This window comes from Mucilaginibacter jinjuensis, assembly GCF_028596025.1.
In the GTDB taxonomy this organism is placed as follows: Bacteria; Bacteroidota; Bacteroidia; order Sphingobacteriales; family Sphingobacteriaceae; genus Mucilaginibacter; species Mucilaginibacter jinjuensis.
This window is the reverse complement of sequence record NZ_CP117167.1, coordinates 4,956,234-5,013,904: the sequence shown is the minus strand read 5'-3', so window position 1 is coordinate 5,013,904 and position 57,671 is coordinate 4,956,234. Positions and strand designations below refer to the sequence as shown.

Annotated in this window: 54 protein-coding genes and 1 tRNA gene (2 of these 55 cut by a window edge); 32 read left to right on the top strand and 23 right to left on the bottom strand. The window is 43.1% G+C overall.

What is annotated here, in order from left to right; all coding sequences use genetic code 11:
* The 3 genes from PQO05_RS21605 to PQO05_RS21595 all read left to right on the top strand — a co-directional run.
* Positions 1-649 carry the 3' portion of a hypothetical protein gene (locus tag PQO05_RS21605; RefSeq protein ID WP_273629524.1) on the top strand. The gene continues 242 nt to the left of window position 1, outside the view, so the window shows 649 of its 891 coding nt (coding positions 243-891); its start codon lies beyond the left edge, outside the window; the stop codon is at positions 647-649.
* 33 nt (positions 650-682) lie between these two features.
* Positions 683-1,507: an outer membrane beta-barrel protein gene (locus tag PQO05_RS21600; protein ID WP_273629523.1), complete on the top strand. Its 825-nt coding sequence runs from the start codon at positions 683-685 to the stop codon at positions 1,505-1,507.
* 71 nt (positions 1,508-1,578) lie between these two features.
* The gene (locus PQO05_RS21595; RefSeq protein WP_273629522.1) at positions 1,579-2,577 is read left to right on the top strand and encodes an ABC transporter ATP-binding protein; all 999 of its coding nucleotides are present in this window, start codon (positions 1,579-1,581) and stop codon (positions 2,575-2,577) included.
* Between the two features lie 197 nt (positions 2,578-2,774).
* Here the strand turns inward: PQO05_RS21595 and ilvA are convergent, their stop codons facing one another.
* The 14 genes from ilvA to atpD all read right to left on the bottom strand — a co-directional run bounded on the left by ilvA (position 2,775) and on the right by atpD (position 19,107).
* Complete coding sequence (gene ilvA, locus PQO05_RS21590; RefSeq protein WP_273629521.1) at positions 2,775-4,025, bottom strand: threonine ammonia-lyase IlvA; 1,251 nt, start codon at positions 4,023-4,025, stop codon at positions 2,775-2,777.
* Positions 4,026-4,027: 2 nt separating this feature from the next.
* A complete protein-coding gene (locus PQO05_RS21585; protein ID WP_273629520.1) occupies positions 4,028-5,191 on the bottom strand; it encodes a 2-isopropylmalate synthase in 1,164 nt (387 codons plus the stop codon).
* Positions 5,192-5,365: 174 nt separating this feature from the next.
* Positions 5,366-6,124, bottom strand: a complete 759-nt coding sequence (locus tag PQO05_RS21580; RefSeq protein ID WP_273629519.1) for a class I SAM-dependent methyltransferase — start codon at positions 6,122-6,124, stop codon at positions 5,366-5,368.
* 112 nt (positions 6,125-6,236) lie between these two features.
* Positions 6,237-7,313, bottom strand: a complete 1,077-nt coding sequence (gene leuB / locus PQO05_RS21575; RefSeq protein WP_273629518.1) for a 3-isopropylmalate dehydrogenase — start codon at positions 7,311-7,313, stop codon at positions 6,237-6,239.
* A 74-nt stretch (positions 7,314-7,387) separates the two neighbouring features.
* Complete coding sequence (locus PQO05_RS21570; RefSeq protein WP_273629517.1) at positions 7,388-8,179, bottom strand: class I SAM-dependent methyltransferase; 792 nt, start codon at positions 8,177-8,179, stop codon at positions 7,388-7,390.
* A 100-nt stretch (positions 8,180-8,279) separates the two neighbouring features.
* A complete protein-coding gene (gene leuD, locus PQO05_RS21565) occupies positions 8,280-8,870 on the bottom strand; it encodes a 3-isopropylmalate dehydratase small subunit (protein WP_273629516.1) in 591 nt (196 codons plus the stop codon).
* Positions 8,871-8,995: 125 nt separating this feature from the next.
* Entirely contained in the window at positions 8,996-10,414 is a 1,419-nt protein-coding gene (gene leuC / locus PQO05_RS21560; RefSeq protein ID WP_273629515.1) for a 3-isopropylmalate dehydratase large subunit, read from the bottom strand.
* 113 nt (positions 10,415-10,527) lie between these two features.
* Positions 10,528-11,592, bottom strand: coding sequence for a ketol-acid reductoisomerase (gene ilvC, locus PQO05_RS21555; protein ID WP_273629514.1), 1,065 nt, complete (start codon positions 11,590-11,592; stop codon positions 10,528-10,530).
* 122 nt (positions 11,593-11,714) lie between these two features.
* Complete coding sequence (gene ilvN / locus PQO05_RS21550) at positions 11,715-12,305, bottom strand: acetolactate synthase small subunit (protein WP_273629513.1); 591 nt, start codon at positions 12,303-12,305, stop codon at positions 11,715-11,717.
* A 30-nt stretch (positions 12,306-12,335) separates the two neighbouring features.
* The gene (gene ilvB / locus PQO05_RS21545; protein ID WP_273629512.1) at positions 12,336-14,084 is read right to left on the bottom strand and encodes a biosynthetic-type acetolactate synthase large subunit; all 1,749 of its coding nucleotides are present in this window, start codon (positions 14,082-14,084) and stop codon (positions 12,336-12,338) included.
* A gap of 100 nt (positions 14,085-14,184) precedes the next feature.
* Entirely contained in the window at positions 14,185-15,894 is a 1,710-nt protein-coding gene (ilvD, locus tag PQO05_RS21540) for a dihydroxy-acid dehydratase (RefSeq protein ID WP_273629511.1), read from the bottom strand.
* Between the two features lie 725 nt (positions 15,895-16,619).
* The gene (locus tag PQO05_RS21535; protein WP_273629510.1) at positions 16,620-17,003 is read right to left on the bottom strand and encodes a VOC family protein; all 384 of its coding nucleotides are present in this window, start codon (positions 17,001-17,003) and stop codon (positions 16,620-16,622) included.
* A gap of 263 nt (positions 17,004-17,266) precedes the next feature.
* The gene (atpC, locus tag PQO05_RS21530; RefSeq protein ID WP_273629509.1) at positions 17,267-17,521 is read right to left on the bottom strand and encodes an ATP synthase F1 subunit epsilon; all 255 of its coding nucleotides are present in this window, start codon (positions 17,519-17,521) and stop codon (positions 17,267-17,269) included.
* Positions 17,522-17,601: 80 nt separating this feature from the next.
* Complete coding sequence (atpD, locus tag PQO05_RS21525; RefSeq protein WP_273629508.1) at positions 17,602-19,107, bottom strand: F0F1 ATP synthase subunit beta; 1,506 nt, start codon at positions 19,105-19,107, stop codon at positions 17,602-17,604.
* A gap of 222 nt (positions 19,108-19,329) precedes the next feature.
* Here atpD and PQO05_RS21520 point away from each other — a divergent pair, with 222 nt between their 5' ends.
* Both PQO05_RS21520 and PQO05_RS21515 read left to right on the top strand, forming a co-directional pair.
* Positions 19,330-20,553, top strand: a complete 1,224-nt coding sequence (locus PQO05_RS21520; protein WP_273629507.1) for an OmpP1/FadL family transporter — start codon at positions 19,330-19,332, stop codon at positions 20,551-20,553.
* Positions 20,554-20,571: 18 nt separating this feature from the next.
* Positions 20,572-21,915 carry an SGNH/GDSL hydrolase family protein gene (locus tag PQO05_RS21515; protein ID WP_273629506.1) on the top strand — a complete coding sequence of 448 codons (1,344 nt, stop codon included), beginning with the start codon at positions 20,572-20,574 and terminating at the stop codon, positions 21,913-21,915.
* Positions 21,916-21,987: 72 nt separating this feature from the next.
* Here PQO05_RS21515 and PQO05_RS21510 read toward each other — a convergent pair whose 3' ends face one another.
* Positions 21,988-22,971 carry an NAD(P)H-quinone oxidoreductase gene (locus tag PQO05_RS21510; RefSeq protein ID WP_273629505.1) on the bottom strand — a complete coding sequence of 328 codons (984 nt, stop codon included), beginning with the start codon at positions 22,969-22,971 and terminating at the stop codon, positions 21,988-21,990.
* A gap of 37 nt (positions 22,972-23,008) precedes the next feature.
* Positions 23,009-24,196, bottom strand: coding sequence for a carboxypeptidase-like regulatory domain-containing protein (locus tag PQO05_RS21505; protein ID WP_273629504.1), 1,188 nt, complete (start codon positions 24,194-24,196; stop codon positions 23,009-23,011).
* Positions 24,197-24,286: 90 nt separating this feature from the next.
* On the opposite strand from PQO05_RS21505, the gene PQO05_RS21500 reads away from it, so the two are divergent.
* The 4 genes from PQO05_RS21500 (at position 24,287) to obgE (ending at position 26,791) form a co-directional block, all read left to right on the top strand.
* Positions 24,287-24,748, top strand: a complete 462-nt coding sequence (locus tag PQO05_RS21500) for a redoxin domain-containing protein (protein WP_273629503.1) — start codon at positions 24,287-24,289, stop codon at positions 24,746-24,748.
* 100 nt (positions 24,749-24,848) lie between these two features.
* A tRNA-Arg gene (locus PQO05_RS21495) sits at positions 24,849-24,922 on the top strand.
* A gap of 62 nt (positions 24,923-24,984) precedes the next feature.
* Positions 24,985-25,557: an adenylate kinase gene (locus tag PQO05_RS21490; RefSeq protein ID WP_273629502.1), complete on the top strand. Its 573-nt coding sequence runs from the start codon at positions 24,985-24,987 to the stop codon at positions 25,555-25,557.
* A 229-nt stretch (positions 25,558-25,786) separates the two neighbouring features.
* A complete protein-coding gene (obgE, locus tag PQO05_RS21485; RefSeq protein WP_273629500.1) occupies positions 25,787-26,791 on the top strand; it encodes a GTPase ObgE in 1,005 nt (334 codons plus the stop codon).
* Here obgE and PQO05_RS21480 read toward each other — a convergent pair.
* Entirely contained in the window at positions 26,788-28,362 is a 1,575-nt protein-coding gene (locus PQO05_RS21480; RefSeq protein WP_273629499.1) for a hypothetical protein, read from the bottom strand. The two genes, obgE and PQO05_RS21480, sit on opposite strands and share 4 nt — an antisense overlap.
* 351 nt (positions 28,363-28,713) lie before the next feature.
* Between PQO05_RS21480 and gap the strand changes: the two genes are divergently transcribed.
* From gap to PQO05_RS21445, 7 genes are all read left to right on the top strand, one after another.
* On the top strand, positions 28,714-29,715 hold the full coding sequence (gene gap, locus PQO05_RS21475) for a type I glyceraldehyde-3-phosphate dehydrogenase (protein WP_273629498.1): 1,002 nt from the start codon (positions 28,714-28,716) through the stop codon (positions 29,713-29,715).
* Positions 29,716-29,798: 83 nt separating this feature from the next.
* Positions 29,799-30,233 (top strand): GNAT family N-acetyltransferase, encoded by a 435-nt coding sequence (locus tag PQO05_RS21470; protein WP_273629497.1) that lies wholly within the window; start codon positions 29,799-29,801, stop codon positions 30,231-30,233.
* Between the two features lie 204 nt (positions 30,234-30,437).
* Complete coding sequence (locus tag PQO05_RS21465) at positions 30,438-31,628, top strand: phosphoglycerate kinase (RefSeq protein ID WP_273629496.1); 1,191 nt, start codon at positions 30,438-30,440, stop codon at positions 31,626-31,628.
* Between the two features lie 64 nt (positions 31,629-31,692).
* Positions 31,693-32,016, top strand: coding sequence for a hypothetical protein (locus PQO05_RS21460; RefSeq protein ID WP_273629495.1), 324 nt, complete (start codon positions 31,693-31,695; stop codon positions 32,014-32,016).
* Positions 32,017-32,162: 146 nt separating this feature from the next.
* On the top strand, positions 32,163-34,028 hold the full coding sequence (locus tag PQO05_RS21455; protein ID WP_273629494.1) for a CocE/NonD family hydrolase: 1,866 nt from the start codon (positions 32,163-32,165) through the stop codon (positions 34,026-34,028).
* Positions 34,029-34,201: 173 nt separating this feature from the next.
* Positions 34,202-34,666 carry a hypothetical protein gene (locus tag PQO05_RS21450; RefSeq protein WP_273629493.1) on the top strand — a complete coding sequence of 155 codons (465 nt, stop codon included), beginning with the start codon at positions 34,202-34,204 and terminating at the stop codon, positions 34,664-34,666.
* A 2-nt stretch (positions 34,667-34,668) separates the two neighbouring features.
* The gene (locus PQO05_RS21445) at positions 34,669-35,160 is read left to right on the top strand and encodes a type VI secretion system amidase effector protein Tae4 (protein WP_273629492.1); all 492 of its coding nucleotides are present in this window, start codon (positions 34,669-34,671) and stop codon (positions 35,158-35,160) included.
* Positions 35,161-35,168: 8 nt separating this feature from the next.
* Here PQO05_RS21445 and PQO05_RS21440 read toward each other — a convergent pair whose 3' ends face one another.
* Together PQO05_RS21440 and PQO05_RS21435 are read right to left on the bottom strand one after the other, a co-directional pair.
* A complete protein-coding gene (locus tag PQO05_RS21440) occupies positions 35,169-35,945 on the bottom strand; it encodes an SGNH/GDSL hydrolase family protein (protein ID WP_273629491.1) in 777 nt (258 codons plus the stop codon).
* 127 nt (positions 35,946-36,072) lie between these two features.
* Positions 36,073-36,717: a YceH family protein gene (locus PQO05_RS21435; RefSeq protein WP_273629490.1), complete on the bottom strand. Its 645-nt coding sequence runs from the start codon at positions 36,715-36,717 to the stop codon at positions 36,073-36,075.
* A gap of 117 nt (positions 36,718-36,834) precedes the next feature.
* Between PQO05_RS21435 and PQO05_RS21430 the strand changes: the two genes are divergently transcribed.
* The 16 genes from PQO05_RS21430 to PQO05_RS21355 all read left to right on the top strand — a co-directional run bounded on the left by PQO05_RS21430 (position 36,835) and on the right by PQO05_RS21355 (position 55,545).
* Complete coding sequence (locus tag PQO05_RS21430; RefSeq protein WP_273629489.1) at positions 36,835-37,422, top strand: hypothetical protein; 588 nt, start codon at positions 36,835-36,837, stop codon at positions 37,420-37,422.
* 169 nt (positions 37,423-37,591) lie between these two features.
* Positions 37,592-38,056: a division/cell wall cluster transcriptional repressor MraZ gene (gene mraZ, locus PQO05_RS21425; protein WP_273629488.1), complete on the top strand. Its 465-nt coding sequence runs from the start codon at positions 37,592-37,594 to the stop codon at positions 38,054-38,056.
* Positions 38,049-38,954, top strand: a complete 906-nt coding sequence (gene rsmH, locus PQO05_RS21420) for a 16S rRNA (cytosine(1402)-N(4))-methyltransferase RsmH (RefSeq protein ID WP_273629487.1) — start codon at positions 38,049-38,051, stop codon at positions 38,952-38,954. The genes mraZ and rsmH overlap by 8 nt, the downstream gene beginning before the upstream one ends.
* Complete coding sequence (locus PQO05_RS21415) at positions 38,951-39,352, top strand: FtsL-like putative cell division protein (RefSeq protein WP_273629486.1); 402 nt, start codon at positions 38,951-38,953, stop codon at positions 39,350-39,352. The genes rsmH and PQO05_RS21415 overlap by 4 nt, the downstream gene beginning before the upstream one ends.
* Entirely contained in the window at positions 39,349-41,439 is a 2,091-nt protein-coding gene (locus tag PQO05_RS21410; RefSeq protein WP_273629485.1) for a penicillin-binding protein, read from the top strand. The genes PQO05_RS21415 and PQO05_RS21410 overlap by 4 nt, the downstream gene beginning before the upstream one ends.
* The gene (locus PQO05_RS21405; RefSeq protein WP_273629484.1) at positions 41,436-42,896 is read left to right on the top strand and encodes a UDP-N-acetylmuramoyl-L-alanyl-D-glutamate--2,6-diaminopimelate ligase; all 1,461 of its coding nucleotides are present in this window, start codon (positions 41,436-41,438) and stop codon (positions 42,894-42,896) included. Before PQO05_RS21410 ends, PQO05_RS21405 begins: the two co-directional genes overlap by 4 nt.
* 31 nt (positions 42,897-42,927) lie before the next feature.
* Positions 42,928-44,169 carry a phospho-N-acetylmuramoyl-pentapeptide-transferase gene (gene mraY / locus PQO05_RS21400; RefSeq protein ID WP_273629483.1) on the top strand — a complete coding sequence of 414 codons (1,242 nt, stop codon included), beginning with the start codon at positions 42,928-42,930 and terminating at the stop codon, positions 44,167-44,169.
* Between the two features lie 128 nt (positions 44,170-44,297).
* Positions 44,298-45,695: a UDP-N-acetylmuramoyl-L-alanine--D-glutamate ligase gene (gene murD, locus PQO05_RS21395; RefSeq protein ID WP_273629482.1), complete on the top strand. Its 1,398-nt coding sequence runs from the start codon at positions 44,298-44,300 to the stop codon at positions 45,693-45,695.
* 197 nt (positions 45,696-45,892) lie between these two features.
* On the top strand, positions 45,893-47,107 hold the full coding sequence (locus tag PQO05_RS21390) for an FtsW/RodA/SpoVE family cell cycle protein (protein ID WP_273633545.1): 1,215 nt from the start codon (positions 45,893-45,895) through the stop codon (positions 47,105-47,107).
* Positions 47,108-47,159: 52 nt separating this feature from the next.
* Positions 47,160-48,284 carry an undecaprenyldiphospho-muramoylpentapeptide beta-N-acetylglucosaminyltransferase gene (murG, locus tag PQO05_RS21385; protein WP_273629481.1) on the top strand — a complete coding sequence of 375 codons (1,125 nt, stop codon included), beginning with the start codon at positions 47,160-47,162 and terminating at the stop codon, positions 48,282-48,284.
* A gap of 11 nt (positions 48,285-48,295) precedes the next feature.
* Positions 48,296-49,651, top strand: a complete 1,356-nt coding sequence (murC, locus tag PQO05_RS21380; protein ID WP_273629480.1) for a UDP-N-acetylmuramate--L-alanine ligase — start codon at positions 48,296-48,298, stop codon at positions 49,649-49,651.
* Positions 49,644-50,516 (top strand): cell division protein FtsQ/DivIB, encoded by an 873-nt coding sequence (locus PQO05_RS21375; protein WP_273629479.1) that lies wholly within the window; start codon positions 49,644-49,646, stop codon positions 50,514-50,516. The genes murC and PQO05_RS21375 overlap by 8 nt, the downstream gene beginning before the upstream one ends.
* Before the next feature lie 2 nt (positions 50,517-50,518).
* Positions 50,519-51,865, top strand: coding sequence for a cell division protein FtsA (ftsA, locus tag PQO05_RS21370; protein ID WP_273629478.1), 1,347 nt, complete (start codon positions 50,519-50,521; stop codon positions 51,863-51,865).
* A gap of 124 nt (positions 51,866-51,989) precedes the next feature.
* The gene (gene ftsZ, locus PQO05_RS21365) at positions 51,990-53,621 is read left to right on the top strand and encodes a cell division protein FtsZ (RefSeq protein ID WP_273629477.1); all 1,632 of its coding nucleotides are present in this window, start codon (positions 51,990-51,992) and stop codon (positions 53,619-53,621) included.
* 146 nt (positions 53,622-53,767) lie between these two features.
* The gene (locus PQO05_RS21360; protein ID WP_273629476.1) at positions 53,768-55,009 is read left to right on the top strand and encodes an aminotransferase class I/II-fold pyridoxal phosphate-dependent enzyme; all 1,242 of its coding nucleotides are present in this window, start codon (positions 53,768-53,770) and stop codon (positions 55,007-55,009) included.
* Between the two features lie 353 nt (positions 55,010-55,362).
* Complete coding sequence (locus tag PQO05_RS21355; protein ID WP_273629475.1) at positions 55,363-55,545, top strand: histone H1; 183 nt, start codon at positions 55,363-55,365, stop codon at positions 55,543-55,545.
* Positions 55,546-55,755: 210 nt separating this feature from the next.
* On the opposite strand, the gene PQO05_RS21350 is transcribed toward PQO05_RS21355, so the two are convergent.
* The 4 genes in view from PQO05_RS21350 to PQO05_RS21335 are tightly spaced (each overlapping or abutting the next) and all read right to left on the bottom strand, a layout consistent with a single transcriptional unit that may run on beyond the window.
* A complete protein-coding gene (locus PQO05_RS21350) occupies positions 55,756-55,995 on the bottom strand; it encodes a cytochrome b5 domain-containing protein (protein ID WP_273629474.1) in 240 nt (79 codons plus the stop codon).
* The gene (locus PQO05_RS21345) at positions 55,992-56,675 is read right to left on the bottom strand and encodes a lycopene cyclase domain-containing protein (RefSeq protein WP_273629473.1); all 684 of its coding nucleotides are present in this window, start codon (positions 56,673-56,675) and stop codon (positions 55,992-55,994) included. The genes PQO05_RS21350 and PQO05_RS21345 overlap by 4 nt, the downstream gene beginning before the upstream one ends.
* Positions 56,672-57,214, bottom strand: coding sequence for a hypothetical protein (locus PQO05_RS21340; RefSeq protein WP_273629472.1), 543 nt, complete (start codon positions 57,212-57,214; stop codon positions 56,672-56,674). Before PQO05_RS21340 ends, PQO05_RS21345 begins: the two co-directional genes overlap by 4 nt.
* Positions 57,214-57,671 carry the 3' portion of a phytoene/squalene synthase family protein gene (locus PQO05_RS21335; RefSeq protein ID WP_337941823.1) on the bottom strand. The gene runs 385 nt beyond the window's last position, so the window shows 458 of its 843 coding nt (coding positions 386-843); its start codon lies beyond the right edge, outside the window; it ends in the stop codon at positions 57,214-57,216. Before PQO05_RS21335 ends, PQO05_RS21340 begins: the two co-directional genes overlap by 1 nt.

Below are 57,671 nucleotides of genomic sequence, written 5' to 3'. Positions count from 1 at the left end.
TGTAAAACAGCAACGTATAAAGCTATCTGCCAAAGGCGAAAACACGAATGAAGACGGAAACGAAGAGAATGTGCTTCAGCCTAAACAGAACAATCAACAAATTGCTGCAGAAGTAGAACAGCAAGAAACAGAACATGATAAAATTGCCAACGCAATTGGACGTAAAAAAGATAACAGGATTAACGATGTTGTAGCTACAGGCAATAAGTTAGCTGTCGCAAATAATTCAAAACATCATACTGGAAAAATAGTTCAACCATCGGCAATAGAAGTAAAAGAAATTGAACAGGAGAGAAGCACGCCTGTAGAACAGCAAACGTTAGCTGCATTGCCCGAGAAAGAAATTAAGCCCATACAAGCTGTTGTGCCCGACGAGCCGTTAAATGTAGATAAACCTGCTATACCCGGTGTCGACGATTTTAAAACCACAAACAAAGTGGCTTCTGTACCGCTACCGGCAATAAAACCGGCAAAGGTGGCGGCTAAAAAACACGGTATCCGTAGCTTTGGCGACCTGATTAACGTAGTAGTGGCCAAGGTAGATAAACGCCAGGACAAGGTGATCCATTTTAGTGATACCGACGATGATGAATCGAATATTACAGGCATAAACCTGGGTTTTGTTAAGGTTAAAAAAGAAGAAAAATAAGATATACGCTCAATCTATATAATTATACCAACCATGAAACGATTACTAATTACCGCGGTAATAATTGCGGCTGCTACTGCTGCGTTTGCGCAAAGCGCAGATACTACTAAAACAGAGACTGATACCACAAAGGCAAAAAAAGGCTTTCATATAAGTTTTGGTAAAGGCGAGAGCGCAGCTCATCTTAATGCCGATGGTATTGATACGATGGACTACTCGCGCCATAGCAAAGCACCAGGCTTTTCGTGGGGGGTAACATTTACCAGGTTTGATGAAGGTTTGGCTACCCTGGTTGATAACGGCAGCTTTAAATTATCACCTCAGAATAATTTTTTGAGGTACCGCTCATGGAAAACCAGTAACGTGGGTTTCGATATATTGCAGTTTAGCTATCGTTTCAACAGCACATTTAAAATATATGTAGCAGGTGGTTTCGACTGGACATTGATCCGTTTGCGTGAAAACATTACGATACAACGAGGTGGAGATCATATTACTTACACACAGGATAATATTGATTACAGCAAAAACCGTTTCTCATCAACCTATGTGCGTGTGCCATTAGCGTTTGATTTCCGTACCGCTGAAAACGCAAGCGGCCATCGCTGGCATTTTGTAGCCGGCCCCGAGTTAGGCTTCCTGATTAACGGCCGCGTTAAACAGATAAGCGATGAAAACGGTAAGCAAAAAGTGAATGGTAACTATCACTTTGCCGATACCCGTTACGGTGCTGTTGCCCGGGTAGGTTATGGTTTTCTGGGGATATTTGCCAAGTACTACTTTAATGATATGTTCCAGGACAGCCCGCCGCAGGATGGACTTAAGAACTTCTCTTTTGGTATAATGATTGGTTTTTAATACTTAATGAGTTTATAATACAAAGGCTGCGATTATCGCGGCCTTTGTTGTTTTATGTATCTTTACCGCCCATGGCAGATCAACCTTTTTTACAGGCCAAAGCAGTAAGCAAAATATTTGCTGGTAAATACGCAGCAGGTGTACGCAATGTGAGTATTGATATTAAACCGGGTATTATTACGGCTATTATTGGCGAAAGCGGTAGTGGTAAAAGTACTTTATTACGATTGTTATATGGCCTGCTTTCTCCGCAAGAAGGACGTGTAAGATTTAAAGGCGAGATAGTTTGGGGACCCGAAGAAAAGCTGATCCCCGGCCACGACAGTATGAAGATGGTTACCCAGCATGCCGATGACCTGAACCTGTTTGCCAATGTTTGGGATAATATTGCCACCCTGTTACCCAATACCAATATTAAATACAAAAAGGAACGCACTGAAGAAGTGCTAACCCAGCTTAACATGCTGCACATGGCCGATAAAAAGATAGCCATGTTAAGCGGCGGTGAAAAGCAGCGCGTTGCCATAGCCCGTGCCCTAACCCTAAAGCCCGAAGTATTATTACTGGATGAACCCTTTAACCAGGTTGATACCTCTTTTCGCGAAGGCTTGCAAAACGATATCAGAAAGATTGTGCATGATACCGGCATCACCGTAATTATGGTATCGCATGACCCGGCCGAAGTACTTTCGATGGCTGATGAACTAGTGGTGATCCGCAATGGCGAAATTATTGAGCATGGTGCACCGTTGGATCTGTACAATCATCCTCAAAACTTCTATACGGCCAAACTGCTCACTAACTGCAATGTGCTTAATAATCAGCAGGCTAAATTACTGGGTATCGAAACTGAGAAGGAAAAAGTAGTGATCTACCCCGAATGGATCGGCATTGTACAAAGCTTTATGCCCAAGAAATGGACAGTAAGCAGTATCCTGTTTAAAGGGCCATTTGAAGAACTGATTTTAACACATGACGATGCACGTATCAAAATGTTTAACCTCGAAATGGGGAAATACCCGGTAGGTAAACATGTAAATGTGAAGGTGAGTAAGCATTTGGAGTTTTAAGTAGGAGACAATCATTATTCAATACGTCATTGCGAGGAACGAAGCAATCCCCGATATACGGAGCGGCTCTGTAAAGTTCGCGATTGCTTCGTTCCTCGCAATGACGGGCGGAGAGAACAAACAAAAAAGAGGCACAAAATATTGTGCCTCTACAATCAGAAATTCTGATAATTCTTTTATTCTGTAAATTCTGATCCTCAGACTAAATACTCAAACAGCGTCTGATCCCTGTTAATCTCAATTACCTCGAAACGATTAGCTTCCATGCGTTGTAATAAAGCTGCATAGTCTTCGGCATTTCTAAGTTCGATACCTACCAGAGCGGGGCCGCTTTCGCGTTCGGTTTTTTTGATGAATTCGAAACGGGTAATATCATCGTGCGGGCCTAATACCTCGCTTACAAATAGTTTCAAAGCTCCGGGACGTTGCGGGAAACGAACGATGAAGTAATGTTTCAGTCCTTCATAAAGCAGCGATTGTTCTTTAATATCCTGCATACGGTCAATGTCGTTGTTGCCGCCGCTTACAATGCAAACTACTTTTTTGCCTCTGATCTGCTCTTTGTATAAGTCGAGTACTGCTATTGATAACGCACCCGCAGGTTCAACTACAATGGCATCTTCGTTATAGAGTTTCAGCATGGCGGTACACACCTTACCTTCGGGCACAGTTAACATATCGTCCAGTATATGCTGGCAGATCTCAAAGTTGAGAGAACCAACCCGTTTAACCGAAGCACCGTCGACGAAACGGTTTACTTTGGCTAAGGTTATTGGCTCGCCTGCTTCAAGCGCCATAAACATAGATGGTGCACCCTCTGGTTCAACACCGGCTAAGGTGATGCCCGGATTTTGGCTTTTAAGATAGGTACCTGTACCTGCTGCAAGGCCGCCGCCACCGATTGGCATAATTACAACCTCAACATCGGGCAGGTCTTCATATATCTCAACGCCAACCGTTCCCTGGCCTTCTACAATGCGTTCATTATCGAAAGGAGGGATAAAGGTCATGTCGTGTTCTTCGGTGTAAGCAAGGGCTTCCCGAAGGCAATCATCGAAGGTATCGCCAACCAATATAATGTCAATACTGCCATTACCAAACATCTGGGTTTGTTTAACCTTTTGGTTTGGGGTAATTTCGGGCATAAAGATTACGCCGCGTGTACCCAGTTTTTTGCAGGAGAAAGCTACGCCCTGTGCATGGTTACCCGCACTGGCGCATACAATACCGCGGCGCATCTGATCTTCATCCAGTTGGCTGATCATATTATATGCGCCACGCAGTTTGTAAGAACGTACCACTTGCAGGTCTTCACGTTTCAGGTAAACCTCGCAGTCGAAACGGTCTGATAATCCCTGGTTAAATTCCAGCGGAGTGCGGCGTACAACACCTTTGAGCCTTTGCGAGGCAGATTCGAAATCGAGATGATATTTAGTTGCTGTGTCCATTATTATTTTACTAACTGGGCAAGCATCAATCCTCTCAAATCATCATCATTGATATCAAGCTTAATATCTGCAAGGGTTAAGAATTTGGCATAAACATCAGCCAGTTCTTCCTTGCTTAAGTTATAACCCAAACGCTCCAGGTGGAATTTCAAGGCATGGCGGCCGCTGCGTGCTGTTAATACAATACTTGCACTTGGGAAACCAACATCTTCAGGACGGATAATTTCGTAATTTTCGCGATTCTTTAAGAAACCATCCTGGTGAATACCAGAGCTGTGTGCGAAAGCATTAGCCCCAACAATAGCTTTATTAGGCTGAACGATCATGCGCATTTGCGTGCTTACCATGCGGCTCAGCTCATAAAACATCTTAGAGTTGATGTTGGTATAAAGGCCCAAAGTTTGGTGGGTTTTCAGTACCATGACGACTTCCTCGATAGATGTATTACCTGCACGTTCGCCGATACCGTTGATGGTACCTTCGATCTGGCGGGCACCGTTCTGTAAACCAGCGATAGAATTGGCAGTAGCCAAACCTAAATCATTGTGGCAATGTACCGAGATAATGGCTTTATCAATGTTTTTAACATGCTCTTTCAAAAACTTGATCTTGTTGCCGTATTGATCGGGCAGGCAATAACCATTGGTATCAGGTATGTTCACTACCGTTGCACCGGCGGCAATAACGGCCTCAACCATTTGTGCCAGGTAAACAACATCGGCACGGCCGGCATCTTCGGCGTAAAACTCAATGTCTTCTACCGATTTCTTGGCATATTTTACCGCAGCCACTGCACGCTCCAGAATTTCTTCGCGGGTACTGTTAAACTTGGTTTTAATGTGCATGTCAGACGAGCCGATACCGGTGTGGATACGCGGGCGTTTAGCATATTTCAACGCTTCAACGGCGGCATCAATATCTTTTTCGTGTGCGCGGGTTAAGGCGCAAATAGTAGGTTCACTTACTGCTTTGGCAATTTCAACAACACTTTGAAAATCACCAGGGCTCGAAGCCGGGAAACCGGCCTCAATAATATCTACGCCCAGTAGCTCCAGTTCGCGGGCAATCTCAATTTTTTCGGGTGTGGTTAACTGACAGCCTGGTACTTGCTCACCATCGCGCAGGGTGGTGTCAAATACATAAACGCGGTTTGGATCGTGTAGCATATTTTCTTAGATTTTAGATGTGAGATATGAGATATGAGACATTTTAATTGTCTGCCGATCCTGCTCTCACATGTGTTCTTTTTTATTTCGTTCTTATTATCTTATACGTCTGCAAATGAATTTAGATATGATCTCAAATCTAATATCTCAAATCTCATATTTTGAAACAATGTCTCAAATCTCTTTCACAGCTATAAATCTTAATCTTTTATAATCGGCATACCATTGTCCGTTTTCGTCATAATAAGGGCGAAGTATTTCGGTAATTTCTGCCAGTATTTGTTGTTTGTCTTGCTCGGGGATATCTTTAAAATAAACCGAGCCAAACATTTCTATCCATTTAGATACGCCTTGGGCGCCATCCTGTAGCGGTGTTTTACGATCGAAGTGTGAAGCAAATGCAACCCTGAATCCATGCGACTCTAAACGGCTTGCATATTCGCCAACCGATGGGAAATGCCATTGGTTGATCTGGGCTTGTTCGTGATAACCGTATTTCTCTAATGTAGCTTTGGTAGCACTGATCAGTTTATCTACATTGCCCTTGCCACCCATTTCGGCTACAAAGCGGCCACCGGGTTTAAGGCTGTTATAAACAGATTGCATCATGCCGTCCTGGTTTTTAACCCAGTGCAAAGCCGCATTACTAAACACCGCATCAAAAGGTTCTATGAACTGATGGTTGCCAGCATCAGCTACCGCAAATTTTACATCAGGGTATAGCTTTTGCGCCTGTGCGATCATTTCGGGCGAATAATCAGTGCCAATAACATCAGCTCCCTGATCTTTGATCTGCTGTGTAAGGTAACCCGTACCACAACCTACATCATGTATCCGTTCGCCGGGTTTAACATCCAGCAACTCTACCACATTTTCACCAAATTGGTAAACGAATGCATGTTTTTGATCATATAAATCAGCGTTCCAGTTCATTGTATTCAGTTGTCAGTTATCGGTTGTCTGTTGTCAGGACTTGTCCTTTGTTTCGAGTCTTTTCTCCTTCGTCCTTTATCTCAAAGTCTTTCCTCAAGAAGTCCTTCGTCCTTTATCCTCTCAAGTATTCCAAAACTTTTTGTCCCATTGCATGGGTACCTAAAATTTTGGCTTTGTCGGTTTTGGCATCGGCGATGTCGCCGGTGCGGTAGCCGTCTTTTAATGTTTTGTCGATAGCGTCGGTAATCTTCTTCGCTTCTTCTTTTAGGCCGAAACTGATCTCGAGCATCAAAGCTACAGACAGGATAGATGCCAGCGGGTTAGCTTTATCCTGACCGGCAATATCATGTGCCGAACCATGGATAGGTTCAAAGAAACCTGTACCATCACCTATTGAAGCAGATGCCAGCATACCCATTGATCCTGCAATTTGTGATGCCTCATCAGTTAAAATATCGCCGAATAAGTTTGCAGTAAGTACAACGTCGAATTTTTTAGGGTTTTTAACCAGTTGCATAGCGGCATTGTCAATAAACATGTGCTCGGTTTCCACATCTGGATACTGTTTAGCCAGTTCCTGTACCACCTCGCGCCATAAGCGTGATGATTCCAAAACGTTGGCTTTATCTACAGAGCATAATTTTTTACCACGAACCTGTGCGGCTTCGAATGCTTTTTTAGCGATACGTTCAACCTCATAACGGTGATAGATCATCAGATCTGATGCTGTGTTTCTATCCTCGCTGCGTTTTTTTTCACCGAAATAAACATCACCGGTCAGCTCACGGAAAAACAGGATATCTGTACCACGCAATACTTCCGGTTTCAGGCTCGATGCATCCAGCAGCTCATCAAATAACATGATGGGGCGCAGGTTGGCATATAAACCCAATTCTTTACGGATTTTCAATAACCCCTGCTCCGGGCGAACTTTTGCCGAAGGATCATTATCATATTTAGCATGGCCAACGGCACCAAACAGGATGGCGTCGCTTGCTTTTGCTTTTTCTAAAGTTTCGTCGGGCAGTGGGTTGCCTGTAGCTTCAATAGCTACGTGGCCCATCAACGCCTCGTCGTAAGTAAATTCGTGGTTGTATTGTGCAGCAATTTCCTCCAAAACAGCTTTGCCCCAGGTTGTAACCTCGGGCCCAATGCCATCGCCTGGAATAACTAAGATGTGTTTTTTCATGTTTAGTTGCGAATAGTGAGTTTTGAGTTGTGAATGGGAGCTTCAACTCAACATTCACGATTCAAAACTCACAACTATATTTGTCCTCTTGTTTCTTTCAATTTCATTATCATTTGCCCGGCATCGGTGGCAATCCATTGGTTATAATCTTCAATGGCCTGCAGCCTGTCTGCGTTGCTGATGTAGCCTTCTTCCACAATCTGATTCATGGCGGCTACTTTACCCCAGATGCTGATCTTGTGCTCAAAATCAGGCTGGCCTTTTTCGTATACTTCATCGGCATTCAATACTTCGATGTTGCGGAAATTCAGTTCTTCGAAGAAGCCTTTGGCATCTTCGGCAACCTCATTGTTCATACCTGCATCAGAGCGCCATCTTAAAAAGGTAGCGTAGAATCTGCGCATGGTTAGCGGTGGTTCCGGTGTCCACGCTAAAGCGGTATGATCATAATCTAAAATGGATAACCATCCACCCGGTTTTAACATACTTTTCATTTTGGCTATAGCCTCTTGTGGGTTACTTAACCATTGGATAGTACGTGCCGAAACAATGAGATCGAACTTTTCTGCCGGATTAAAATCAAACAGATCGGTGTGGATCAGTTCCAGATTTTTAACATCCTTGTAAGTTTTCTTGCCACTCTCGATGAAATGCCCGGTATTATCAATGCCGGTAACATGCCCTTGCGGACCAATGATATTGGCTATGTCTTTAGATATAGCACCTGTACCGCAACCAACATCCAGCACTTGCATGCCTGGCTTTAACAAAGACGCAAGCGTTGCGTAATCTCTTTGCAGACTACGCTCATCAAACAATTTGCTTGTTGATGGATCACGTTTGATGAATTTGTTGGTGGTTGCCATATTTTTTAATTTTGTCATTGCGAGGAACGAAGCAATCTCGTCGCGTTTATAGCCTCCGACGAGATTGCCACGCTATCGCTCGCAATGACATATTGGTTAATTATCTTTTAGCTTCAAATTCTTCTACCAGCGCTTTATTGCTCAGGATATAATCGATATCATCATATCCATTAATCAGGCAAGCCTTTTTGTAGGCATTGATCTCGAAAGCTTCCTCATCACCGGTATTGCTGATGCGGATCACTTGTTGCTCCAGGTCAATTTCAATCTGGGCATCCTTGTCGCTGTATAGTTCGTCGAAGATTTTAGCCAGAAACTCGTCGCTTACCTGCACGGGGAGTAAACCGTTGTTAAGGGCATTGCCTTTAAAAATATCTGCAAAGAAACTGCTTACCACGGCATCAAAACCATAGTCGGACAGTGCCCAGGCGGCATGCTCGCGGCTGCTTCCGCAACCGAAGTTTTTACCGGCTACCAGTACCTTGCCCGAGTAGGTTGGGTTGTTAAGCACGAAATCCTGTTTAGGATGATCGTTCTCGTCAAAACGCCAGTCGCGGAAAAGGTTGTTGCCAAAGCCATCGCGGGTAGTGGCTTTTAAAAACCTCGCCGGGATGATCTGGTCAGTATCAATATTTTCAATCGGCAACGGTACTGCTGTTGATTGAATGTGTTTAAAAATTTTTGTGCTCATTGTGTTTTGTTATGAGTAACAATGTTATTGAGTTCGTCATTGCGAGGTACGAAGCAATCGCGAACTATACAGAGTGACTCTGTAAACTGGGGATTGCTTCGTTCCTCGCAATGACGCTATATAATTTATCCTACCAATTCTCCTTCGGCAAGTAATTCACGTATATCCGTAATCTTACCAGTAACCGCCGCAGCTGCTGCAGTTAACGGACTTGCCAATATCGTACGGGAGTTAGGACCCTGACGGCCTTCAAAGTTTCTGTTTGAGGTTGATACACAGTATTTACCGGCAGGGATCTTATCTTCATTCATACCTAAACATGCGCTGCAACCTGGTTCGCGCAGTGGGAAACCTGCTGCTTCGAAAACTTTATCCAGTCCTTCGGCAATGGCTTGTTCCTGTACTTGTTTAGAGCCTGGTACAACCCATACGGTAACATGGTCTGCCTTGTGGCGGCCTTTTACAAACTCGGCAACCTGGCGCAGATCTTCGATACGTGAGTTGGTACAGCTGCCTATGAATACATAATCAATCGGTTTACCGATCAGTGATTCATCGTCATGCAGGCCCATATAAGCCAGTGAATTGGCGTACGATTTTTGTTCTGTAGGTTCAACATCAGCCGTAACAGGTACATGCTGTGTTACGCCAATACCCATACCCGGATTAGTTCCGTAGGTGATCATCGGCTCAATATCTTCGGCGTTGAAAGTTAATACACTGTCGAACTGTGCGTCATCATCAGAGTAAAGCGTTTTCCAGTAGGCAACTGCTTTATCCCAATCTTCGCCTTTAGGGGCAAATTCGCGGCCTTTTACGTATTCTATTGTAGTATCATCAGGTGCAATTAATCCGCAGCGGGCACCCATTTCGATGCTCATGTTACAGATGGTCATGCGGCCTTCCATGCTTAACGAGCGGATAGTATCACCGGCATACTCAACAGCATAACCGGTACCGCCTGCTGCAGTGGTTTTAGAAATGATATAAAGGATGATATCCTTAGCGCCAACACCTTTTTGCAGTTTGCCGTTCACCTCAATTTTCATCCTTTTAGGGCGGGATTGAAGCAGACACTGCGTAGCCATAACCTGCTCTACCTGCGAAGTACCGATTCCAAACGCAATGGCACCAAAAGCACCGTGGGTTGAGGTATGGCTATCGCCGCAAACGTAAGTGCCACCCGGGCGTGTAATACCCAACTCGGGGCCAATTACGTGTACAATACCCTGGTAAGGGTGGCCTAAACCGTAAAGCTCAACACCAAACTCCGCACAGTTTTTAGTCAGCATATCAACCTGGTAACGCGAAAGCTCTTCCTTGATTGGCAAGTGCTGGTCCCAGGTTGGCACGTTATGATCTGCTGTGGCAACAGTTTGTTTTGGCCTAAGTACGGGTAAACCGCGTTTACGCAAACCATCAAATGCCTGCGGGCTGGTTACCTCGTGTATAAAATGGGTATCGATATATAAAATATCCGGAAATCCTTCCTTACTGCTCACTACGTGGGCGTCCCAAATCTTATCGAATAATGTATTTCCCATAACCTTTTAAAACCTCCCCGTATATAACGGAGAGGTTTTTATTTTTTGTATTAAATATAAAACTAACCTTTTTTGCTTTCACCCGAAAGGGGGGAGAGTAAATAAAGAAGTTGTTAGCTGATGCTTTCTACAGCCTGGTTCTCAGGGCGTAAGCTGCGTACAGTTTTACCTGCCTGCCATAATTCGCTATCGCGTAATTCTTTCAATTCAGCATCCAGTTTCTCGCGGTAATCCGGCTGGCTGTTTGAATCGATAGAACGTTGAGATTCTTTACCGGTAGCAACGCTTTCGTAAAGCTCTTCAAACACCGGTTTAGTAGCATCACGGAATTTTTTCCACCAGTCTAACGCACCACGTTGTGCAGTAGTAGAGCAGTTGGCGTACATCCAGTCCATACCGTTCTCAGCAACCAGTGGCATTAATGATTGGGTAAGCTCTTCAACAGTTTCGTTAAATGCTTCAGAAGGCGTGTGACCTTTGCTGCGTAATACATCATATTGTGCAGCGAAGATACCCTGGATACAACCCATTAGCGTACCACGCTCGCCGGTTAAATCACTGAATACTTCTTTTTTGAAATCTGTTTCGAACAGGTAACCGCTACCTACAGCGATACCTAATGAAACAACTCTTTCCCATGCACGGCCGGTAGCATCCTGGAAGATAGCGAAGCTTGAGTTTAAGCCGCGACCTTGCAAGAACATACGACGTAATGAAGTACCTGAACCTTTAGGTGCAACCAAAAATACGTCAACATCTGCAGGAGGAACGATACCGGTTTGCTCTTTGAAAGTGATACCGAAACCGTGAGAGAAGTATAATGCCTTACCCGGAGTTAAGTGTTTTTTAACAGTTGGCCACAATTCAATTTGTGCAGCATCGCTTAATAAGTAGCAATAGATAGTTCCTTTTTCAAGGGCTTCTTCAATTTCGAAAAGAGTTTCGCCAGGTACAAAGCCATCACTTACAGCTTTATCCCATGATTTTGAACCTTTACGCTGACCAACGATAACATTGATACCATTGTCTTTTTGATTTAGCGCCTGGCCTGGCCCTTGAACGCCGTAACCAATTACAGCTACTACTTCGTTTTTAAGTACTTCCTGTGCTTTCGAAAGTGGAAATTCGTCGCGGGTTACTACGTTTTCTTCAGTGCCGCCAAAATTTAATTGTGCCATTTGTATTTAATTTGATAATTCGTTTATGTGCTAATTTGTCAATTTCTTAGTTCATAGTTGATGGTTCATAGTTCATGGTAGCTTCCTTCGGCTATGATCCATGATCTATTACCTATAACTCTTTACATCGTAAACACCTTTTGTCCTTTATTCAGGTATTCGTTTTCTATCACGTCTTCGCTTGGTTCCAGGCGTTCAAACTCGCGGATCTTAGAGTTAAAACCATCGCTATCCTTAATAATTGCCACGCGTGCGCTGCGTACAAATTCAATTAAGCCAAAAGGTTCCAGAACTTTAATCAGGTTATCGGTTTCTTCGCGGTGGCCGGTGGTTTCAAACACGATGTAATCTTTACGGATCACAACCGCGCGGGCACCGTTTTCGCGCAATAAACGCTCAACGCTTGCTTTCTCGGCAATAATATCTGCCGGTACTTTGTAAAGTGCCATCTCCTGCCATATAACGTCGGCATTGGTATGGTAGTATGCTTTTAATACTTCAACCTGTTTCTCAATCTGGCGGCAAAGTTTACGTACCACATCTTCGGTTTCATCAATCACGATGTTGAAGCGGTGGATCCCTTTAATCTCAGAAGGAGAGGTGTTCAGGCTATCGATATTGATCTTCCTGCGGGTGAAAATGATGGCGATGCGATTCAGCAGACCAATCTGGTTTTCGGTATAAACGGTGATGTTAAATTCCTGCTTGTCCATTTTTGTTTCTTTAAAATTCCTTGTAGGGATTTATTTAAGTCTGATTTCGCTAACGCTGCATCCTTGTGGTACCATCGGAAAAACGTTGTTTTCTTTAGTCACCATTACTTCCAGTAAGAAAGAACCTTTGTTGTTTAGCATCTGCTCCAGTGCAGGTTGCAAATCGGCACGGTCTTCAATCATTCTGCCCGGGATGCGGTAACCTGCGGCCACCTGAACAAAATCGGGGCTTTGAATGTCAACGAATGAGTAACGACGTTCGTTAAATAACTCTTGCCATTGGCGTACCATGCCGAGAAAACGATTGTTCAAGATGATGATCTTTACATCAACACCGCTTTGCATAATGGTGCCCAGTTCCTGGATGGTCATTTGCATACCGCCATCGCCGATGATGGCTACCACGGTACGGTCTTGTGCACCATATTTGGCACCGATCGCAGCAGGTAAGGCAAAGCCCATGGTACCGAGACCACCGCTGGTAATGTTGCTACGGGTTTTCTTGAAATCGGCGTAACGGCAGGCTACCATTTGGTGCTGGCCTACGTCGCTCACAATAACGGCTTCACCTTTGGTTAATTTATTCAGCTGATCTATCACCTCGCCCATGGTCATTTCGCCAGTGGTTGGGTGTAGTTCTGCATCAATTACTGCTTCAACTTCTTTGGCAGTGTATTCGTTAAATTTAGCTAACCATTCGGTATGTTGTTTTGCCTCAACCAATGCGGTAAGCAGTGGCAAAGTTTCTTTACAATCGCCCCATACCGGTACGGTTGTTTTTACGTTTTTGTCGATCTCTGCCGGATCAATATCCAAGTGGATAACCTGTGCTTGTTTAGCGTATTTATCTAAACGGCCGGTTACACGGTCGTCGAAACGCATACCAACGGCAATCAGTACATCGCACTCGTTAGTTAAAACGTTAGGGCCATAGTTACCGTGCATACCCAGCATACCTACGTTTTGCGGATGATCTGTAGGGATAGCACCTGCACCCAGGATAGTCCATGCAGCAGGGATGCCAGATTTTTCAACGAAAGCTTTGAACTCTTGCTCTGCTTCGCCCAAAATAACACCCTGACCAAATAAGATAAATGGTTTTTTAGCCTGATTGATCAACGCTGCTGCCTGCTCAATATATTCGTTGCGAACAATTGGTTTTGGCCTGTAGCTACGGATATGGTTGCAAGGGGTGTAGCCTTTGAACTGAAATTTCTGGATCTGTGCGTTTTTGGTAATATCTATCAATACCGGACCGGGGCGACCACTACGGGCAATGTAAAATGCCTTAGCCAATACTTCGGGAATTTCGGTAGCATCGGTAACCTGGTAGTTCCATTTGGTAACCGGGGTTGATATGTTGATCACATCAGTTTCCTGGAAAGCATCTGTACCTAACAGGTGTGCAAAAACCTGACCGGTGATACAAACCAATGGTGTGCTATCAATCTGTGCATCGGCCAAGCCGGTGATTAGGTTGGTTGCGCCGGGGCCGCTGGTTGCAAACACAACACCCACTTTACCAGAGGTACGTGCATAACCCTGACCGGCGTGGATACCACCTTGCTCGTGACGAACCAAGATGTGGTTCAGTTTTTCTTTATAATCATACAAAGCATCGTAGACGGGCATAATTGCGCCACCGGGATATCCAAAAATAGTATCGACGCCTTCTACCAGTAGCGCCTCTAATAAAGCGGCTGATCCTGTAAGCTCCACTGCTACCTCGTTTTCGGGTGCAGTTACTAATTCCTGCTGTGCAATTGCTGTCTCGTTCATATTACTTTGTTCAAATGTTCATTAGTTTACTCGTTCATTGGTCTTTTGTCATTCGTCTTTTTATCTTTCGGACTTCCTGACTCCCGGACTTTCTGACTAATTATTCTCCATCCGTTACACAACCTTCTGCAGCTGTGGTAACGCTTTTGGCATATTTGTATAAAACTCCTTTAGTAACTTTTAATTTAGGCTGAACCCATGCTGCTTTGCGGGCCGCCATTTCTTCATCACTGATGATGAGGTTGATCTGGTTTGTTGTTGCATCGATGATGATCTTATCTTCATCTTTTACAAAAGCAATACCACCACCATCATAAGCCTCCGGTGTAATGTGGCCTACTACGAAACCGTGTGTACCACCAGAGAAACGGCCATCAGTAATCAGCGCTACTGAACTGCCCAAACCTGCACCGAAAATAGCAGAGGTTGGTTTCAGCATCTCTGGCATACCAGGCGCACCTTTAGGGCCAACATTGCGGATAACCACAACATCGCCAGCCTTAACGCGTCCGCTTTGGATCCCGTGGATCAGTTCGAACTCGCCATCAAATACGCGGGCAGGGCCTTCAAAACGCTCGCCTTCTTTACCTGTAATTTTGGCAACACTACCACCGGTAGCCAGGTTTCCGTAAAGGATCTGTAAGTGACCTGTAGCTTTAATGGCTTTTTCAACCGGAAGAATTACTTTTTGAGTATCGAAATCCAGTTCAGGAACTTCGGCTAAGTTTTCTGCCAGTGTTTGGCCGGTTACGGTAAGGCAATCGCCATGTAACCAACCCAGTTTCAATAAATATTTCATTACCGCCGGAACACCGCCTACATTGTGCAGGTCTTCCATCATGTATTTACCGCTTGGCTTCATATCGGCCAATAACGGGGTGCGGTTTGTTAATTCCTGAAAATCATCTTGTGTTAATGGCACATCTACACTTTTTGCCATCGCAATTAAGTGAAGCACCGCGTTGGTAGAACCACCCATTACCATAATGGTGATAATGGCGTTCTCAAATGCCTTGCGGGTCATGATGTCCGAAGGCTTAATATCTTTTTCCAGCAGTTTATAAATGTATTTTCCTGCTGCGCGGCATTCTGCTTGTTTTTCTTCGCTCAAAGCAGGGTTTGATGATGAATATGGCAAGCTCATACCCAAAGCTTCGATAGCTGCAGCCATGGTGTTTGCAGTATAAATACCACCACAAGCACCTGCACTTGGACAAGCATTTTTAACGATGCCCATAAAATCAACATCATCTATCTGTCCGGCAATTTTTTTACCCAGAGCTTCGAATGCTGATACGATGTTTAAATCTTCACCTTTCCAGTGGCCTGGTTTAATAGTACCACCATATACCATGATAGAAGGACGATTTAAACGGCCCATAGCTATTAATGAACCCGGCATGTTTTTATCACAACCCGGGATGGTAATTAAACCATCATAATATTGCGCGCCGCAAACAGCTTCGATAGAGTCGGCAATAATGTCACGGCTTACTAAGGAGTAACGCATACCTTCGGTACCGTTGCTCATACCATCGCTTACGCCAATGGTATTAAATATAAGGCCTACCATGTTTTCATCCCATGTACTTGTCTTAATCACTTTGGCTAAGTCGTTTAAGTGCATGTTACAGGTATTGCCATCGTAACCCATGCTGGCAATGCCAACCTGGGGTTTTTTCAAATCATCATCAGTTAAACCAATACCATAAAGCATGGCCTGTGCAGCCGGTTGGGTAGGGTCGGCGGTTAAGGTTTTACTGTAGCGGTTTAATTCTACGCTTTGTTCGGTATCAGTAGTAGTACTCATTTTATATTATATTTTGTTTGTGGGTTTACGGCAACTGGTATATTTGGTGTACGCTTAGGTTTATCTCAGCTGCTTGTAAATTTGTTATTTGTAAAGTAGAGAGATGCAAATTAATAAGCAATAGCCAATCAAAAAAAATAAAATAAGAATATAATTTTGCAGAATTAAAAATTAAAACTTTTAATTCTGCAAAATTGAAATTTAACGAAATTAAATATTTATGCTACTATACCAAAGTTGAAATTGGTATTCGGTATGTTCGTTATGCATGCATAGCATGAGGTGCAGTTTTCGGCGTAAAACTGACGGAAGGGTGAAAAAAGTTGATGGAAAGGGGTTGGATTAGGTTGCGAAAGTTAGGAGTAGAGGCCTACCCACCATACTTCGAGTGCCTCAGTATGACACCCGTTGGTTTGTTTGAGAAATTAATGAGAGCGTTGTCATCCTGAGCGTCGTCGAAGGATAAGCGTAGGCCTATAAAGTATACAGAGACGAATACTATTTCCGCTCCGCCATTGTTGGTGTTATCACCAACAATTATATGCTATTTAAATTGTAAGGAGTTGTTGGTGACAACACCAACAACGGCGCAGAAGGCCTACCCACCATACTTCAAGTGCCTCAGTATGACACCCGTTTGGCTGGTTTGAGAAATAAATAGGAGCGTTGTCATGCTGAGGCACTCGAAGCATAAAGCGTAGGCCTGAAACATACAGATCGGATCGTTACTTCCGCTGCTTCAACTGAAATACATTTCCTTCCGGATCCTCGCCATCGCAAAGCCAATAATCGTAGTTATCGAAAGTTTTAATATCCCGCATAGATACGTTCTGATTAACTAAATATTCCCGAACCTGATTAAGATCTTTATCTATCTCAAAAACAATTTTGGTGTTGTTATTGAATTTGAATGATCCTTTGCTTTCGTCCCAATATTGCTCACCAATTTTGTGCAGGCCGATTTTAGAATTGCCTGCATCTAACAACGTCCAGGTTGATTGGTATTCCTCAACAATTTTAAGATTGAAGGTATTGGTGTAGAAAGCTTTTAGGTTATCTACGTTTTGTACGTAAAGGATAATGGTATCTAAATTGACTTTAAATTGCATAGGATGATTTTATGTATCGAAATTAGAAAAATACCCGACATCACCTAATCACAAATTTGTCATTCTGAACGCAGTGAAGAATCTTCTGCTCCAAGCGTAGCGGCTATGCAGATCGAAGAAGATTATTAATTGGTGTTTGTTTCTATTTGTATTAATGAACTCCTTACAGTCAGTTCTTCGCTATCGCTCTGAATGATAAAGTTTGATTAATAAAAAAAGCCCTTCGAAACTCGAAGGGCTTTTTTATTAATCAGTTTAACAGCTTAACGGTGGGTAATGCCTTCGGCAAGCACCATTACTTTGTTATTTAAAACTTCAACAACACCGCCGTGTATCAGGTAAACTTCTTGCTTGGCATTGGCGCTACCGCGAACGATTAATTTGCCATCTTCTAAAGTAGAAATGATAGGAGCGTGGTCGTTTAATATTTCAAATGATCCCATAGTGCCGGGTACAGTAACCGAAGCTACTTCGCCTTCAAACACTTTTTTATCGGGAGTTAAGATTTCTAATATCATTCAGTTGTCGGTTATCAGTTGTCTGTTGTCAGTACCAATCTCTTTGCAGACAACCGATAACTGACAACCGACAACAAATTTTAGTTATTTGCTTCTGCTAATAATTTTTTACCTTTTTCAATAGCATCTTCGATGCTACCTACTAAGTTAAATGCAGCTTCAGGATACTCATCCACTTCGCCGTCCATAATCATGTTAAAGCCTTTGATAGTATCTTTAATATCAACCAAAACGCCTTTTAAACCAGTGAACTGCTCTGCTACGTGGAATGGCTGAGATAAGAAACGTTGCACACGGCGAGCGCGTGATACAGTTAATCTATCTTCTTCAGAAAGCTCATCCATACCTAAGATGGCGATGATATCTTGCAGCTCTTTGTAACGTTGTAAGGTTTCTTTTACGCGTTGTGCAGTATTGTAGTGCTCATCACCCAAAACAGCAGCGCTCAGGATACGTGATGTAGAATCCAATGGATCCACCGCAGGGTAAATACCTAACTCGGCAATTTTACGTGATAATACAGTAGTAGCATCTAAGTGGGCGAAGGTTGTAGCCGGCGCAGGGTCGGTCAAGTCATCCGCAGGTACATATACCGCTTGTACCGAAGTGATTGAACCACGTTTGGTAGAAGTGATACGCTCTTGCATCATACCCATCTCAGTAGCCAGTGTTGGTTGGTAACCTACTGCTGAAGGCATACGACCTAACAACGCTGATACCTCAGAACCTGCCTGAGTGAAACGGAAGATGTTATCGATAAAGAACAGGATATCGCGGCCTTTGCCTTCACCATCACCATCGCGGAAATACTCGGCAATAGTTAAACCTGATAAAGCTACACGGGCACGGGCACCAGGAGGCTCGTTCATTTGACCGAACACAAATGTTGCTTTTGAATCTTTTAATACTTCTTTATCTACTTTAGACAGATCCCATCCGCCTTTTTCCATTGAATGTAAAAACTCTTCACCGTAAGTGATAATGCCAGACTCGATCATCTCGCGCAGTAAGTCGTTACCTTCACGGGTACGCTCACCTACACCTGCAAACACTGATAAACCAGAGTATGCTTTCGCGATGTTGTTAATCAATTCCTGGATCAATACAGTTTTACCAACACCGGCACCACCAAACAATCCAATTTTACCACCTTTAGCATAAGGCTCTAACAAGTCGATAACTTTAATACCGGTAAACAGTACTTCAGTCTCTGTTGATAGATCCTCGAAACGTGGAGGCTGGCTGTGGATAGGGCGGCCGTTAGTTCTGTCTAACTCGTCGATACCGTCAATTGCTTGTCCAACCACGTTAAATACGCGGCCTTTGATATCCTCGCCTATCGGCATTCTGATTGGCGATTCCAGATCGGTAACCGGCATTCCGCGCAGTAAACCGTCGGTCGAGTCCATTGCTATGGCACGCACGCGGTCTTCACCTAAGTGCTGTTGTACTTCTAAAACAACTTTCTGACCATTTGCTCTGGTAATCTCCAGTGCGTTGTAGATTCTTGGCAGATGAGCATCATCGCCAAAGCTTACGTCAACTACCGGACCGATGATCTGTGATATTTTTCCAATGTTTGGCATATATAACCTGGTATTTAAAAAAAGTATTGTACTTACTGAGTATATATTATTAATACATAATATTTCAGAGGCGCAAAGTTAAGATTTGTAACCGATTTTTTAAATACTTATCTTAAAGTTTTTTAGGTAAAATAAATTAACATATTGTTAAGGCCATTTTAGGCTATTTATCTATGTTTGCATACCAATTTTATACTTTTTTTAGACTAACCTCTCTTCGTTATGAGAAAAATTCTACTCTTTTTGCTGGCGCTTGCGCCTGCAATTTCCTTTGCGCAAGGTTTTCAGGTTAACCTGGGCGGCCAAAAACAGATCGGTATGGGGCATACCGGTACAGGTTTAGCACAGGATGGTGCTTCCATATTTTTTAACCCCGGTGCTATGGCCATGTTGCCCGAAAATTCTATCCAGGCAGGTATCAGTCCGCTGTTTTTTAAATCAACATTTAATCCATCAGGTAGTAACGATCTTTATCACACCCTCGATAAAACTGCTACACCATTTAATGCTTACGCCGTTTGGGGGCCAAAGAATGCACCCTGGAAAGTTGGTATAGGCGTATACACCCCCTTTGGTGGTTTAACCGACTGGGGCCATAACTGGATTGGCAAGTACACGGTAGAAAGCCTGGATTTAAAAGCCATTTATTTCCAACCAACTTTGAGTATCCGCTTAGCTGATTTTGTGAGCATTGGTGGTGGTTTTGTATATGATATAGGTACGGTTAATTTGCAGCGTGCGCTGCCTATAGCTGATGCCAATGGCAACGACGGTCAGGCCGAGCTAAAAGGTCACGGTCATGGTTTTGGTTGGAATGCCGGTGTTTATTTTAAAACCGAGTCGCATATTACCATTGGTATCGATTATCGCTCTAAAGCAACTACTACTATTAATAATGGTGATGCTATATTTACTGTTGCGCCTTCGCTGGCCAGCAGTTTCCCACAGCCAAATACATTTACAGCGAGTATCCCGCTGCCATCTACCACTTCAATCGGGTTCGGTTTCTACCCGACTAAAAAATGGACTTTGGCTTTGGATGCAAACTGGGTAGCCTGGCATGTATATAAGGTACTGGCATTTGATTATGCGCAGAACACGCCCACTTTGCAGGATACCTATTCGCCGCGTAATTACCGCGATGGTTATAGCCTGCGTGCCGGTGCACAATTTAAACCGGTTGACAGATGGGCAATCCGTGCCGGTGGTGGTTATGCATCAACCGCAGTACAGGATGGTTACGTTACCCCTGAAGTGCCTGATGCCAACCGCTATTATTTTACAGGAGGTTTAGGTTACAGAGCTGCGAACCATTTAGATCTGGATCTGTCGTTCGAATACGAGCATTTGCTTTCACGCACGCAAACCAATATCGAAACGCAATTATCAGGGACGTTCAGATCTAACGTATACATTCCGGGTATTTCATTAACCTATCACTGGTAACACCTAAAACCGATTAACATGAACAAGCAATTTAAAAACATATTCATTTTAACAGCGGGTGTATTAGGCCTTGCCGCCTGTAAACCCAGCGTACAAACGCCAACCCCAACTCACGGTTCGGCCGATTTTTCTAAATACATTGCCGTAGGTAACTCTTTAACTGCCGGTTATGCCGATGGGGGATTATACCTCGAAGGTCAGCAAAACTCTTACCCATCTATCATTGCCAAGCAAATGGCATCAGTAGGTGGTGGGAACTTTGCTCAACCTTTGTTTTCAACAGATCAGGCTAATGGCTCAGGTTATTTAACACTGACTGGTTTTGATAAAACTACTGGCGCACCAATTACCGCACCGGTAACTACTAATTTAGCTGTAACAGGTCAGCCTGTTATCCCAGGCTTTGGCCCTGTAACTACTTACACCAAATACACAGGCACAGACCTGAATAACTACGGTGTACCCGGTATAAAATTATTGCACATTACCTTAGCCAGCTATGGTAACCTCAATGGTTTTTACGAAAGATTATTACCGGGAGCAGAAGGTACACACAATACAGCCTACATTGATTTTATTACGGCTAAACCATTTACCTTCTTTTCAAACTGGTTAGGTAATAATGATGCTTTAGGCTATGCCACATCAGGTGGTGCAGGTGATGTGCTGACGGATAAATCAACCTTTGCAGCCCTATACAGTGCGGTAATGACTAAGTTAACTGCAGGCGGCGCCAAAGGCGTGGTAGCCACCATTCCAGATGTAACGGCTATTCCATACTTCAGCACCGTAACAGTCGGCGCAATTCTGGCCAGCGTACAAAAGGCTAATCCTGCCGTACAGGCTTTATACATTAGTGCCAAGACAGATGCTACTGCATCCGGTACTGCTTATGCAGCCAGACCAGCCACAGCAAATGATTTGATCGTGCTAACTTTCCCAACAAGCAAGATCGGTACATTAGTATCAACCCCGGCTGGTATGCTGCCTTACGGCTTAACCCCATACAGCCCTATAGAGAACCAATATGTATTGGATGCTAATGAAGTGGCCTTAACCAAAGATTATGTAACCTCTTACAACAACACCATCACCTCAATTGCAGCATCAAAAGGTATTGCGGTAAATGATATGTACACCTTCCTGAACAATGTAAAAGCAAATGGTTTGGTGGTTGATGGCGTAAGTTTAAGCTCAGCCTATATCAGCGGTGGTTTATTCTCACTGGATGGTGTTCACTTAACCCCAAGAGGTTATGCGATAGTAGCTAACGAATACATCAAAGCCATCAACAAACAATATGGCTCAAACATCCCGTTGGCCAATGTGGCTGCTTACAGGGGAGTGAAATTCCCTAATTAGTTGCAGTTTTAAAGTTGCAGTAGCAGTCGTCTCTCTTTTGAAATGACTGCTACTGCAACTCGCTACTGCTACTTAATTAAACGTCAATACAATCTTCCCTTTGTGCGATCCTTCTTCCATCAACTCATGCGCATTTGCGGCTTCACTTGCCGGGAATGTTTCGTAGATAACCGGTCTAATTTGGTTAGAAACTAATAACGGCCAAACGTGTTCTTCCAGACTTCGGGCAATAGCTGCTTTAAATTCAATCTCGCGGCTTCGTAGCATGCTGCCAGTAATATATAAGCGTTTACGCATTACTAATGAAAGATCAACCTGTACATCTTTGCCTTGCATAGCGTTAATCATTACCAGGTGTCCTTCATCGGCTAAACATTGCAGGTTATCGGGTGTATAGCTGCCGCCAATCATGTCCAGTATTAAGTTTACGCCTTTGCCGTTGGTCAGCTTTTTAATTTCTTCCTTAAAATTTTGATTCTTGTAGTTGATGGCTTTATCGGCACCGAGGTGTTCGCAAAAAGCACATTTATCGTCGCTACCTGCGGTTGCATAAACAGTATTGCCTAACGCCTTTGCTATTTGAATGGCCGTTACACCAATTCCGCTGCTGCCGCCATGTACCAGCAGGCTTTGGTCAGGTTTTAACTGGCCGCGATCGAACACATTGCTCCATACGGTGAAGTATGTTTCGGGTAGTGATGCGGCTTCAATCATAGTTAAGTTCCCGGGTACAGGTAAGCATTGGCCTTCTGGCGCTACGCAATATTCTGCATAACCACCACCTGTAATAAGGGCGCAAATCTTGTCACCAATTTGCCAGCGGGTAACATCGGGGCCAAGTTCTTCTATAGTGCCGGCAACTTCCAAGCCAGGTATATCTTGTGGGGCGTTAGGTGGGGGAGGGTAATTACCTTTACGCTGAAAAACATCAGGCCGGTTAACGCCAGCCGCAGCAACCTTAATTAATACTTCACCAGCCGCGGGTTTTGGCTGTGGGCGTTCCTGTATCTGCAAAACATCGGGTGCGCCAGGTTGGGTAATTACAACTGCTTTCATGCGATTGATAACTTTGGCAAGAGCAAATGTGTTTGCTTTATTGCTTATCAATATTCCCCTTCACTTTCTTTAACTGTTCTAATTGAGTAACGGCAGTATCTTCATCAGAGGTGCGTTTTATAACGGGGTTGTTTTTCCAATACCCGGGATCGTAGGCTACGCTTTTGAATTTTTCTTCTTCCTTTTGGAGTTTGTCGAGCGTAACGTCTGCTAATCCTGTTTTATTGGCTGATTGAGGGTAATCCAAAGCAAAAATTTGTCCGCTATAGGTTAGTTGTTTTAGTCCTACGAATCCTGCCTTTAAAGTTGATTTTAAGGTAAAGTTTGAATAATCGAGCACCATATTGCTATCGGCATCCAGTTTGTATTGGGTTATTAACCTTACGTCTTTCACCTTCAGGTTAAATGGCCCGGATGCAGTCATCATAAAATGATGGATAGTTCCATCCGTCTTTAAAATGTTATAATTTTCGGTATCGATATAATAGTCACCCTCAAAGGCAGTATGCGCAAAGTCCTGATCTTTCAATTCGCATTTAATAACTGCAATCTCATGGCCGTTAGCTTTAAATGTTTCTTTGATCGAGAACTTATACAACGAATCTGGCTTATGAAATATGGGCGATACCAATAAGCTATTGCCCACATAGCCACTGCATAACATGTTGAACATGGCTATGTTATTATAATTCACCCCGTTGTCGCTTTGCAAATACCGGCTATTGCTAATCTTATACTTAGTTAAGCCCCAGGCCTGCCACTGGGCATCTAAAAAGCTTTCGGCAAAAAAAGTTGGCTTATCGCCCTCGAGCGTTAACCTGCGGAAAAATACTTTGGGGAAATATTCATTACGCACGGTTTTAGCAACTTTAGCTACTGTTGATTGCATAATGGAAAGTGCCGGGTTGCCTACAGTAACCTCGGGTAGCTGGGTGCTTTGGGGCGTAAGGGAGATACTTAGGTTTTGGTTAATGTTACTGATGGTTTGTTCAATAGCCTGGTAACCCAAGTGGCTTATTACAAGTGTAATTGGCAATGCAGATGCGGTTAACACAAAGCCGCCCTGCTCATTGGTAACAGTACCATGAGGCGTACCTTTAATGCCTACCGATACAAAAGGCAGCGGCTGATTGGTACTGACGTCTTTTATAACGCCTGTTAGCTGCTGTGCCCGTGTGCCGATAGCTAATCCAATAAATAATAGAATTGCAATAAGGTGTTTCATAGATAGATATGGTTTTCGTAAAAATAAATACATTGTTATAACATACAATTACCAGCAGGTATTTATTTTTACGGCACAAAAACACAAAACATGTCATTACAAATAGGCCAGCCGGCCCCACAGTTTACATTATTCTCTGACGAGGTTAAAGCGGTATCATTGGCCGATTTTAAAGGTAAAAAAGTAGTGATCCACTTTTTTCCTTTAGCTTTTACCGGTACTTGTACTACACAACTTTGCACCATGCGCGATAGCTTTGGCTATTACGATGGCTTAAACGCACAGATATTGGGTATTTCTGTTGATTCGCCTTTTACTTTGGCTAAGTTTAAAGAAGAGAATAACTACCAGTTTCCATTATTATCAGACTTTAATAAAGAAGTATCTGCTGCTTATGGTGCCTTATACCAGGAGTTTGCCTTTGGTTTAAAGGGTGTTTCTAAGCGTGCTGCCTTTGTTTTGGATGAAGAACAGAACGTTATTTATGCAGAAGTACTGGAGAATGCAGGGGACTTGCCTGACTTTGAGGCGATTGCAGAAAAAGTGAAATAATTTTCACTTTTTTTAGGAGATATTCAAAAGGATTTCTATTTTTGCATTCCCTTTCGGAGACGGAATTAGAAATAAGAAAATCTCTGGATAAATATGGTTTGGACCCGTAGCTTAATTGGATAGAGCACCTGACTACGGATCAGGAGGTTAGGGGTTCGACTCCCTTCGGGTCCACATTTAAAACTAAGCCTTTCTTGTTCTGCACATGAAAGGCTTTTTAAATTTAAAATCAACACATGCTAAACTTAGTACTGTTTGGTCCTCCCGGAGCCGGGAAGGGTACGCAATCACAAAACATTATCGAAAAATTCGGGCTGATACACCTATCAACCGGTGATTTGCTGCGGAGCGAAATTGCAAATGGTACAGAACTTGGCCGCGAAGCCAAGAAACTGATGGATGATGGTTTGTTAGTGCCCGACGCTGTTGTAATTGGTATGATCAGCAATAAACTGGATAGCAATAAAGATGCTAAAGGGTTTATTTTTGATGGTTTCCCACGCACAGTAGCACAAGCCGAAGCACTGGATAATTTGTTGGAAAGCAAAGGTTCGCAAATAGATGGCATGATTGCCCTTGAAGTTGATCCTGAAGAATTACAACATCGCTTATTACTGAGAGGTAAAGATTCTGGCCGCCCGGATGATGCTAACCCCGAAGTAATTGCCAAACGTATTAAAGAATACAACGATAAAACTGCCCCTGTTGCAGATTTTTACAAAGCACAGGATAAATTTACCAGCATTAATGGCATCGGCTCTATTGAAGAGATATTCGGTGGTATTTGTGAGGTAGTAGAAGGATATTAGTTTTTAGTCCGGAAGTCGGTAAGACGGTAAGTCCGAAAGACGAAGGGAAGCAAAACAGTATCATACTAATTTTATTATTACATTAACTAAGAAGTTCCGGAAAATCCGCTTGTTGGAGTTTTCGGAACTTTATACATTTTAAACAATTCGGACTTTCCGGCTTTTCGGACTCTCCGACTAAAAAATAAGCTTCCGGACTTACGGTCTTACTGACTTCCGGACTAACATCATGTCTCAAGGTTCAAATTTTGTTGATTACGTAAAAATATGCTGTCGCTCTGGTCACGGTGGTTCAGGTTCTGCCCACTTGCACCGCGATAAGCACACAGCAAAAGGCGGCCCTGATGGCGGCGATGGTGGCCGTGGCGGGCACGTTATTGTAAAAGGTAACGCCCAATTATGGACCATGCTGCACCTTAAATTCCGCAAGCACGTAATTGCAGGTGATGGCGAATCGGGAGGCAGTTCGTTAAAAACAGGTAAAACCGGTCGTGACGAAATTTTAGAAGTACCATTGGGAACCATTGCGCGTGATGCCGAAACCGGTGAAATCATCTTCGAAATAACACAGGATGGCGAAACTAAAATATTAACCGATGGTGGCCGTGGCGGTTTAGGTAACTGGCACTTTAAATCATCAACCAATCAAACTCCACGCTTTGCCCAGCCCGGTGAACCGGGTAAAGAGATCTGGAATGTACTGGAGTTGAAATTACTGGCCGATGTAGGTTTGGTAGGTTTCCCTAACGCCGGTAAATCAACCTTACTTTCTGTGGTATCTGCAGCCAAGCCAGAGATTGCTGATTATGCCTTTACTACTATTGTACCTAATTTGGGCATTGTGGCTTATCGCGATAACAAATCATTCGTAATGGCCGATATACCGGGTATTATAGAAGGTGCATCAAAAGGTAAAGGATTGGGCTTCCGTTTCCTGCGTCATATCGAGCGTAACTCGGTATTGTTGTTCATGATCCCTGCGGATACTAACCGTACTCTTAAACAAGAATACGATATCCTACTAAATGAGCTGGAGGAGTATAACCCGGAATTGATCCACAAACCCCGTGTATTGGCTATTACCAAATCTGATCTTTTGGACGATGAACTACTGGCCGAAATGAAACAGGAGCTGCCTGCCAATATTCCGGCTACGTTTATTTCATCAATCGCACAAAAAGGCCTTTTAGAATTAAAAGACCTGCTTTGGAAAGAGATTAACAGCGCAGTTTAATCGGCCGAATACAGTACGTAATCTTCGCTCAGCTGGGTGAGTTTAAATCCCTTGTAGTCTTCGAATGATTTCATGATCATGGTTGCCTTAGCACCTTTATAGTTCGATGGCAGGAAGATGTATAATGGCCCAGAGTGGCCGCAATGCTGAAAGTCTTCGTAATTGATCTTCATATCCTGTCCAATAGGGTCGAGGGTAACTACACGATTATTGCGAACTTCTAAACCCAGATCTGGGCTGATGAAAACAAATATGGCATTTTTGTGGGTGTTATCCAGTTTCATTAATTCATCCAACCCATCCTGATCTAAAAACTGTTGGGTGATACCTGATGTACCATGTGCGCTTTCGTTATTATTAATATCGTAGCCGCTCACCAAATACTGTACGCTGGCATAAGTAATACCAATCCATACCACAGCAAATAAGGCCCTGTAGCCAATCTGTAAACGACCAATTAAGTAAATAGCACCAGGTATAAATACCAGGCCTACCATCCTAAAATGTCTCCCTTCGTAAGAAATGGCTAACTGGCGAAAAAACGCCATGCCAAAAAATACTACGCTTACAATATAAACAACGCTAAGCACCAGGCGGTATTCGGTATAAGGTACAGTTTTAAGGATACGGATCATCACAAATACAGTAGCAATAGCCAGCACTACTATGATGAGCACGCTTATCGCATAACTAAACATCGGCCCATCCGGGTGGAAAAGTAAGCCATGCGTTAATTCATCAACAGAAAAACCTGAAAGCAGAGGGGATGCCAGCGGAAAGCCAAATGTTTCCCACAGTAGTTTTAAACCATGTCCACCAGAAGTTGGGTTGTGGCCTTTGGATAGATAAGTAACATAGATGCCTGTAAATGAAACTATTGCTGGTACGCCTATCCATATCCCGTTAATGATCCACTTACCCAGGATGGTATGTGCGCGCGAAACCCTGATCCAGATAATACACAGCCCCGCAGCGTAAAACCACATGAACGATGATTTGCAGATAAAGCCAATCCAACCCGAGATCAGGATGAATAAGATCAATTTCCAATCTTTAACCCGGTTAAATGATAAACAGCCATACATAAACCATCCGCCGAAGGCGAATAGTAAAACTTCGCCTCCATTATAAAACACATAAGGGATAATGTAAAACATCTGGCAGGCTATAAAAGCAACACTTACAGCCGATACATTGGCCGAAAAGCCAGCCTTTTTGAAAAATTGGTAAAACCCGAATAAGCCTATTACTTCGCAAAACAAAATGGTTAACGCGCAAGCTTGGCCCACGTTTACATGAAAAACGCTCACAAAAAAATAAGGGACCAAATATTGCCCCGGCGACCACCAACTTAGAAACTCGCCAAAGTTCTTATTAATATCCAGTTGATCTGGCGCAATCAGCATGTTAAAGCCCCCGCCATGTTCCATTGAGCGCATTACCTGGAAACCCCAGCTGGGGTCCGGGAAAATAGCCATTGGGTGCTGATAAATTGCGAAAGCCGCAAAAGCGGTAAGGATTACAAGGACAGAAAGGATGACTTTGGGAAGCTGTGTTTTGAGTAGCGCCATTAAAAACTGTTTTTTTGAATAGATGGAGCTAATTTAATATAATTATTTAATGTAGGTTTTGGATGGATGATAGACATGGTTGTGCCAGCGGTATTTTACCCCTTATGAATGTTTCGATGGGTGCAATGACAGTAGTCTTCCCCTATTATAGGGGAATGCAATGGCAGTGCCAACACTACTAACTTTAATAAGGGGTATATTTTAAAAGATGTAGCTATACTGTAGCTAATTAGGGGAAAGCAAAGGAAGTGCTTTATCACTAACATTAATAAGGGTTATAAATTAAGTTTTGGATGACAAGCTACCCCGCCTTTTTAACTAATTTTGCAGCCTCTAATAATACAGGGTGATATGAGGATTGCAATAAACGGATTTGGCCGCATAGGCCGCATATTTTTACGTAACATCATAAACCAGCCCAATATAACCGTGGTGGCTATAAATGATATAACTGATACGGCTACGTTGGCGCATTTGTTTAAGTATGATTCGGTGCACCGTGGCTTTAAGGGTACGGTAACAGCCGATAGCAGTAACCTGTATGTAAACGGTCAGCAAATTATTGTTTTGGCCGAAAAAGACCCATCGCAATTACCCTGGGAAGAATTGGATATTGATCTGGTTATCGAATCGACCGGTAAGTTTGCCTCTAAAGCAGGTGGCGAAATGCACCTGGCTGCTGGAGCTAAGCAGGTAATATTATCAGCCCCGGCAGATAAAACGGTGCCTACTATTGTGCTGGGCGTAAATGACGAAAAGATTGATCTAAATTCAACTATCCTGTCTAACGCTTCATGTACCACTAATAATGTAGCTGCTATGGTTAAAGTATTGGATGATAACTGGGGTGTTAAAGAAGGCTACATCACCACCGTGCACTCCATGACCGGCGACCAAAACCTGCACGATGCGCCGCATAAAGATCTGCGCCGTGCCCGCGCAGCATCGGCATCAATTATCCCTACATCAACTGGTGCGGCTAAAGCCATTACCAATATATTTCCGCATCTGGATGGTATGCTGGGTGGTGCAGGTATCCGTGTGCCTGTATTAAATGGATCGCTTACCGATTTTACCTGCGAACTGAATAAACCCGCCACCGTAGCCGAAATTAACGCTGCTTTTAAAGCTGCTGCTGATGGCCAGATGAAAGATATTCTGGAATACACAGAAGATCCGATTGTATCAACAGATATTTTGGATAACCCGCATAGCTGTATCTTCGATGCGCTGCTGACCTCTGTAGTAGGCGGTTTGACAAAGGTGGTTGGTTGGTACGATAACGAAATGGGTTACTCGAGCAGGTTAGCAGATTTGGTATTGAGAATACAGAAAGAATCAAGAAAAAAATAATAATCGTAGAGACACAATATTTTGTGTCTCTTTTTTGAAATAAAATGAAGGAGACACAAAATATTGTGTCTCTACGAAAAGAGATGATAAAATTTATTTCTGCTGATGACGTACTGCCGCTGCGCAACACCATTTTGCGCGAAGGCAGGCTTACTTTGGATGAATGCCGCTTTAAAGGCGATGACGGCGAAAGTGCTTTTCATTTAGGCTCTTATGCAGGCGATGAGTTGGTTTGTGTGGCCTCGTTCCATTTACAGGAGCATGAGAAGTTTACAGGTGTGGGTTATCAATTACGCGGTATGGCTACCGCCTCGGCATATCAGGGTAAGGGCATAGGAAATCAACTGGTAAATTTTGCTATTGTATATATGCGCGGCCAAAAGGTTAATTATGTTTGGTGTAATGCCCGTAAGGTGGCTGTGAAATTTTATGCGAGTTTGGGTTTCGAAATTATTTCGGACGAGTTTGATATCCCCGGCATTGGCCCGCATTATGTGATGTATTTAAAAATACAATAAAAGATCCCCGTAGAGACACAATATTTTGTGTCTCTTGTTGTATGTTCACGATTATACAGAGACACAAAGTATTGTGTCTCTACGGTGTGATGGGCAATTAACAATAACTTATTGTACCAATGACACACCTTTTTCAATTAAACATTCGGTTTTTAGAATTAATTTATCAGATTTGGAAACGTTTACGTACCGACAATATTCAACATGAAAACAATAGACCAAGTTAATTTCTCAGGTAAAAAAGCCCTTATCAGGGTAGACTTCAACGTTCCACTTGATAACGACTATAACATTACCGACGATAACCGCATAACGGCGGCTTTGCCAACCATCCAGAAAATCCTGAAAGAAGGTGGCGCTGTGATCCTGATGTCGCATTTGGGTCGCCCGAAAGATGGTCCGACTGAAAAATATTCATTAAAGCATGTGGTAAAACACTTGTCAGATCTGCTGGGTCAGCAAGTAGAATTTGCTGATGACTGTATTGGCGAACAAGCTGTTGAAAAAGCAAAAGACCTGAAAGCAGGTGAAGTTTTATTGCTTGAAAACCTTCGTTTCTACAAAGAAGAAGAAAAAGGCGATAAAGATTTTGCAGAGAAATTATCGAAACTGGGTGATGTATACGTGAATGATGCCTTTGGTACTGCTCACCGCGCACACGCTTCTACAGCGGTTATTGCACAGTTTTTCCCTAACGCTAAATACTTTGGTTACCTGATGGGTGCTGAATTAGCGAACGCAGAAAAAATCTTAAACCATGCCGAAAGACCTTTCACTGCTATTATGGGTGGCGCTAAGGTATCGGACAAAATTTTGCTGATCGAGAAATTGTTAGAGAAAGTTGATAACCTGATTATCGGTGGTGGTATGGCTTATACTTTTGCCAAAGCACAAGGGGGTAAAATAGGTAAATCATTATTAGAGGCCGATAAACAAGAACTGGCTTTAAGCCTTCTGGAAAAAGCTAAAGCAAAAGGTGTTAACATTATTTTGCCTACCGACTCTATCATTGCTGATGATTTCTCTAACGATGCCAACAAAGGTGTATCATCAAACAAAGATATCCCTGATGATTGGGAAGGTTTAGATATCGGCCCTGAAACTGTTAAAGCTTTCAGCGCGGTGATCGAAGAATCTAAAACCCTGTTATGGAACGGCCCGATGGGTGTTTTCGAAATGGAATCATTCGACAAAGGAACCAAAGCAGTTGCAGAAGCAGTAGTACGTGCAACCCAAAAAGGCGCCTTCTCATTAATTGGTGGCGGCGATTCGGCAGCAGCAGTTGCTAAATTTGGCTTAACCAATGATGTAAGCTATGTATCAACAGGCGGCGGCGCATTGTTAGAATACATGGAAGGCAAAGAATTGCCAGGCGTAAAAGCAATCAACGAATAATTTTAATTTTTCTTAATACATGTAAAAGGCTTCGAGTGATCGGAGCCTTTTTTTATTTTTGACTATGCCTGATAACCGAGCCCGTAGATTAATGTTGGCGCTTTTTATAGTAGTGTTTGTTCTCTTTAAGTATTATGCCTGGCATTCAATTAATATTAGAAACAAAAAAAACTTTGATTATAATTTTGCCGGTATTGTAGAAAATGTGACGTATGATGAAAAATTGATACCAAGTGTTACTGTACATAATAGGACCTATTATTTAGATACGGGTTATAATTTCGGTCAGGAAATAGGCAAGGGAGATTCTATTATAAAAAAGCGATCTTCACCTGTTTATAAACTAATTAAGTCTGATGGTAAAATTTTAACATTCACAAATGAATGACATTATGCAGTTACTTGAGTAGAGCTGAAGGACTATATAAAATATCCTTGCGCGCGATTGCATCGGGTGCTTAAAACTTCCCGGCGATTGCATCGCCACTGCATCTTCCACGTTTTTTACTATTTTAGTCGTAAATAAAAAATTCAATGCGTTTACTCTTTTCTCTGTTTATCCTGCTTACGGGTTTCTCGGCTTTTGCCCAGCAGCAAGCCCCGCCCGATGCCGCTTATATTAAAGCCAATTACACCAAGTACGAGTACCAGATCCCGATGCGCGATGGTAAAAAGTTATTTACCTCGGTATACGTACCTAAAGATTCTACTAAAAAATATCCCATCATGATGGACCGCACCTGTTACAGCGTTGCGCCTTATGGAGTAGATAAATATAAAGGCAGTCTCGGCCCCTCATCGCAATTTGTACACGATGGCTTTATTTTCGTTTACCAGGACGTTCGCGGCCGCTGGATGAGTGAGGGTATTTATGAAGAAATGACACCCGAACTGGAAGAGCACAAAACCAACAAAGATGTTGACGAGGGCACAGATACTTATGATACCATAGACTGGCTGATTAAAAACCTGCCGAACAATAACGGTAAAGTAGGGGTGTGGGGAATCTCTTATCCAGGCTTTTATACTACTACGGCGTTGCTGAGCCGTCACCCGGCTTTAGTAGCTGCCTCACCACAGGCACCGATTGCCGATTTATGGCGAGATGACGGCTGGCACAACGGTGCATTCTTTTTAGTGGCCAACTTTGGTTTTTATCCGGGTTTTACCAATCGTCAGGACGATAAGCCTACGCAACGCCGTGCCAAAGGCTTTGATGCCGGTACCGAAGATGGTTACGAGTTTTTTATGCGTATGGGGCCAACCCGTAATACCAACGACAAATATTATAAAGATACCATCCGCCTGTGGAGCGAAATGCTGAACCACCCCAACTACGATCAGCATTGGAAAGACCGTAACGTGTTGCCACACCTGCACGATATTAAAACTGCCGTATTAGTAACCGGTGGTTGGTACGATGCCGAAGATTTGTACGGCGCTATCAATACTTATAAAACGCTGGTCAAGAAAAACCCGAACACACCGGTTTATTTCGCAATGGGCCCTTGGGTACACGGTGGCTGGTCGCGCGGGCCGGGTGACCATTTAGGCGATGTTGATTTCGGCGGTCCGACTGGTCCGTATTACCGTGATAGTATCGAGTTCAAATTCTTTAGCCATTATCTGAAAGGTACTGACCTGAGCATCCAACCGGTAAACACTTTCGAAACCGGCGTTAACAAATGGAAGACTTATAAAACATGGCCGCCAAAAGAGGCTCAGGATAAAAACTTGTACCTGTTGGATAATGGTAAACTTTCATTCACTGCGCCATCGGCCGTAAAAAATACTTACGAAGAGTTTATCTCAGATCCATGGCATCCCGTTCCGTTTATTAACGGCATTGACATGGATATGAAACGCGAATACATGACCGGCGACCAGCGTTTTGCATCCCAACGCCCCGACGTATTAACCTGGCAAACGGATAGTTTGGATCATGATATTACCCTTGCCGGAAATATCTGGGCTAACCTTAAAGTAGCCATTACCGGTACAGATGCGGATTGGGTTGTGAAGGTGATTGACGTTTACCCGGATTCGACCCAAAACAATAAATGGGTGGGTAAAGATGTGCACTTATCAGGCTACCAGCAAATGGTACGCAGCGAAAGTATGCGTGGTAAATACCGTAACAGTACCGAGCACCCCGAGCCTTTTGTACCCGGACAAGTTACCCCAGTAAACTTCGAGCTACAAGATATATTGCACACCTTTAAAAAAGGCCACCGCATTATGGTACAGGTACAAAGTACCTGGTTCCCGCTTATTGACCGTAACCCGCAGAAGTTTGTAGATATTATGAAGGCTACGGATAAAGATTTCCAGAAGGCTACGCATAAGGTATATACCAGCAAAGAGCATCCAAGTTATTTGAAGGTAAGGGTGATAGAATAGGCCCTTACAAAACTCCATCCTCTGCACGTCATTGCGAGGTACGAAGCAATCCCCGGTATACAGAGCCGCTCTGAAAAGCTCGCGATTGCTTAGTACCTCGCAATGACGTTTTTTGTTCAGCTCAAACTTTTCTTTAAAGTTAAGGTTGTTAATTTAAATCTTATCGACATACAATGAGAGGTTCAATCCTTATTATTCTTTTCGTTTTACTGGCATCGTGCAAAAGCCCGGAGACTAAATCTGTGCAGAAGGATACTGTGCAAAAGCAGGTTGCTGTTAAAAAAGATACCGCAACTTTCTCGCAGCCATTTGTTAAAGATTTATACGCCAAGTCTGATTTAGTTGTCCGCGTAAAAGTGCTTGGTGCGGTTAAAAACCAGGACTTTTATGTAGTAAGTGCCAATTTGATCTCCACATATAAAGGTAAGGCTGATACAACATCGCCTTTAAAATACGAGGCTTTCTTAGAGGAAGGCGACTACAAAGAATTTTACGGAAAAGATTTGATCGTGTTTCTGAACACCAATAAGCACGATCCTAAACTTTTTGCAGCGGGCGTGCGTTGGGGCCGAATTGAAGCCAATGTAGAATTTGCTTACAGCGAAGAGTTAAACAATTACATCTTAAAGCTTAAATAATTATGCTGTTACCATCATATCAAAGCCTTATTACTAATTACCCCGGTAGTCAATACACATCTTTGCAGGTTAGAGATTTGGTAAAGGGCGATATTGAAAGCCATTCGCCAACGTTTGTTAATACATGTGTGATCAGGATGAGCAGGGCATTTAATTATGCTAATAGCGGTAGTTTGTTCGATATACCAAAAGGCTACCCAGGCTTGCTAACCTTTAAAGGCGGCGATGATCTTAACTATGCAATCAGGGTAAGCGAGTTCAATAATTATTTGAATCACCACTACGGTAAGCCAACTATTACACTAACCCGAAAAAATGGTGAGTTTGATATGAAAGCACTGCAAAATAAAACCGGTATCATCAGGTTTGAGGTAAGTGGTTGGAGCGATGCCACAGGCCATTTTAGCTTATGGGATGGAGGATGCCAATACTGCGGCGACCATGATTATTTCGCCATGAAACAAACCTCATCCATTTCATTCTGGAAGTGCTGAGTTGTCCTCTATTTATACTTATAAATCTTTAAGAATTTTAATCGCTCCCTTACCTGCTTAATCCACTCACGGGCCATTAGCTCGTGTGCGGGTACTGTTGGATGTACACCGTCCCAAATCCAGTAATTAACAGAGGTATCTTTAATTACCTTGTCGAACATGACAGGATAGTCAACTACTACGGCGTTAAACTCTGCTGCCAGTTTTAGTACGATCTCTTTACGCTGATTAACACTGTTTTTCCAAAGATCAAAGTGCTCATTAGTGCGGCTGCCCGGGTATACGAAGGGGAGACCCAACACAATCAATAAATCCGGGTTTTGTTGCCTGCTTTGGGTAAGGATGCTTCTGTAATCTGTTTCAAACTGAGTTAGCGGATCGCCTGGAGCTATATCACGTATGTAAGCATTGGTATCATTTACTCCCACCAAAATGCTTAATACATCTGGCTTAATATCCAACGCATCTGTTTGCCAGCGTGCTTTCAAATTGGCTACGGTATTTCCGCTGATGCCACGATTATAAAAGTGAAAATCATTATGGGCAAAGTCGGCCCCTATACGGGCTGCGATGTTAGATGCATAACCGTGCCCCATTGTATGGTTTAAATCGTTCTGATCGCGGCCACGGTTGCCATCAGTTATAGAATCCCCCTGGAATAAAAAGACGAGGCTATTTTTATCGGGCGTTGGGTTCGTGCTTCCTGCCAATGCATCAGTAACTAATCCTAAAGATAGGCTGGCTAATGTTGATGTTTTAATGAAGGTGCGGCGTGATGATTGCATTTTTTGTTTTGAACCAGAATTTATAGAATTAAAGAATTTTCAGAATGATTTTATAAATATGATTTAAGAATTAAAGACAAAGGTAATTCTGCCCATTCTTTAATTCTATAAATTCTGGTTCAGAAACTTATATCCCCAACTCTTCCATCAACTTATTAACCTTTTCCTGCATAGCAGTCAGCTCTTCCTCAAGCTTACTCACACGCGCTTCAAGAATTGTTACGGATGGTTTGTTAGAAACATCAATTTCATCATCTTCGGGGAAATCAAGGCTTTCACCCAGCAGGTGCATATAACGTTGCTCTTTTTGTCCGGGGCGTTTAGGGAGCTGGGTCAGATAAGGCATATCGCCGCTTCCTAATTTCTCGAGTGCTTCCTGCACATCATCAAGTGATTCAAATTCGTATAATCGGCCCGAATTGGTATTGAGTTCGCCGGGAGTTTGTGGCCCGCGTAGCAGAAGCAGACAAATCAACGCCACTTCCGATGGGATCACCGGAAACACAATGGCAAAGTTATGTTTGTATTTAATGGCACGGCTCGATCCACCTGTGGCGGTAGAGATCAGTCCTTTTCTTTTTAAAGTATCAAGTGCTGTAATTACGGTGTTATCATCGTACTCAACCACAGGCCTGCGTGCCGATTTTTGATTGCAGGCTGCCACCAGGGCATTCAAAGTCATGGGATAATAATCGGGTGTGGTGCGGCTCTTCTCCATTAATGAGCCCAGTACGCGTATTTCTTCGTTATTTAATTTAGGTAATTGGTCCATAAGCAAATATGTTTATTTATCGGAGATATTAGCTTTATTTAAATGATTTTCTTGTCCTGATGTATAAATATATGTTGCTATAACTATATTTATTGCCGATGCCCCTCTTTACACATCATGAAAAACAATTCTCTAACCAGGCTTTCATTGGCCTGTTGTTTAATAATTTTAGGGGTAAAAAGCAGCTATAGTCAGGCTCGTAGCGGAATTGGATTTTCCTATGGTTTTAATAAGCCTTTTTCTGGCGATTATAGTGCCGGTGCCGGTTGGCAATTATTGGGTAGTATTGCGCTCAGCAACAAACTGGCCCTTTCACCATATATTGGTTATGATAACCTGAAAGGCAACCTGCGTTTTAACACTACGGCACCCGATGCAAGCGGTGGTTACCACCAGGGCAGGATCCAGAATGTAGACCTGATTAATGCAGGTGTCGATGCTAAATATTATCTCAATAACTGTTTTTTTGTAAAAGGCGGCGCACTGGTTTACGCGGCTGGTGGTAATGAGGATCTTATTAATGTGGGGCTCGGTTTATCGGGCGGTGCAGGGCTCTCTTTGCCGGTTGATGAGCATCTTAAATTCGAGTTTACAGGTTACTCCAATGTGGTTTATATTCAGCCCGCAAGTGGTCACGGCATCACACCTTATGTGGGACTGAGGGCGGCCATCTATTTCGACTTTGGAAAGCCACTGCTGAGGTAAGTCAATCCATAATTTAAAGCAAATTAAACACTTATAAACAACAAAGCCCGGCCGCAAGCCAGGCTTTGTTGTTTAAGTTAAAATTGTTAAAAACTTTTTGTGGGAAAAAGTGGTATAAAGTGGAACATACGTGTTACTTTTACGTTGGAATTTTACCATAACTGTATAGATGTCTCACTTTTTAGGAGAATTTGAGTGTAAACTGGATGCCAAAGGACGGATGATGATCCCCACTGGCCTCAAACGTCAGCTTCCGGAAGCTGAGGCAGAGGGCCTTGTGATCAACCGTGGCTTTGAAAAGCACCTGGTTATCTATACCCGAAAAGAGTGGAATCTGATCATTGAAGATCTGGCGAAGCTTAATCAGTACGAGAAAAGAACCCGCGAATTTATAAGATATTTTACGCGCGGCGCTACAGAATTATCATTAGATGCCAATGGTCGCATTTTGCTGCCAAAAGCGCTGTTGGAATATGCTGGTATCGGTAATGATGTAGTGCTGGCTTGCCAACTGAATAAAATAGAGGTTTGGGATCAAAAAGCCTATGATGCCCAGATGGATAGCGAGCCTGAGAACTTTGCTAACCTGGCCGAAGAGGTAATGGGTGGCTTAGGAAGGAGGAGTGATGGATAACACTTACCATACTCCAGTAATGTTGGCCGAATGTATTGAGGGTTTAGAGATTAAACCTAACGGTACTTATGTAGATGTGACTTTTGGCGGTGGCGGCCATTCGCGCGAGATTATGAAACATCTGGGCGAGAAAGGTACACTGGTTGCTTTTGATCAGGATGCGGATGCGCAGCAAAATATGATAGCTGACGACCGTTTCATTTTTGTGGATCAGAACTTCCGTTACCTCAAAAATTTCGCCCGTTTACATGGGGTTATCCCGGTTGATGGGATCCTGGCCGATCTGGGTGTTTCATCGTACCAGTTTGATCAGGCCGATCGTGGTTTCTCAATCCGTTTTGATGCCGAGCTGGATATGCGTATGAACCAGTCGGGCGATTTAACGGCAAAACAAGTAGTTAATACGTATGCTGAAGCCGACCTCCACAGAATTTTTGGCATTTATGGGGAAATCCAAAATGCAAAATCACTGGCGCGTACGGTAGTAACCGCAAGGTTAAATGGTTCGATTGATACGATTGCAGATTTAAAAAATGCCATCGCTGGATTGATTCCTCGTGGTAAAGAAAATAAATACCTGGCGCAGGTTTTCCAGGCGCTAAGGATTGAGGTTAACCAGGAACTGGAAGCGCTGAAGGAATTTTTATTCCAGGCAGCAGAAATCCTGAAACCGGGTGGCAGATTGGTAGTGATGTCATATCACTCACTGGAAGACCGGTTGGTTAAAAACTTCATCGCCAAAGGAAAATTCAGCGGAGAATTGGAGAAAGATATATACGGAAATGATGATCGCCCGCTGGTGGCTGTAAGTCGTGGAGCTATTACAGCAACCGAGGACGAGATTAAACAAAATAACAGGGCGCGTAGTGCCAAATTAAGGATAGCTGTAAAGAAATGAACCGTTTAATTGCAGATATAGCCGAAGAAGAAAACGAACAAGAAGTTGTGGCCGAAGCGCCTAAGGTGCAAAAGCCCGAAAACTTTTTTGCTTTGTTTTTACGCAAGGGTTTCATCTCTCCGGATGATGCTACCCGCGCGCTCCCGTTTATCCTGTTTTTGTCGTTTCTGGCCATGATCTATATCGCTAACAGGCATTTGGCCGAGACGTATTTACGTGATATAGATAAGTATAGCAAAGAAGTAAAAGAATTAAGCTGGGATTATAAAAGCACCAAAGCCGAGCTGGCCTTTAAAAGCACGCTTACAGAGGTTGCCAAACGTGCCGATACATTAGGAGTGAGGGTATCATTAGATCCGCCGCAGAAGATAGTAGTGAAAGAGGAGGGTGATAAATGAGTATCAGAACCAATATATTATTAAGGGTGTACCTGGCTTTTGGGCTCATTTTGCTGTTTGCGCTGGCTGTGGTATTACAGCTTTTCAATGTGCAGTTTAAACAGGGTAAAAAATGGGCAGCAATGGCGCAAACCTTGTCTACCCGTTATATGACTGTAGATGCAGCCCGCGGTAATATTTTCGCGGTTGATGGCAGTTTGCTGGCCACCTCGGTGCCCGAGTATGAGCTGCACATGGATATGTTGGCTGGTGGTATTGCTGACGATAAAATATTTTACGCCAAGGTTGATTCGCTGGCCCTGAAAATGTCTCAGTTTTTTGGCGACAGATCTGCCAAAGAATATTCGATGATATTGCGTGATGCCCGTAAGGATAGCGCGCGTTACCAGCTGATCCGTCGTAAGGTAGGTTACCAGGAGTTGAAGAAAATTCGCCAGTTCCCCATTTTCAATATGGGTAAATATAAAGGCGGCTTAATCATCGTGCAAAAGAACCGAAGGATTATGCCTTTCCGCACTTTGGCTATGCGTACCATCGGTTACAAAAACGAGAACGTTAAAAATGGTGTAGGCCTTGAAGGTGCTTACGCCAATTATATTGATGGCGAAAGCGGTCAGCGTTTGATGCAGCGTATAGCGGGCGGTGTTTGGATGCCGGTGAATACGGAGGATGAGATTTCATCAAAAGATGGCGCAGATATTATGTCGACCATTGACATCAACTACCAGGATGTGGTACAAAGCGCATTGGAAAAACAAATGATTAAAAGCGATGCCGATCATGGTGCCGCCATTTTAATGGAAGTACAAACCGGCGAAGTTCGCGCAGTGGCCAACTTTAACAAGATTGCCCCGGGCGAATATAAAGAGCAGTTTAACTACGCCATCGCAGGTAACCAGGATCCGGGTTCTACTTTTAAAGTAGCCTCGTACATGGCTTTGCTGGAAGATCATAAGGTTGATACCAGTACACGTGTTAACACAGGTACATATTCTGTTCCGGGTAAAGTGATTACAGATTCGCACGGTAGTATTGGGGTTGTCTCAGTTCAACGGGCGTTCGAAGAATCATCTAACGCGGCGGTTGCCTATTTGGTAAACAATGCTTACCACGATAACCAGGCACAGTTTACCAACCACTTATACGCCTGGCACCTAAATGAAAAAATGGGCTTGCAAATTCCCGGTGAAGCACAGCCGGTTGTTAAGAACCCTAAGAACAGGAGTTGGAACAAGAATTTGACGCTGCCGCAAATGGCTTATGGCTATGAGATGCAACTAACACCGCTGAAAATGTTGTCGTTTTATAATGCCATTGCAAACAACGGCAAATACGTAACGCCAATTTTTGTGAAAGAAATTCGCCGTTTAGGCAACACGGTAGAGCATTTTCAAACCCGTGTAACTAACGAGAAAATGTGTTCTGATGTAACGTTGCATAAAATGCAAGGCATGTTAGAAAGTGTGGTACTTAATGGTACCGGTAAAGTAGCTTACAGCCCGTTGTATAAAGTTGCTGCAAAAAGCGGTACTGCACAGGTGGCCGATGGCAATAAAGGTTATAAGGCTAAGAAACAATACCAGGCTTCTTTCTGCGGATATTTTCCGGCAGATAAGCCTAAATATTCATTAATAGTGGTTATTAACGACCCTAAGAACGGTTACTATGGTGCCGCGGTAGCGGGACCGGTTTTCAAGGAAATTGCTGATAAGGTTTTCTCGAGCGATTTGGAAATGAACCAACAACCACCGGTTAGGTTTGCCAGCACTACCAAGCCTACTGTTAAAGCAGGTGATGCCAAAGCTTTACAGCAAGTTTACGGCAAGCTGGGTGTAAAAGGAAACCCGAAGGCAGATAGCGGCGATTTTGAATCGGACACCAGCGATCGCCCGATGGGCCAGCTGGCTAAAAAGAAAGTGTTAACCGTACCGAGTGTAACAGGTATGGATTTAAGCGATGCGCTGTATGTACTGGGCAACGCAGGTTATAAAGTAGCAGTACACGGAAGCGGATTGGTGAAAACGCAATCTGTAACCGGTGGAAGTATAATACCCAAGGGATCTAAAATATCAATAGAACTGGAATGAGGTACCTGAGTAAAATATTAGATGGCATAACCTTCACCGAATTGCAAGGCAGTGCCGATGTGGAAATTACTTCCATTACGGCCGATTCGCGCCAGGTAAAGCCGGGTACTTTGTTTGTTGCCGTTAAAGGTACACAGATAGACGGGCACATTTATATTGAACAGGCTATTAAAGACGGCGCTGTTGCTATTGTATGCGAAGATTTACCCGGCCACACGGCTGGCGAAGTTGCTTTCCTGATGGTTGGTAATTCGGCAGCGGCACTGGGTATACTGGCTTCTAATTTTTATGATAAACCATCGGCTAAATTAAAGCTGGTTGGTGTAACCGGTACTAATGGTAAAACTACGGTTGCTACGCTATTGTATCAGTTGTTTACAGATCTGGGTTATAAATGCGGGTTGATCTCGACTGTTGAAAATAAGATCAACGGAAAAATTATACCATCAACCCATACCACGCCCGATCCGGTTGCTTTGAATGGGTTATTGAATGATATGGTAAATGCCGGCTGCGATTACGCCTTTATGGAAGTAAGCTCGCACGCGGTTGCACAACATAGAATAGAAGGTCTGCAGTTTTCGGGAGGGATCTTCACCAACCTAACGCACGATCATTTAGACTATCATAAAACATTTGAAAACTACCTGAAAGCCAAGAAGGCATTCTTTGATGGTTTGCCTAAAAATGCTTTCGCACTAACCAACATCGACGACCGTAATGGTAACGTAATGCTGCAAAATACCAAAGCCTACAAAAAAAGCTACGCTCTTAAAAGCATGGCCGATTTTAAGGTAAAGGTATTGGAAGATCAGTTTACCGGCTTGCTGCTGAATATAGATGGCGAAGAAGTTTGGTTTAAAATGGTTGGCATGTTTAACGCCTATAACCTGCTTGCGGTTTATGGAGCTGCCATGCTGCTCGATCAGGATAAAGCCAAGGTGTTAACCAGCCTGAGCAAACTATCGGGTGCAGAAGGAAGATTTGATTACGTGATTTCACCTAACCGCATCATAGGTATTGTGGATTATGCGCACACCCCTGATGCGGTGCAGAATGTGTTAAGTACCATTAAAGATATCCGCAAAGGAACCGAAAAGGTAATTACCATCATCGGTTGCGGTGGCGACAGGGATAAAACCAAACGCCCGGTAATGGCCAAAGTTGCCTGCGACTGGAGCGATAAGGTGATCCTTACCTCTGATAACCCACGCTCTGAAGACCCGGCGCAGATTATCAAGGATATGGAAGCCGGAGTTGATCCTTCTAACCAAAGGAAAACCATCAGTATTGTAGATAGGAGAGAAGCTATTAAAACGGCAGTGCACCTGGCGCAGCCGGGAGATATTATCCTACTGGCAGGAAAGGGGCACGAGAAGTATCAAGACGTGAAGGGCGTGAAAAGCCATTTCGACGACAAAGAAGAATTAATTGAACAATTTAAAACGGTAAGCTAAGATATCAGCACACTGCCACAAAGAGAAGAGCATGTTATATTATCTGTTTAGCTATTTAGATAAAAACTACAGTTTTCCCGGCTCGGGGCTGTTTCAGTACATCACGTTTAGGATGGCACTGGCAGTTATTACGTCGCTTATCGTAACTACGGTTTGGGGTAGGAGATTGATTGACTATATCCGCTACAAACAGGTAGGTGAAACAGTTAGAAACCTGGGTCTGGAAGGCCAGATGCAAAAGCAAGGTACACCAACAATGGGTGGTATCATCATTTTGCTGGGCATCCTGATCCCCACTTTGCTGTTCGCTAAGCTGGGAAATATCTATGTGATACTGATGCTGATTACCACTGTTTGGTTAGGCGCTATCGGTTTCTTGGACGATTATATTAAAGTATTTAAAAAGAATAAAGAAGGATTAGCGGGCAGGTTTAAAATTATTGGTCAGGTTGGTTTAGCAATTATCATCGGGTGGACAATGTATTTCCATACGGACATCATCATCCGCCAGGAAGTAAAACTTCCGGTTAAATATGATGCCCCGGTTGATTTCCATTGGAAAGGCAAAACCCCTGTTTACACCCAGGATATTAAATCGACCAAAACCACTATCCCGTTCTATAAAAACAACGAGTTTGATTACGGTAAGGTGTTAAAATTTGGCGGTCACAATTACGAAGGATACGCACTGGTGGTGTTTCTGGCCTTTGTGATCTTCATTATCACCTTTATATCAAACGGGGCCAATATTACTGATGGTATCGATGGCTTGGCAACGGGTACTTCGGCCATTATCGGGGTTACGCTGGCCATACTGGCTTATGTATCCGGTAATACGATGATAGCGGATTATCTCAACATTATGTACATCCCTAATTCGGGAGAGCTGGTGGTTTTTGCCGGTGCGTTTGTTGGGGCTTGTGTGGGTTTCCTGTGGTATAACTCGTACCCGGCACAGGTGTTTATGGGCGATACAGGTAGTTTGGCAATCGGCGGTATCATCGCAGTGTTTGCCATTATGATCCGTAAGGAATTATTGCTGCCGATACTGTGCGGTGTTTTTGTGGTCGAGAATTTTTCGGTGATCATCCAGGTAGGCTGGTTTAAGTTCACCAAGAAACGTTTTGGCGAAGGCCGAAGGGTTTTCCTGATGGCACCACTGCATCACCATTATCAGAAAAAGGGTTTCCACGAAGCAAAAATTGTTACCCGCTTCTGGATTATCTGCATTATGCTGGCGATTATAACGGTGTTGATGCTGAAAATAAGGTAAAAGAGAGTCAAGAATCGAGAGACAAGAAACAAGACAATTAACCGTAGAGGCACAATACTTTGTGTCTCTGTACAAAATAGAAAGAGAGACACAAAGTATTGTGTCTCTACGGAAAACTAAAAAGATAAATGAGCGAAGCGAATAACATATCAACTAAAGCTCCCTCTCCTTTGGAGAGGGTTGGGGAGAGGTTAGCCATTCTCGGTGCAGGCGAAAGCGGTGTTGGGGCGGCATATCTTGCCCAACAGCAGGGTTTTGATGTGTTTGTTTCGGACATGGGTGCTATTGCCGATAAATACAAAAAACAGCTTCAGGATTGGAATATCCGCTTTGAAGAGGGGCAGCACACCGAAAGCGAGATTCTGAATGCAACGGAGGTGATAAAAAGTCCGGGTATACCGGAGAAGGCCGCGATGGTTAAGAAACTGAGAGCGCAGGGTACACCAGTGATCTCGGAGATTGAGTTTGCAAGCCGCTATACCAATGCGAAGATGATCTGTATTACAGGTTCGAATGGTAAAACTACCACAACCAGCCTTACTTATCACATCCTGAGCAAAGCTGGTTTAAATGTGGGTTTAGCTGGTAATATTGGTAAAAGCTTCGCCTACCAGGTGGCTACCGAGCAGTTCGATTACTATGTGCTGGAGATCAGCAGCTTTATGCTGGACGATATGTACGAGTTTAAGGCTGACATCGCAGTATTGCTCAACATCACACCCGATCATTTAGACCGGTACGATTACAAAATGGAGAATTATGTGGCTTCAAAATTCCGCATAGCACAAAATCAAACGGCGGCAGATTATTTTATCTATTGTGCTGATGATTCAGAAACGATAAAAGGAATGGAAGGCCGCACGTTTGGTGCGCAGCAATTGCCATTCTCAATTATAAAAAAAGAAAATCCGGGAGCTTATTTAGACCCCGAAAACAACATCATTATACAAACTAACCAACTACAAGAAACATTTATTATGTCGATCAACGAACTGGCTCTGCAGGGAAAGCACAACATTCACAATTCTATGGCCTCAGGTATTGTGTCAAAAGTGCTCGAATTAAGAAATTCAACTATACGCGAAAGTATGGGCGATTTCAAGAATATTGAACACAGGCTGGAGCAGGTAGGCAAAATATCTGGTATCAATTTCGTTAACGATTCTAAGGCCACTAACGTTAACTCAACCTGGTTTGCATTAGAGAGCACACCAAAAGAAATTATCCTGATTATGGGCGGCGTTGATAAAGGCAACGACTATACCATGCTCGAGGACTTAGTTAAGCAAAAAGTAAAAGCAATTGTGTGTCTGGGTAAAGAAAACCAACGTATCCACCAGGCATTTAAAGGCATGGTTACCGAGATTATCGATACACAATCGGCACAAGAGGCAGTTTATGTAGCCTACCATTTAGCTAAAAAAGGCGACACCGTTTTGTTGTCACCAGCTTGCGCCAGTTTCGACCTGTTTAAGAATTATGAAGACAGAGGCGATCAGTTTAAAAAGGCAGTAATGGATCTTTAGTAATTAGATAATTTGATGATTTGTCGATTTGGCAATGAATTGAAAAGATGAAGAAAGAACAATAAATAGAACGTCATGCTGAACTTGTTTCGGGATCCCACAAGCCAGGTCGGCGACTTAGCATGTGGGATCCCGAAACAAGTTCGGGATGACGGGGGGATAAATCCGAAATTGAACATCCGAAATCCGAAATGAAAATGATAGCATTGGATAACATACTTAGCAGAACCAAAGGCGATCGCTGGATCTGGTTGATAGTAATACTACTGTCTACCATTTCTATGATGGCGGTTTACAGCTCAACAGGTACCATCGCTTATCAGCATGATACCGGCGCAGAACGGTATTTGATGAAACACATGTTCATGATCCTGGGTGGTATTGCGCTGATGTACATTTCGCACAAGTTGGATTACCGCTATTATGCCGGTATCTCTAAAGTGCTGATGGTAATTACGCTGCCATTGCTGGTTTATACTTTGGTGTTTGGTAGCCACGTGAATGATGCGAGCCGTTGGGTAGCCATCCCCGGTACGGGTTTAACGTTCCAAACATCGGATTTGGCTAAGCTGGCATTGATCACTTACCTGGCACGCACCTTATCGCGCAAGCAGGAAAACATTAAGGATGTTAAACAATCCTTTATCCCTATTATGGGTTCGGTTTGTGTGGTGTTTATTTTGATTGCACTGGCCAACTTATCTACGGCTTTAATGCTTTTTGGTGTTAGCATTTTACTGCTCATTATGGGCCGTATTAGTGTTAAGCAAATTGCTGTGGTGTGTTTGGCAGGTGCGTTTTTACTGGCAGGTGTGGTGCTGTTAGGTCCACGTCGCGCTACGTATAAATCGCGTATCGAAGCTTACATGCACCCGGAGAAGGCCAACCCGGATAAATCATTCCAGGCCGATCATGCCAAGATAGCTATTGCAACAGGCGGAGTGTTTGGTAAAGGACCGGGTAACAGTACAGAGCGTAATTATTTACCGCAATCGTACTCAGATTTTATTTATGCAACAATTGTAGAAGAGTATGGTTTAATCGGTGGCCTGCTGGTCATAGCCATTTACCTGTTTCTACTTTATAGATGTGTTAAAATAGTAACCAAAGCGCCTAAAGCCTTTGGTGCTTTGCTTGCGGCCGGGCTAAGTTTCAGCTTAACTATACAAGCGTTTGCCAATATGGCTATTGCGGTAGGTTTAGGCCCGGTGAGCGGGGTACCGCTTCCATTGGTTAGTATGGGTGGTACGTCGATTTTGTTTACCAGTGTGGCGTTCGGTATTATCCTGTCGGTTAGCAGGCATATTGACGAAACAACGGGCGAAAATGCCATCGGTAAAGAAGGAAATTTAAGAGAAGCAAATAAAAGAGAAAACAATAAAGTAGTAGTAGGCGAAATAGAAATGGCGTAAGGGGAAGAAGGATTAAGGACGAAAGACAAAAGATACTTAGGACAACATATCAATGGGAAAACAGCATCAAACTAAAAGTTCGGCTCCACGCATCATTATAAGTGGTGGCGGTACTGGGGGGCATATATTCCCGGCGGTATCAATTGCCAATGCTTTAAAGGCGCTCGATCCTGATACTGAGATTTTGTTTGTGGGGGCGCTTGGTCGTATGGAAATGGAAAAAGTTCCGGCGGCTGGTTATAAAATTATTGGACTAAATATCCAGGGTATCCAGCGTGGTTCTATCGTGAAGAACCTGATGTTCCCGATCAAGCTGGCGCAAAGTGTGCTGAAGGCTATCCAGATCATCAAAGATTTTAAACCTGATGCTGCAGTTGGTGTGGGTGGTTATGCATCCGGCCCTTTATTGTACGCCGCCTCGTTGAAAAAGATCCCATACCTCATTCAGGAGCAAAACTCTTATGCAGGTATTACTAATAAATGGCTGGGCAACAAGGCCGAAAAAATATGTGTGGCTTTTGATGGCATGGATAAGTTTTTTCCTGCCGATAAGATCATCAAAACCGGTAACCCGGTACGGAAGGATTCGGTTGATATAGCGAAGAAACGCATGGCAGCTTTGGAGCTGTTAAAGCTATCGAGCGAGAAGAAAACGATATTAATTACAGGTGGTAGTCTGGGCGCACGTACACTGAACAAAAGCATCCGCGCTGGTTTGCAAAAACTGATTGATGCCGATGTGCAGGTGATATGGCAAACAGGCAAGAGCTATTATAAAACGCTGATCGAAGAATTGGGTAAAGACTATCACGAAAATGTGGTGATTACCGAGTTTCTGAGTCGTATGGATTTGGCTTATGCCGCTGCGGACGTGATTATATCACGTGCTGGTGCAGGTACAATTGCCGAGTTGTGTATTGTGAAGAAGCCGGTTATCCTGGTGCCTTCGCCAAATGTGGCCGAAGATCATCAGACTAAGAACGCACTTGCCCTGGTGCATGATAACGCCGCTTTATTTGTGGCTGACCGTGATGCAGAAACAACCCTGGTTGATAAGGCGCTGGAACTATTAAATGATAAAGACAAGCAAGCTACGCTGAGCAAAAACATTGGTACCCTGGCCTTGCCAAATGCCGATAAAGATATTGCCCACGAAGTAATAAAGCTGATTAAATAAAGAACTGAAAAATGAAGTTAAGTAACATACAAAGGGTTTACCTGGTAGGCATTGGCGGTATAGGCATGAGTGGCCTTGCCCGCTACTTTGCGCACCTGGGTTGTGCCGTTTGTGGTTACGATAAAACTTCGACCCCGTTGACTACAGAGTTAAGCAATGAGGGGATTGAAATAGTATTTGAAGATAATAGCGCATTAATTCCGGCCGAATTTCATTCGCCTGATGAGCATACGCTGATTATCTGGACGCCCGCTATCCCTAAAAATTCGGAGATCCTGAATTTCTTTATCGATAACGGATTTAAGCTGTTTAAGCGTTCGCAGGTGTTGGGTATTTTAAGCGAGGGTATGTATACCATTGCGGTTGCCGGTACGCATGGTAAAACTACTACATCGTGCATGGTGGCACATATCCTGAAACATTCGGGTAAAGATTGCTCGGCATTTTTGGGTGGCATTGCATCAAACTACAACACCAATGTGCTGTATGGTAAAAACAATATCATGGTGGTTGAGGCCGATGAGTATGATCGCTCGTTTTTGACCCTGCATCCTGATATTGCCATTGTAACCTCGATGGATGCAGATCATTTGGATATCTATGGAGATCATAGCCATCTGAATGAATCGTTTCAATTGTTTGTTTCGCAACTGAAAGCAAACGGTAACGTTATCGCCAAAAAAGGTTTGGAGATCAGCAGCACTTTAACCTACAGTATTAAAGAGCAGGCCGATGTTTATGGCGAGAATATCAGGATTGAAAATGGAGAGTTCTTTTTTGATTTTATATCTAACAGTGTTAAAATATCTAACATCCATCTGGGTATCCCTGGCATCCATAATGTAGAGAATGCTGTGGCTGCCATACAGGCTGCTTTGTTGGTTGGTGTAGAGCCGGAAAAAATTAAAGCTGCGTTAACTGCATTTCGTGGTGTGAAACGCAGGTTCGAGTATTTGGTTAAAACACCAGAACATATTTATATCGATGATTACGCGCATCACCCCGAAGAGTTGCGGGCGGCCATATCATCAGTAAAAAGAATCTATCCGGATAATAAGCTGACGGCCATTTTTCAGCCGCACCTGTTTACCCGTACGCGCGATTTTGCCGATGACTTTGCCGAAGTGCTGAGCATGGTAGATGAACTGATATTGTTAGAGATTTATCCGGCGCGCGAGTTGCCTATTGAAGGCGTAACCTCGCAAATGCTGCTGGATAAAGTAACATTATCAGACAAAAAGATATTAAGCAAAGCTGAAACGCTGGCATACATTAAGGCCGAAATGCCCGAACTGTTGCTGACCGTAGGGGCTGGAGATATAGATCAGTTGGTTCAACCTTTAAAACAAATCTTGAGCGATGTTTAAGAAGAAGATTTGGAAACCAATATTGATCGGGCTGGCATGGGCGGCTTCCCTTAGCGGGGTTGTTGTGCTCATGAGCTTTATTAATGTTAAAAAAGAGGCAGTGGTTTGTAAGGATGTAAAGGTTTACATCCCCGGCAACCAGTATTTTATAGATAAGGAGGAGATAGATAACATATTACATTTAAACAGTACAAATACACTAATAGGTCGCAGGATTGCCGGCATTAACATGCACGACCTTGAGAATAAATTAAAGGCAAATGCCTTCATAGAAACGGCACAGGTATATGCCGATATGGATGGCGTTATAAGGGTAGAAGTTACGCAGCGCACGCCTATTTTACGTATGATGACCCAGTTTGATAAGGACTTTTATGTAGACGAACACGGTTTAAAAGTCCCGCTGTCTAACAATTTTACGGCCCGCGTACTGGCAGCCAATGGTTTTATTGAAGAACCATTTGGTAATAAGATTGATACGCTGCATACCGATATGGCTAAACAGGTTTTTAAAACCGCCGCATTTATATCGAAAGATACCTTGTGGAACGCGCAAATAGCACAGATCTACGTAAACCAGCAACACGAAATGGAGCTGATACCCCGTGTGGGTAACGACCGCATTTTGCTGGGTAATGCAGATTCACTGCAAACCAAATTTGCCAACCTGCTTGCTTTTTACAAGCAGGCTATACCGAGAGTAGGCTGGGAGGCCTATAAACTCATTAATATAAAATACGCCAACCAGGTTATTGGCGTAAAGAAAGACAGTACTAATAAAGATGGATCGGTTAAACCGGCTTCGGCTGTAAAACCAGATTCATTACAGAACAAGATTCAGGACACATCGCATATAAAGAATTGATTATGGACAAAAGCTCAACACTCGACAAAACTTCGCCAATTATTGTAGGCCTTGATATAGGTACTACAAAAATTTGTGCAATTGTGGGCCGCCGTAGCAAAAACGGAAAGATAGAAATACTGGGGATCGGCAAAGCCGAATCGGCCGGTGTTACGCGTGGTATGGTTTCCAATATCGATAAAACGGTACAGGGCATCACCCAGGCGGTAGAGGTAGCGGGATCACAATCAAACGTAGAAATCAGGGTTGTAAATGTAGGTATCGCAGGTCAGCACATTAAAAGCCTGCAACACCGCGGTTTGATAACCCGTCGCGATTTAAATTCTGAGATCAGCCGCAAGGACATTGAAAAGCTGATTGAAGATATGTATAACCTGGTAATGCCTCCGGGCGAGGAAATTATCCATGTGTTACCACAGGAGTTTACGGTAGATAACGAACCCGGCGTTAAAGACCCGATTGGTATGGCAGGCGTACGTCTTGAAGCTAACTTCCATATCATTTCGGGCCAGGTAACTGCCATTAAAAATATAGTGAAATGTGTTACCAAAGCTCACTTGGAAAGCCAGGAGCTGATACTGGAGCCATTAGCATCCTCTGAATCTGTTTTAAGCGATGAAGAAAAAGAGGCTGGTATTGTTTTGGTTGATATCGGTGGTGGTACTACAGATGTGGCTATCTTCCACGAAGGTATTATCCGTCACACCGCGGTTATTCCATTTGGTGGTAACAGCGTAACCGAAGATATTCGCGAGGGCTGTTCTGTAATGCGTAACATAGCCGAGCAATTGAAAGTAAGATTTGGCTCTGCTTTGGCTGATGAAAATAAAGAGAACGAGATTGTATGCGTGCCGGGTTTACGTGGCCGCGAATCGAAAGAAATTTCGGTTAAAAACCTGGCTTATGTAATCCAGGCCCGTATGGAAGAGATCGTGGAGCATATTTACTACGAGATCAAATCATCAGGTTACGAGAAAAAACTGATCGGTGGTATCGTTATCACAGGTGGTGGTGCGCAGTTGAAACACCTGCCGCAACTAGTAGAATATGTAACCGGTTTAGATTGCCGCGTGGGTTACCCTAACGAGCATTTGGCCAAGAACGAAGTATTGCCTAAAAACATATACGAAGAGCTGCAAAGCCCTACTTATGCAACCGGTATTGGTTTGTTGATAAAGGGTATCCAGAAAACCGAGTATGACAATTTAGAGCAAACTGCACCGCAGCAGGCCAAAATTGAGAAGCAAAAATACACCGACGATAAAAAGTTCGGTTTGTTGGGTAAGATCCTCGAAACGGGCAAACGTTTCATTAAAGACGATATCAAGGACGAGGATTTCCTTAAATAAATTAACAATTAAGAAGTTTTCCACATTGTTGACAATTGTTAATAAACTATGTGGAAAAACTTTTATTATTACATTAAGCAAAGTCAATGATTTGCCAATGCTCATTTAGCTGAAAAACAAGATCATGCAGTTTGAAATGTTAAAAGAAAAATCCTCTATCATCAAAGTAATTGGTGTTGGAGGCGGCGGTGGAAATGCAGTAAACCACATGTACAGACAAGGCATTATGGGTGTAGATTTCATAATCTGTAACACCGATGCCCAGGCATTGGAGTTAAGCCCAATACCTAATAAGGTACAATTAGGCGCCAGTTTAACCGAAGGAATGGGAGCAGGATCTATACCTGAAGTAGGTAAAAATTCGGCTATCGAAAACATCGACGATATTAAGCAAATGCTGGGTGTTAACACCAAAATGCTGTTTATCACTGCCGGTATGGGTGGCGGTACCGGTACCGGTGCAAGCCCTATCATTGCTAAAGCAGCCCGCGAAATGGATATCCTAACCGTGGGTATTATAACTATGCCTTTCTCTTTCGAGGGTAAACGCCGTAAAATGCAAGCCGAAGAAGGTTTGGAAGAACTGAAAAGAAATGTAGATTCTTTCCTGGTAATTTCTAACGACCGTCTTCGCCAGATCTTCGGAAACTTAACCTTAGGTTCTGCCTTTGCGCAAGCCGATGATATATTAACTACAGCCGCCAAAGGTATTGCAGAGATTATCACCTTACCGGGTTATATCAACGTTGACTTTAAAGATGTGCGCACAGTAATGCGCGACAGCGGTGTATCTATCATGGGTAGCTGTGCAGCTGAAGGTGAAAACCGTGCGCTGCGTGCTGTAGAAGGTGCATTATCATCGCCGTTATTGAAAGATAACGAAATTGAAGGTGCTCGCTACATCCTGTTAAACATCAGCTCTGGCGACAAAGAGGTTACGATGGATGAGGTTTCTGTTATTACAGATTACATTCAGGAAGAAGCCGGTTTAGCTGCTGATTTAATTTGGGGTAACTGTAAAGATGAGGCCCTGGGCGATAAGCTTTCGGTAACCATCATCGCTACAGGTTTCCAAACTAAAGACGAGCGCGAAAAAGAACAGAACAATAAAAAGGTAGTATCAATGCTGGTGCCTGAGAATGCGCCACTGGTAAAACCTATTAACGAGTTTGTAACGCCAAAAACGGAAGAGGCTAACGCCAATGCAGAAATGTTCCTGAAAAAGGATACACAAAAGCAACAAACCGGTTTATTTGACCTGTTTGCCAAAGGCGAAGAAGCTAATCAACAGTCATCATCGCAACCTTCTGTTATTAAGCATAGCCTAATGCCAGAGGAGCCAGCTGCTGCACCAAGCAATGATAGCGAGCCGGGTATCGAGTTTACCTTCAAGGTAACTGAGTCTGTAATGAATTTTGAGCCGGTGATGCAGGCAGAACCTGTTACCCAGCCAGAGCCTGAACCAGAGCCGCAACCGGTTGTTGGTGCGGATGATCACAAAACTGATGAATCTATCGAAGAGCAGTTGCGTAAATCTCGCGAGCGTATTATGCGTTTGAAAGACCTGAGCATGAAACTGCGCAACGGCAACTTACAGGAGCTGGAAAATGTACCTGCTTACAAACGTAAGGAAATTGCACTGCAGCAAACGCCAATGTCTGACGAGAGCCAGATCTCAAGGTTTTCATTAACCGATACAGACGGCCAAACTGAGATCAGAAAAAACAACTCGTTTTTACACGATAATGTTGATTAATTAATATAAACTATAGATTAAAGAGCCTTTGTATAACTTTACAAAGGCTCTTTTGTTATAACCCATTATAAAAAGTTATAACCATTGTCTGAGCGCGAAATACGGTTATATTTGTATATTATTGGCAAAATTTAGAATAAGACGTTTTGGATTTATTTGACAAGATAGCAAAGACTATGGGCGGGCCGCTGGGCCAGCATCAAAAATGGTCGCATGGGTACTTTTCATTCCCTAAATTGGAGGGTGAAATAGCGCCGCACATGTATTTTAACGGGAAAGAGCATTTGGTGTGGAGTTTAAATAACTATCTGGGCCTTGCCAATCATCCCGAAGTAAGGGAAGCAGATGCAAAAGCTGCTGCCGATTTTGGTATGGCGTATCCAATGGGTGCACGTATGATGTCTGGTAACTCCAAATATCATGAAGCACTTGAGACCGGCCTTGCCGAATTTGTGGGTAAAGAAGACGCTTTCTTACTAAACTATGGTTACCAGGGTATGGTATCTATCATCGATGCACTGGTTGATCGTAATGATGTGATTGTGTATGATGCAGAATCGCACGCTTGTATCATCGACGGCGTACGTTTGCACATGGGTAAACGCTTTGTTTATCAGCATAACGACATCGAAAGCTTCGAAAAACAACTGGAGCGCGCTACCCGCTTAACTGAGCAAACCGGTGGCGGTATTTTAGTGATTACTGAAGGCGTATTCGGCATGTCGGGTGCACAAGGTAAGCTGAAAGAGATCATTGCTTTAAAAGATAAATTCAACTTCCGTTTACTGATCGATGATGCACATGGTTTTGGCACTATGGGTAAAACAGGAGCAGGTACACACGAAGAGCAGGATTGCGTTGATGGTATAGATGTATACTTCGGTACTTTTGCCAAATCAATGGCTGGTATCGGTGCATTTGTTGCCGCTAATCAGGATATTGTAAACTACCTGCGTTATAACATGCGCTCACAAACGTTTGCCAAGGCGTTACCTATGCCAATGGTAATTGGTTTACAGAAACGTTTCGAACTGTTAAAATCTCGCCCTGAACTGCGCGATAACCTTTGGAAAGTTGCTTCGAGCCTGCAAAAAGGTTTAAAAGATAACGGTTTCGATATCGGTATTACTGATACCATGGTTACCCCGGTATTCTTAAAAGGCGATTTGCTGGAAGCTACCAGCTTAACTCGAGATCTGCGCGAAAATCACAGTATCTTTTGCTCAATCGTAGTTTACCCGGTTATACCAAAAGGTTTGATCGAACTACGCCTGATCCCAACTGCTTTACATACTATTGAGGATGTTGAGGTTACTATTAAAGCCTTAAGCATTGTACACGAAAAACTGAAAGCGGGCGAATACAAAGAGAATGTTGTTGTAGCTTAATACAACAATAACATCATATTAATAAGAAAGACTTTTGGCTTGCCGGAGGTCTTTCTTATTTTAAACCCACCTGTTAAGTGTGAAAAGGGTGTGTATAATCGTTTAGCGTATATAGACGGGGTATTTTTGGTAACAAATACGCAATAAATTTGACACCTCACTATAAGAAGTTTTAAAATTTTCGCACATCTGTTAAAATTATGATTGATGATGACATTTGGTGGGTTGAAAAATGCTAAAAACACACTTTAAAGGCATATTTTGGCCTGTAAATTTTTTTTTAATAAAAAAAGAGTTTAGATTAGCCTTAGTTAAAACAATTAAACCTCAACTAATTAAAGGAGTAACTTAAAATGAAAAAATTTACCGAAGTGAAAGAACTGATTGCTTCTCTGGAAGCAGATGCTGACAAATTTTACAACAAAGGCAACAGCGCTGCCGGCACACGCGTTCGTAAAGGTATGCAAGATCTTAAAAACTTAGCTCAAGCTATTCGTTTAGAAGTTCAGGAATCTAAAAACACTGCAGCTAAATAATTTAATATTATTAGCGATTTTTATACTTGATAGGAGGTATAAAACACAAAATACTAAAGAACCCCGTTTCGTAAAGTGCGGGGTTTTTTAGTAGGGGATGAATTTCTAAAGAGTGTGCTGGCTGTCACCCTGAGCTCCGTCGAAGGGTGTGCGTAAAGGCCTTTGCCCACATGTTTCGAGAGCCTCAACATGACACCCGCCCACGCTTAATCAGAAGCCCAATCTCCCCACTGCCACAAACTTTTCAAACACCGTCTCGCTATGCGGAGCATCGGCCAATTCCTCAGTTAAATCCTGTCCGGCCCAGTGCTCATAATGCTTGCCGTTTCGCCACAGCCGACTTTCGGTAACATCGTATATAATACCATTTAAAGCCACCCAAATCTGAGGTTTATCCTGCCCGTTACGTAAGGCCAGCTGCGATTTGGTGTATACCGGTAAATCGCTCATAAAGCTTTTAATTTTTTATTACGGAAATATTCGAAAAAGGCAATATTCATCATCAGCAAAGCCATCAAATAAAAATGATCTTCAAAAGGAATGGTACCAATTCTGAAAGCCATATTCTGCTGATTATTATATAGTACAATGGGGATCGAGGTTAATATACCATTCACAATGTAGAAAGGTATCAGGCTCACTACAAAAGCCATATAAAAGCGGCTAAGCCATTTACTTTTTAACCAGGACTGCAATACTCCTAACAATACATAAAGCAGTGTGAAGGTTACAATGGTGTATAGCCGATTGTGAAAGGCAATAGCCAGTACCAGGCTTACAGACATCAGTATAATAGAAATGGATTTGCTAAGCCTTTGCGGCACCTGCCATTTCACATAATAATTAAGGCACTCATAAATAAATATGCAGGAGAAGGGTACGGTTAGAAAGAATAAAATTTCTTCCAGCGGTAGCTGAAATAAACGAATGCCAATAATATAGTTATCATTAAAACTCCATACCCCTTTAATGGTAAATAGCACATCCCAAAATAAAAACATGATACCTGTAATAGCCATGCCGGGCCAGATGAAACGCCAGCTTTTATAAAATTGCACCCGCTTATCAAACGAAAGGGCTATGGGGAAAATAACCGTCAGCAAGTTAATGAGCAGGTAAGTATATTTCACTTTAAAGCGGCTAAGGTTTTATTGAGGAAGTTGGTTTCATCAGCAGTGCAATGTTTAGAATCGAGCATAAATTTAATAACGGTAATCACCAACTCTTTATCAGCGGTGCCATAATTTTTTAGCTCAATCTGATGGATCATTTCCTGTTTATCGACAGCCAGGTTTTTGGTATATCCTAAAAAGCCAGGTACATTATGTTCAACAGAAAAGCGCATAAACCTAATCTCGATATTATGCGGGTCTTGCGCTACCGCTTCTTTAAAAGTATCCTCGCAGTTACTAAGGTATTTAATCTTGAAGTAAGGATTCCAGGCATGCTTGGCTTTTAAGGCTTCAAGCGCGCCCATGTAGCCATTCAGCAACCCAGATCGTTGCTGTATCATTTCCAGGCTTTTGTATAATGAGTCTGTTGTTGGTTTGCTGTTTATGGCCTGCATCAATTTTTTGCGCAGGTGAGGTATATTGGGTTGCGGGGTATCCGCAAAGCCCATTAATGTAGTAAATGTGAGTATCAGAAATAGTAAATGCTTTTTAAACATCAAATCGCTTTTAACTTTTTTTGCAGCACCGCTTTAAAGTATAAAGCCAGTTTGCGCGTGTCTGATATACGGATTCTTTTCTGTATAATCACGCTTGCCGGGGTCTGGCTTATCTTTTTAAACAGTTGCAAATAATAAACATAAGCCACATAAACACCCAGCTTAGCATCGCTGGGGAGGGCTTTAATACCTTCGTAAGCCTCGTCAAAATCGTGCTTAATTTCCCGTTCAATGTGTTGTTTATCAGCTTCGGTAAAGTTATTAAAATCGATGTTAGGAAAATAGGTACGTCCGCGTTCTTCAAAATCAGATTTTACATCGCGCAAAAAGTTGATCTTTTGAAAAGCTGCACCCAGACTACAAGCCCGGGGTTTTAACTGCTGATACTGTTCTTCGTTCCCTTCGCAGAAAACTTTAAGACACATGAGGCCGATAACCTCGGCCGAACCATAAATAT

Excerpts from the sequence above, each read along its gene's own strand:
- PQO05_RS21600 (WP_273629523.1), top strand. The coding sequence starts at position 683 with ATGAAACGATTACTAATTACCGCGGTAATAATTGCGGCTGCTACTGCT.
- PQO05_RS21595 (WP_273629522.1), top strand. The coding sequence starts at position 1,579 with ATGGCAGATCAACCTTTTTTACAGGCCAAAGCAGTAAGCAAAATATTT.
- ilvA (WP_273629521.1), bottom strand. The coding sequence starts at position 4,025 with ATGGACACAGCAACTAAATATCATCTCGATTTCGAATCTGCCTCGCAA.
- PQO05_RS21585 (WP_273629520.1), bottom strand. The coding sequence starts at position 5,191 with ATGCTACACGATCCAAACCGCGTTTATGTATTTGACACCACCCTGCGC.
- PQO05_RS21580 (WP_273629519.1), bottom strand. The coding sequence starts at position 6,124 with ATGAACTGGAACGCTGATTTATATGATCAAAAACATGCATTCGTTTAC.
- leuB (WP_273629518.1), bottom strand. The coding sequence starts at position 7,313 with ATGAAAAAACACATCTTAGTTATTCCAGGCGATGGCATTGGGCCCGAG.
- PQO05_RS21570 (WP_273629517.1), bottom strand. The coding sequence starts at position 8,179 with ATGGCAACCACCAACAAATTCATCAAACGTGATCCATCAACAAGCAAA.
- leuD (WP_273629516.1), bottom strand. The coding sequence starts at position 8,870 with ATGAGCACAAAAATTTTTAAACACATTCAATCAACAGCAGTACCGTTG.
- leuC (WP_273629515.1), bottom strand. The coding sequence starts at position 10,414 with ATGGGAAATACATTATTCGATAAGATTTGGGACGCCCACGTAGTGAGC.
- ilvC (WP_273629514.1), bottom strand. The coding sequence starts at position 11,592 with ATGGCACAATTAAATTTTGGCGGCACTGAAGAAAACGTAGTAACCCGC.
- ilvN (WP_273629513.1), bottom strand. The coding sequence starts at position 12,305 with ATGGACAAGCAGGAATTTAACATCACCGTTTATACCGAAAACCAGATT.
- ilvB (WP_273629512.1), bottom strand. The coding sequence starts at position 14,084 with ATGAACGAGACAGCAATTGCACAGCAGGAATTAGTAACTGCACCCGAA.
- ilvD (WP_273629511.1), bottom strand. The coding sequence starts at position 15,894 with ATGAGTACTACTACTGATACCGAACAAAGCGTAGAATTAAACCGCTAC.
- PQO05_RS21535 (WP_273629510.1), bottom strand. The coding sequence starts at position 17,003 with ATGCAATTTAAAGTCAATTTAGATACCATTATCCTTTACGTACAAAAC.
- atpC (WP_273629509.1), bottom strand. The coding sequence starts at position 17,521 with ATGATATTAGAAATCTTAACTCCCGATAAAAAAGTGTTTGAAGGCGAA.
- atpD (WP_273629508.1), bottom strand. The coding sequence starts at position 19,107 with ATGCCAAACATTGGAAAAATATCACAGATCATCGGTCCGGTAGTTGAC.
- PQO05_RS21520 (WP_273629507.1), top strand. The coding sequence starts at position 19,330 with ATGAGAAAAATTCTACTCTTTTTGCTGGCGCTTGCGCCTGCAATTTCC.
- PQO05_RS21515 (WP_273629506.1), top strand. The coding sequence starts at position 20,572 with ATGAACAAGCAATTTAAAAACATATTCATTTTAACAGCGGGTGTATTA.
- PQO05_RS21510 (WP_273629505.1), bottom strand. The coding sequence starts at position 22,971 with ATGAAAGCAGTTGTAATTACCCAACCTGGCGCACCCGATGTTTTGCAG.
- PQO05_RS21505 (WP_273629504.1), bottom strand. The coding sequence starts at position 24,196 with ATGAAACACCTTATTGCAATTCTATTATTTATTGGATTAGCTATCGGC.
- PQO05_RS21500 (WP_273629503.1), top strand. The coding sequence starts at position 24,287 with ATGTCATTACAAATAGGCCAGCCGGCCCCACAGTTTACATTATTCTCT.
- PQO05_RS21490 (WP_273629502.1), top strand. The coding sequence starts at position 24,985 with ATGCTAAACTTAGTACTGTTTGGTCCTCCCGGAGCCGGGAAGGGTACG.
- obgE (WP_273629500.1), top strand. The coding sequence starts at position 25,787 with ATGTCTCAAGGTTCAAATTTTGTTGATTACGTAAAAATATGCTGTCGC.
- PQO05_RS21480 (WP_273629499.1), bottom strand. The coding sequence starts at position 28,362 with ATGGCGCTACTCAAAACACAGCTTCCCAAAGTCATCCTTTCTGTCCTT.
- gap (WP_273629498.1), top strand. The coding sequence starts at position 28,714 with ATGAGGATTGCAATAAACGGATTTGGCCGCATAGGCCGCATATTTTTA.
- PQO05_RS21470 (WP_273629497.1), top strand. The coding sequence starts at position 29,799 with ATGATAAAATTTATTTCTGCTGATGACGTACTGCCGCTGCGCAACACC.
- PQO05_RS21465 (WP_273629496.1), top strand. The coding sequence starts at position 30,438 with ATGAAAACAATAGACCAAGTTAATTTCTCAGGTAAAAAAGCCCTTATC.
- PQO05_RS21460 (WP_273629495.1), top strand. The coding sequence starts at position 31,693 with ATGCCTGATAACCGAGCCCGTAGATTAATGTTGGCGCTTTTTATAGTA.
- PQO05_RS21455 (WP_273629494.1), top strand. The coding sequence starts at position 32,163 with ATGCGTTTACTCTTTTCTCTGTTTATCCTGCTTACGGGTTTCTCGGCT.
- PQO05_RS21450 (WP_273629493.1), top strand. The coding sequence starts at position 34,202 with ATGAGAGGTTCAATCCTTATTATTCTTTTCGTTTTACTGGCATCGTGC.
- PQO05_RS21445 (WP_273629492.1), top strand. The coding sequence starts at position 34,669 with ATGCTGTTACCATCATATCAAAGCCTTATTACTAATTACCCCGGTAGT.
- PQO05_RS21440 (WP_273629491.1), bottom strand. The coding sequence starts at position 35,945 with ATGCAATCATCACGCCGCACCTTCATTAAAACATCAACATTAGCCAGC.
- PQO05_RS21435 (WP_273629490.1), bottom strand. The coding sequence starts at position 36,717 with ATGGACCAATTACCTAAATTAAATAACGAAGAAATACGCGTACTGGGC.
- PQO05_RS21430 (WP_273629489.1), top strand. The coding sequence starts at position 36,835 with ATGAAAAACAATTCTCTAACCAGGCTTTCATTGGCCTGTTGTTTAATA.
- mraZ (WP_273629488.1), top strand. The coding sequence starts at position 37,592 with ATGTCTCACTTTTTAGGAGAATTTGAGTGTAAACTGGATGCCAAAGGA.
- rsmH (WP_273629487.1), top strand. The coding sequence starts at position 38,049 with ATGGATAACACTTACCATACTCCAGTAATGTTGGCCGAATGTATTGAG.
- PQO05_RS21415 (WP_273629486.1), top strand. The coding sequence starts at position 38,951 with ATGAACCGTTTAATTGCAGATATAGCCGAAGAAGAAAACGAACAAGAA.
- PQO05_RS21410 (WP_273629485.1), top strand. The coding sequence starts at position 39,349 with ATGAGTATCAGAACCAATATATTATTAAGGGTGTACCTGGCTTTTGGG.
- PQO05_RS21405 (WP_273629484.1), top strand. The coding sequence starts at position 41,436 with ATGAGGTACCTGAGTAAAATATTAGATGGCATAACCTTCACCGAATTG.
- mraY (WP_273629483.1), top strand. The coding sequence starts at position 42,928 with ATGTTATATTATCTGTTTAGCTATTTAGATAAAAACTACAGTTTTCCC.
- murD (WP_273629482.1), top strand. The coding sequence starts at position 44,298 with ATGAGCGAAGCGAATAACATATCAACTAAAGCTCCCTCTCCTTTGGAG.
- PQO05_RS21390 (WP_273633545.1), top strand. The coding sequence starts at position 45,893 with ATGATAGCATTGGATAACATACTTAGCAGAACCAAAGGCGATCGCTGG.
- murG (WP_273629481.1), top strand. The coding sequence starts at position 47,160 with ATGGGAAAACAGCATCAAACTAAAAGTTCGGCTCCACGCATCATTATA.
- murC (WP_273629480.1), top strand. The coding sequence starts at position 48,296 with ATGAAGTTAAGTAACATACAAAGGGTTTACCTGGTAGGCATTGGCGGT.
- PQO05_RS21375 (WP_273629479.1), top strand. The coding sequence starts at position 49,644 with ATGTTTAAGAAGAAGATTTGGAAACCAATATTGATCGGGCTGGCATGG.
- ftsA (WP_273629478.1), top strand. The coding sequence starts at position 50,519 with ATGGACAAAAGCTCAACACTCGACAAAACTTCGCCAATTATTGTAGGC.
- ftsZ (WP_273629477.1), top strand. The coding sequence starts at position 51,990 with ATGCAGTTTGAAATGTTAAAAGAAAAATCCTCTATCATCAAAGTAATT.
- PQO05_RS21355 (WP_273629475.1), top strand. The coding sequence starts at position 55,363 with ATGAAAAAATTTACCGAAGTGAAAGAACTGATTGCTTCTCTGGAAGCA.
- PQO05_RS21350 (WP_273629474.1), bottom strand. The coding sequence starts at position 55,995 with ATGAGCGATTTACCGGTATACACCAAATCGCAGCTGGCCTTACGTAAC.
- PQO05_RS21340 (WP_273629472.1), bottom strand. The coding sequence starts at position 57,214 with ATGTTTAAAAAGCATTTACTATTTCTGATACTCACATTTACTACATTA.